The 54,343-nt window shown below is 68.6% G+C and carries 57 protein-coding genes (2 of these 57 running past the window's edge); 31 read left to right on the forward strand and 26 right to left on the reverse strand.

Features of this window, described 5'->3' with window-relative positions; genetic code table 11:
* On the forward strand, window positions 1–617 hold the final stretch of the coding sequence (glnA, locus tag HMF7854_RS13005; protein WP_126719569.1) for a type I glutamate--ammonia ligase. Its footprint begins 796 nt before the window's first position; only the last 617 of its 1,413 coding nucleotides appear in the window; its start codon lies off the left edge, out of view; its stop codon occupies window positions 615–617.
* A gap of 86 nt (window positions 618–703) precedes the next feature.
* Window positions 704–1,630 carry a PilZ domain-containing protein gene (locus tag HMF7854_RS13010; RefSeq protein WP_126719571.1) on the forward strand — a complete coding sequence of 309 codons (927 nt, stop codon included), beginning with the start codon at window positions 704–706 and terminating at the stop codon, window positions 1,628–1,630.
* On the opposite strand, the gene HMF7854_RS13015 is transcribed toward HMF7854_RS13010, so the two are convergent.
* Genes HMF7854_RS13015 through HMF7854_RS13040 form a run of 6 tightly spaced genes read right to left on the reverse strand, consistent with a single transcriptional unit; the run spans window position 1,587 to window position 12,296 of the window.
* Window positions 1,587–3,083: a hypothetical protein gene (locus tag HMF7854_RS13015; protein WP_126719573.1), complete on the reverse strand. Its 1,497-nt coding sequence runs from the start codon at window positions 3,081–3,083 to the stop codon at window positions 1,587–1,589. The genes HMF7854_RS13010 and HMF7854_RS13015 overlap by 44 nt on opposite strands.
* Before the next feature lie 38 nt (window positions 3,084–3,121).
* The gene (locus tag HMF7854_RS13020; RefSeq protein WP_126719575.1) at window positions 3,122–4,390 is read right to left on the reverse strand and encodes an MFS transporter; all 1,269 of its coding nucleotides are present in this window, start codon (window positions 4,388–4,390) and stop codon (window positions 3,122–3,124) included.
* Window positions 4,387–5,799, reverse strand: coding sequence for an amino acid permease (locus HMF7854_RS13025; protein WP_126719577.1), 1,413 nt, complete (start codon window positions 5,797–5,799; stop codon window positions 4,387–4,389). Before HMF7854_RS13025 ends, HMF7854_RS13020 begins: the two co-directional genes overlap by 4 nt.
* Window positions 5,800–5,849: 50 nt before the next feature.
* Entirely contained in the window at window positions 5,850–10,019 is a 4,170-nt protein-coding gene (locus tag HMF7854_RS13030; protein ID WP_239016982.1) for a translocation/assembly module TamB domain-containing protein, read from the reverse strand.
* Between the two features lies 1 nt (window position 10,020).
* Entirely contained in the window at window positions 10,021–12,030 is a 2,010-nt protein-coding gene (locus HMF7854_RS13035; protein WP_126719579.1) for an autotransporter assembly complex protein TamA, read from the reverse strand.
* A 56-nt stretch (window positions 12,031–12,086) separates the two neighbouring features.
* Window positions 12,087–12,296: a hypothetical protein gene (locus HMF7854_RS13040; RefSeq protein ID WP_126719581.1), complete on the reverse strand. Its 210-nt coding sequence runs from the start codon at window positions 12,294–12,296 to the stop codon at window positions 12,087–12,089.
* 115 nt (window positions 12,297–12,411) lie between these two features.
* Between HMF7854_RS13040 and HMF7854_RS15850 the strand changes: the two genes are divergently transcribed.
* Complete coding sequence (locus HMF7854_RS15850; protein ID WP_185829281.1) at window positions 12,412–12,588, forward strand: hypothetical protein; 177 nt, start codon at window positions 12,412–12,414, stop codon at window positions 12,586–12,588.
* On the opposite strand, the gene HMF7854_RS13045 is transcribed toward HMF7854_RS15850, so the two are convergent.
* Window positions 12,585–13,235 carry a S24 family peptidase gene (locus HMF7854_RS13045; RefSeq protein ID WP_126719583.1) on the reverse strand — a complete coding sequence of 217 codons (651 nt, stop codon included), beginning with the start codon at window positions 13,233–13,235 and terminating at the stop codon, window positions 12,585–12,587. The genes HMF7854_RS15850 and HMF7854_RS13045 overlap by 4 nt on opposite strands.
* A 117-nt stretch (window positions 13,236–13,352) precedes the next feature.
* Here HMF7854_RS13045 and HMF7854_RS13050 point away from each other — a divergent pair, with 117 nt between their 5' ends.
* On the forward strand, window positions 13,353–14,201 hold the full coding sequence (locus tag HMF7854_RS13050; protein WP_126719585.1) for a hypothetical protein: 849 nt from the start codon (window positions 13,353–13,355) through the stop codon (window positions 14,199–14,201).
* Here the strand turns inward: HMF7854_RS13050 and HMF7854_RS13055 are convergent.
* Window positions 14,198–14,539: a DUF2335 domain-containing protein gene (locus tag HMF7854_RS13055; protein WP_185829282.1), complete on the reverse strand. Its 342-nt coding sequence runs from the start codon at window positions 14,537–14,539 to the stop codon at window positions 14,198–14,200. The two genes, HMF7854_RS13050 and HMF7854_RS13055, sit on opposite strands and share 4 nt — an antisense overlap.
* A 534-nt stretch (window positions 14,540–15,073) precedes the next feature.
* Window positions 15,074–15,991, reverse strand: coding sequence for an IS1595 family transposase (locus tag HMF7854_RS13060; protein ID WP_126719589.1), 918 nt, complete (start codon window positions 15,989–15,991; stop codon window positions 15,074–15,076).
* A 112-nt stretch (window positions 15,992–16,103) separates the two neighbouring features.
* On the opposite strand from HMF7854_RS13060, the gene HMF7854_RS15855 reads away from it, so the two are divergent.
* A complete protein-coding gene (locus HMF7854_RS15855; protein ID WP_185829283.1) occupies window positions 16,104–16,274 on the forward strand; it encodes a hypothetical protein in 171 nt (56 codons plus the stop codon).
* On the forward strand, window positions 16,271–16,603 hold the full coding sequence (locus tag HMF7854_RS13065) for a hypothetical protein (RefSeq protein WP_126719591.1): 333 nt from the start codon (window positions 16,271–16,273) through the stop codon (window positions 16,601–16,603). Before HMF7854_RS15855 ends, HMF7854_RS13065 begins: the two co-directional genes overlap by 4 nt.
* Here the strand turns inward: HMF7854_RS13065 and HMF7854_RS13070 are convergent.
* A complete protein-coding gene (locus HMF7854_RS13070; RefSeq protein ID WP_126719593.1) occupies window positions 16,600–17,202 on the reverse strand; it encodes a hypothetical protein in 603 nt (200 codons plus the stop codon). The two genes, HMF7854_RS13065 and HMF7854_RS13070, sit on opposite strands and share 4 nt — an antisense overlap.
* Before the next feature lie 35 nt (window positions 17,203–17,237).
* On the reverse strand, window positions 17,238–17,777 hold the full coding sequence (locus HMF7854_RS13075) for a type 1 glutamine amidotransferase domain-containing protein (RefSeq protein ID WP_126719595.1): 540 nt from the start codon (window positions 17,775–17,777) through the stop codon (window positions 17,238–17,240).
* Between the two features lie 50 nt (window positions 17,778–17,827).
* On the opposite strand from HMF7854_RS13075, the gene HMF7854_RS13080 reads away from it, so the two are divergent.
* The 4 genes from HMF7854_RS13080 to HMF7854_RS13095 are packed head-to-tail and all read left to right on the forward strand — an operon-like array spanning window position 17,828 to window position 21,689.
* Entirely contained in the window at window positions 17,828–18,868 is a 1,041-nt protein-coding gene (locus HMF7854_RS13080; protein ID WP_126719597.1) for a DNA topoisomerase IB, read from the forward strand.
* Window positions 18,869–18,899: 31 nt separating this feature from the next.
* Entirely contained in the window at window positions 18,900–19,991 is a 1,092-nt protein-coding gene (locus HMF7854_RS13085) for a mechanosensitive ion channel family protein (protein ID WP_185829285.1), read from the forward strand.
* Between the two features lie 46 nt (window positions 19,992–20,037).
* Entirely contained in the window at window positions 20,038–20,508 is a 471-nt protein-coding gene (locus HMF7854_RS13090; protein ID WP_221766451.1) for a MaoC family dehydratase, read from the forward strand.
* Window positions 20,505–21,689, forward strand: coding sequence for an acetyl-CoA C-acyltransferase (locus HMF7854_RS13095; protein ID WP_126719601.1), 1,185 nt, complete (start codon window positions 20,505–20,507; stop codon window positions 21,687–21,689). The genes HMF7854_RS13090 and HMF7854_RS13095 overlap by 4 nt, the downstream gene beginning before the upstream one ends.
* A gap of 22 nt (window positions 21,690–21,711) precedes the next feature.
* On the opposite strand, the gene HMF7854_RS13100 is transcribed toward HMF7854_RS13095, so the two are convergent.
* On the reverse strand, window positions 21,712–22,806 hold the full coding sequence (locus HMF7854_RS13100) for a catalase family protein (RefSeq protein WP_126719603.1): 1,095 nt from the start codon (window positions 22,804–22,806) through the stop codon (window positions 21,712–21,714).
* Between the two features lie 136 nt (window positions 22,807–22,942).
* Here HMF7854_RS13100 and HMF7854_RS13105 point away from each other — a divergent pair, with 136 nt between their 5' ends.
* The 3 genes from HMF7854_RS13105 (at window position 22,943) to HMF7854_RS13115 (ending at window position 25,470) form a co-directional block, all read left to right on the forward strand.
* Entirely contained in the window at window positions 22,943–23,719 is a 777-nt protein-coding gene (locus tag HMF7854_RS13105) for a slipin family protein (RefSeq protein ID WP_126719605.1), read from the forward strand.
* A gap of 79 nt (window positions 23,720–23,798) precedes the next feature.
* Window positions 23,799–24,053, forward strand: coding sequence for a hypothetical protein (locus HMF7854_RS13110; RefSeq protein ID WP_126719607.1), 255 nt, complete (start codon window positions 23,799–23,801; stop codon window positions 24,051–24,053).
* Window positions 24,054–24,072: 19 nt separating this feature from the next.
* A complete protein-coding gene (locus HMF7854_RS13115) occupies window positions 24,073–25,470 on the forward strand; it encodes an MFS transporter (protein ID WP_126719608.1) in 1,398 nt (465 codons plus the stop codon).
* Window positions 25,471–25,654: 184 nt separating this feature from the next.
* Here HMF7854_RS13115 and HMF7854_RS13120 read toward each other — a convergent pair whose 3' ends face one another.
* A complete protein-coding gene (locus tag HMF7854_RS13120) occupies window positions 25,655–26,884 on the reverse strand; it encodes a polyhydroxyalkanoate depolymerase (protein WP_126719609.1) in 1,230 nt (409 codons plus the stop codon).
* Window positions 26,885–27,009: 125 nt separating this feature from the next.
* Here HMF7854_RS13120 and HMF7854_RS13125 point away from each other — a divergent pair, with 125 nt between their 5' ends.
* Window positions 27,010–28,794, forward strand: a complete 1,785-nt coding sequence (locus tag HMF7854_RS13125) for an ABC transporter transmembrane domain-containing protein (protein WP_126719610.1) — start codon at window positions 27,010–27,012, stop codon at window positions 28,792–28,794.
* A 52-nt stretch (window positions 28,795–28,846) separates the two neighbouring features.
* Window positions 28,847–29,650, forward strand: a complete 804-nt coding sequence (locus HMF7854_RS13130; RefSeq protein WP_126719611.1) for an energy transducer TonB — start codon at window positions 28,847–28,849, stop codon at window positions 29,648–29,650.
* Here HMF7854_RS13130 and HMF7854_RS13135 read toward each other — a convergent pair.
* From HMF7854_RS13135 to HMF7854_RS13165, 7 genes are all read right to left on the reverse strand, one after another.
* On the reverse strand, window positions 29,647–30,021 hold the full coding sequence (locus HMF7854_RS13135) for an ExbD/TolR family protein (RefSeq protein ID WP_126719612.1): 375 nt from the start codon (window positions 30,019–30,021) through the stop codon (window positions 29,647–29,649). The two genes, HMF7854_RS13130 and HMF7854_RS13135, sit on opposite strands and share 4 nt — an antisense overlap.
* A gap of 472 nt (window positions 30,022–30,493) precedes the next feature.
* Window positions 30,494–30,919 carry an ExbD/TolR family protein gene (locus HMF7854_RS13140; RefSeq protein ID WP_126720228.1) on the reverse strand — a complete coding sequence of 142 codons (426 nt, stop codon included), beginning with the start codon at window positions 30,917–30,919 and terminating at the stop codon, window positions 30,494–30,496.
* Between the two features lie 24 nt (window positions 30,920–30,943).
* Entirely contained in the window at window positions 30,944–31,432 is a 489-nt protein-coding gene (locus HMF7854_RS13145; RefSeq protein ID WP_126719613.1) for an ExbD/TolR family protein, read from the reverse strand.
* 78 nt (window positions 31,433–31,510) lie between these two features.
* Window positions 31,511–32,353 carry a MotA/TolQ/ExbB proton channel family protein gene (locus HMF7854_RS13150; protein ID WP_126719614.1) on the reverse strand — a complete coding sequence of 281 codons (843 nt, stop codon included), beginning with the start codon at window positions 32,351–32,353 and terminating at the stop codon, window positions 31,511–31,513.
* Between the two features lie 65 nt (window positions 32,354–32,418).
* Entirely contained in the window at window positions 32,419–33,075 is a 657-nt protein-coding gene (locus tag HMF7854_RS13155; protein WP_239016983.1) for an energy transducer TonB, read from the reverse strand.
* A 228-nt stretch (window positions 33,076–33,303) separates the two neighbouring features.
* Window positions 33,304–33,732: a dihydroneopterin aldolase gene (locus HMF7854_RS13160; RefSeq protein ID WP_239016984.1), complete on the reverse strand. Its 429-nt coding sequence runs from the start codon at window positions 33,730–33,732 to the stop codon at window positions 33,304–33,306.
* On the reverse strand, window positions 33,729–34,463 hold the full coding sequence (locus HMF7854_RS13165; RefSeq protein WP_126719616.1) for an SDR family oxidoreductase: 735 nt from the start codon (window positions 34,461–34,463) through the stop codon (window positions 33,729–33,731). Before HMF7854_RS13165 ends, HMF7854_RS13160 begins: the two co-directional genes overlap by 4 nt.
* 74 nt (window positions 34,464–34,537) lie before the next feature.
* On the opposite strand from HMF7854_RS13165, the gene HMF7854_RS13170 reads away from it, so the two are divergent.
* From HMF7854_RS13170 to HMF7854_RS13180, 3 genes are read left to right on the forward strand one after another with little or no spacing between them, the layout of a single operon-like run.
* A complete protein-coding gene (locus tag HMF7854_RS13170; protein WP_126719617.1) occupies window positions 34,538–35,107 on the forward strand; it encodes a DUF1285 domain-containing protein in 570 nt (189 codons plus the stop codon).
* Window positions 35,104–35,685, forward strand: a complete 582-nt coding sequence (locus HMF7854_RS13175) for a CoA pyrophosphatase (RefSeq protein ID WP_126719618.1) — start codon at window positions 35,104–35,106, stop codon at window positions 35,683–35,685. The genes HMF7854_RS13170 and HMF7854_RS13175 overlap by 4 nt, the downstream gene beginning before the upstream one ends.
* Window positions 35,682–36,878, forward strand: a complete 1,197-nt coding sequence (locus HMF7854_RS13180) for a CCA tRNA nucleotidyltransferase (RefSeq protein WP_126719619.1) — start codon at window positions 35,682–35,684, stop codon at window positions 36,876–36,878. The genes HMF7854_RS13175 and HMF7854_RS13180 overlap by 4 nt, the downstream gene beginning before the upstream one ends.
* Window positions 36,879–37,030: 152 nt before the next feature.
* Here the strand turns inward: HMF7854_RS13180 and HMF7854_RS13185 are convergent, their stop codons facing one another.
* The 3 genes from HMF7854_RS13185 to HMF7854_RS13195 form a co-directional block, all read right to left on the reverse strand.
* Window positions 37,031–37,276 (reverse strand): hypothetical protein, encoded by a 246-nt coding sequence (locus HMF7854_RS13185; protein ID WP_126719620.1) that lies wholly within the window; start codon window positions 37,274–37,276, stop codon window positions 37,031–37,033.
* 68 nt (window positions 37,277–37,344) lie between these two features.
* Window positions 37,345–38,409: a helix-turn-helix domain-containing protein gene (locus HMF7854_RS13190; protein ID WP_126719621.1), complete on the reverse strand. Its 1,065-nt coding sequence runs from the start codon at window positions 38,407–38,409 to the stop codon at window positions 37,345–37,347.
* A 4-nt stretch (window positions 38,410–38,413) separates the two neighbouring features.
* Complete coding sequence (locus tag HMF7854_RS13195) at window positions 38,414–39,058, reverse strand: hypothetical protein (protein ID WP_126719622.1); 645 nt, start codon at window positions 39,056–39,058, stop codon at window positions 38,414–38,416.
* A gap of 327 nt (window positions 39,059–39,385) precedes the next feature.
* On the opposite strand from HMF7854_RS13195, the gene parC reads away from it, so the two are divergent.
* From parC to HMF7854_RS13240, 9 genes are all read left to right on the forward strand, one after another.
* Complete coding sequence (gene parC / locus HMF7854_RS13200; protein ID WP_126719623.1) at window positions 39,386–41,617, forward strand: DNA topoisomerase IV subunit A; 2,232 nt, start codon at window positions 39,386–39,388, stop codon at window positions 41,615–41,617.
* A 64-nt stretch (window positions 41,618–41,681) separates the two neighbouring features.
* The gene (locus HMF7854_RS13205; protein WP_126719624.1) at window positions 41,682–43,397 is read left to right on the forward strand and encodes a putative bifunctional diguanylate cyclase/phosphodiesterase; all 1,716 of its coding nucleotides are present in this window, start codon (window positions 41,682–41,684) and stop codon (window positions 43,395–43,397) included.
* 109 nt (window positions 43,398–43,506) lie between these two features.
* Window positions 43,507–44,118, forward strand: a complete 612-nt coding sequence (gene tsaB, locus HMF7854_RS13210; protein WP_126719625.1) for a tRNA (adenosine(37)-N6)-threonylcarbamoyltransferase complex dimerization subunit type 1 TsaB — start codon at window positions 43,507–43,509, stop codon at window positions 44,116–44,118.
* Window positions 44,115–44,594 (forward strand): ribosomal protein S18-alanine N-acetyltransferase, encoded by a 480-nt coding sequence (rimI, locus tag HMF7854_RS13215; protein ID WP_126719626.1) that lies wholly within the window; start codon window positions 44,115–44,117, stop codon window positions 44,592–44,594. Before tsaB ends, rimI begins: the two co-directional genes overlap by 4 nt.
* A gap of 103 nt (window positions 44,595–44,697) precedes the next feature.
* Window positions 44,698–45,132, forward strand: a complete 435-nt coding sequence (locus HMF7854_RS13220; protein ID WP_126719627.1) for a Ros/MucR family transcriptional regulator — start codon at window positions 44,698–44,700, stop codon at window positions 45,130–45,132.
* Window positions 45,133–45,205: 73 nt separating this feature from the next.
* Complete coding sequence (locus HMF7854_RS13225; RefSeq protein WP_126719628.1) at window positions 45,206–45,637, forward strand: Fur family transcriptional regulator; 432 nt, start codon at window positions 45,206–45,208, stop codon at window positions 45,635–45,637.
* Window positions 45,634–46,368: a lysophospholipid acyltransferase family protein gene (locus HMF7854_RS13230; RefSeq protein ID WP_126719629.1), complete on the forward strand. Its 735-nt coding sequence runs from the start codon at window positions 45,634–45,636 to the stop codon at window positions 46,366–46,368. Before HMF7854_RS13225 ends, HMF7854_RS13230 begins: the two co-directional genes overlap by 4 nt.
* A gap of 9 nt (window positions 46,369–46,377) precedes the next feature.
* Entirely contained in the window at window positions 46,378–47,703 is a 1,326-nt protein-coding gene (miaB, locus tag HMF7854_RS13235) for a tRNA (N6-isopentenyl adenosine(37)-C2)-methylthiotransferase MiaB (RefSeq protein WP_126719630.1), read from the forward strand.
* 28 nt (window positions 47,704–47,731) lie between these two features.
* Window positions 47,732–48,610 (forward strand): alpha/beta fold hydrolase, encoded by an 879-nt coding sequence (locus HMF7854_RS13240; protein WP_126719631.1) that lies wholly within the window; start codon window positions 47,732–47,734, stop codon window positions 48,608–48,610.
* 9 nt (window positions 48,611–48,619) lie between these two features.
* Here the strand turns inward: HMF7854_RS13240 and HMF7854_RS13245 are convergent, their stop codons facing one another.
* Window positions 48,620–49,135 (reverse strand): hypothetical protein, encoded by a 516-nt coding sequence (locus tag HMF7854_RS13245; RefSeq protein WP_126719632.1) that lies wholly within the window; start codon window positions 49,133–49,135, stop codon window positions 48,620–48,622.
* Complete coding sequence (locus tag HMF7854_RS13250) at window positions 49,132–49,848, reverse strand: EI24 domain-containing protein (RefSeq protein WP_126719633.1); 717 nt, start codon at window positions 49,846–49,848, stop codon at window positions 49,132–49,134. The genes HMF7854_RS13245 and HMF7854_RS13250 overlap by 4 nt, the downstream gene beginning before the upstream one ends.
* A 362-nt stretch (window positions 49,849–50,210) precedes the next feature.
* Between HMF7854_RS13250 and HMF7854_RS13260 the strand changes: the two genes are divergently transcribed.
* The 4 genes from HMF7854_RS13260 to HMF7854_RS13275 all read left to right on the forward strand — a co-directional run bounded on the left by HMF7854_RS13260 (window position 50,211) and on the right by HMF7854_RS13275 (window position 54,058).
* Window positions 50,211–51,509: a dicarboxylate/amino acid:cation symporter gene (locus HMF7854_RS13260; RefSeq protein ID WP_221766452.1), complete on the forward strand. Its 1,299-nt coding sequence runs from the start codon at window positions 50,211–50,213 to the stop codon at window positions 51,507–51,509.
* A 175-nt stretch (window positions 51,510–51,684) separates the two neighbouring features.
* Window positions 51,685–52,680, forward strand: a complete 996-nt coding sequence (locus HMF7854_RS13265; protein ID WP_126719635.1) for a PhoH family protein — start codon at window positions 51,685–51,687, stop codon at window positions 52,678–52,680.
* Window positions 52,677–53,183: an rRNA maturation RNase YbeY gene (ybeY, locus tag HMF7854_RS13270; protein ID WP_126719636.1), complete on the forward strand. Its 507-nt coding sequence runs from the start codon at window positions 52,677–52,679 to the stop codon at window positions 53,181–53,183. The genes HMF7854_RS13265 and ybeY overlap by 4 nt, the downstream gene beginning before the upstream one ends.
* Window positions 53,183–54,058, forward strand: coding sequence for a hemolysin family protein (locus HMF7854_RS13275; RefSeq protein ID WP_126719637.1), 876 nt, complete (start codon window positions 53,183–53,185; stop codon window positions 54,056–54,058). Before ybeY ends, HMF7854_RS13275 begins: the two co-directional genes overlap by 1 nt.
* Here the strand turns inward: HMF7854_RS13275 and HMF7854_RS13280 are convergent.
* On the reverse strand, window positions 54,055–54,343 hold the 3' portion of the coding sequence (locus tag HMF7854_RS13280) for a VOC family protein (RefSeq protein WP_126719638.1). 134 nt of this gene lie beyond the right edge of the window; 289 of the gene's 423 nt are visible here — the last part of the coding sequence; its start codon lies off the right edge, out of view — the gene reads right to left on this strand; the stop codon is at window positions 54,055–54,057. The two genes, HMF7854_RS13275 and HMF7854_RS13280, sit on opposite strands and share 4 nt — an antisense overlap.

Here is a 54,343-nt window from a genome sequence, read left to right on the forward strand (position 1 = left end):
ACGGCTCGGGCATGCACACCCACATGTCGATCTGGAACGGCGGCAAGCCGCTGTTCGCCGGCAACGGCTATGCGGGGCTGAGCGACACCGCGCTCTACTTCATCGGCGGCGTCATCAAGCACGCCCGCGCGCTGAACGCCTTCACCAACCCGACCACCAACAGCTACAAGCGGCTGGTTCCAGGGTTCGAGGCGCCGGTTCTCCTTGCCTACTCGAGCCGCAACCGCTCGGCCTCGTGCCGCATTCCCTACGGTGCGGGCGAGAAGGCGAAGCGGGTCGAGTTCCGCTTCCCCGACGCGATGGCGAACCCCTATCTTGCCTATGCGGCGCTGCTGATGGCCGGTCTCGACGGCATCCAGAACCGCATCCATCCGGGCGAGGCGATGGACAAGAACCTCTACGACCTGCCGCCGGCCGAGCTCGTCAACGTGCCGACCGTCTGCGGCTCGCTCCGCGAGGCGCTGAACGCGCTGTCGAACGACCGCGCCTTCCTTACCCGCGGCGACGTCTTCACCGACGACCAGATCGATGCCTACATCGAGATCAAGTGGGACGAGGTCATGCGCTGGGAGACGACCCCGAGCCCGGTCGAGTTCGACATGTACTATTCGTCGTAAGCGGCCCAGCTCCAAGCCAACCCTATCTTAACCCCTCGCGGCGTAGGGTCCCCATCGGGGCACCTACGTGTGCGAGGGGTTAATACATGAATTCGTTCCGCTCGAAGATTCTGTCCGGCGAGCCGCTGGGCGAGCCGCTGCTGAAGACCAGCAAGAAGCGGCAGAACCGCCTCGAGGGCGACGATCTCAAGGCGGTACCGATCCCGCGGGCGGAAGGCCGCAACGCCGATCACCGCGGCGAGGACCGTCACCGGCTGGTCGGCGAGCAGGTCATCCTCAACAGCGCCGAGGGCGAGCATGAGGCGCGGCTGATCAACCTGTCGGGGGGCGGGGCCATGGTCGAGTGCGACGCCGACCTCCCGATGTGGGAAAAGGTCGAACTCGTGCTCGGCGGCAAGGCCGGGGTCGAATGCGTCGTCCGCTGGATCCGCGATGGACGCTTCGGGCTCGAGTTCGCGCACGAGACCAAGCTCGACTGTTCGCCGGAGGAGCGGAACGCGCTACTCCGCGAGGTGCTCGAGCGCAATTTCGCCGACCCCATCCTGCTGGAGCCGCGCGCCGAGGCGCCCGAACCCGAGCAGCCGGCTGGCACCACGACTCCGTTCGACGAGCAGAGCAGCCGCGAGCCGCGGCACCCGCTGATCTGGTCGGGCTGCATCCACTATAATCACGAGAGCACCGCGGTGCGCCTCCGCAACATCTCCAGCGCGGGCGCGCAGATCGATTGTCCGCTGGCGCTGCAGGCCGGGGTCAAGCTGCTGCTCGACCTCGAGGAGGCGGGCACCATCTTCGCCGAGGTGATGTGGGCGCGCGGCGACCTAGTCGGGCTGAAGTTCGAGGCGCCCTTCGAGGTTTCCTCGCTCGCCCGCAAGAAGCCCGAGGTGGCGCCCAGCCAATGGGAACAGCCGGTCTACCTGCGCGATTCCGGGCGCGCGTCGCCGTGGGCGTCGCACTGGCAGCGCAAGTCGATCAGCGACCTGAAATCGGAGCTCGAGGGCTTCCTGAAGCGCTAGGCAGGCGCACGTCCCTGCGGACGTGGACCACCGCCCAGCGGTCCTGGTAGATGCGCCGGAACTGCCCCGACGCGTCGATCAGGCGCAGCATGTCCTTGTCGTTCGGCGAAAAGATCGTCCAGGTGAAGCCCCAGCGCCGCTGCAATCCGGCGAACAGCCGCGCGTCGCCCTTCGTCATCGCATAATAGTCGTCGAAGTAGCGTTCCTTGTAGACGTCGCCGCCGCGGCCATCGATGTAGGGGCGGATGCCGCTCAGGATCAGCGGCCCGCCGAAGCTGTAATTGTTCATCACCCGCTGGGTGCGAAGCACGGGCGGCAGCTTGGCGATGGCCGTGAACGGCGTCGCATTATTGTCCGCGACGACGAGCGGGATCGCGGCGCGCACTCCGGCCGCCATGATCGCGAGCAGAACGAGCATGGGAACCACGCCGCGCGACCAGCGCGAATTGGCGAGCGCGACGCCGAGCTCCTCGCGCGGGGCGATCCACCCGCGCTCGCGAGCGATCGGTTCGGCCAGCAACAGCGCGGCGACGATCGAGAAGATGGTCTGGTGGCGGACGTGCGCCATAGCCAGGTAGAGCAGTCCGAGGAACAGCAGCAGCCGCCAAGGCGGAAGGCGGATTCCGCGCCACAGCACATAGGCGGCGGTGGCCATCATCGGCACCCCGAACCACCACTGCGCCGCCGGGACCGTCGGCTGGAACTCGCCGATCGCGACGGCGGCCGTGCTGCCGAAGATGCCGAACGGCACCAGCAGCCCGTCAAGCCCGTGCGGGTTGAGCAGCGCGGCAGCAGTGCAGGCCAGCCCGAGCGCCGCCCAGCGGAGGAAGGTGCGGCGGCGATCCTCGGTCTGGGTCAGCGCTTCCATCGCGAACGGCGCAAACAGCGCGATCCCGACCGCGAAGCTCGCGTGGAGGTTGACCCAGGCCACGAACAGCAGCGCCCACCACAGCGAAGGCACGCGGTCGGCGTCGCGCGCGCGGAGCAGCACGACCGTCCACAGCGCGACGAGCGGCAGGCCAAGCACCAGCGGCCGCGCCAGCGTCAGCAGGAGCAGCACCGGCATCAGCAGCACGCAGGTGGCCGCCAGTTGCAGCGGCGGGCCGCGGCGCCGCACCTCCAGCCCGATCGCCAGGAACGTCGCGGCGATGCTCAGCCCGACCAGCGCGGCGAGCCCCGCCGGGCCGGCGGCCATCCAGGCGAGCCCGAGCAGCAGCGCGCCGAGCCACTCATGGTCGATCCACGGCGTCCCGAGCGCGGTGTAGGAAAAGGGATCCGCCATCGGGATGGCGCGATGCGCGACCATCCAGCGCGCGGTGGCGAGATGCCAGCTGGTATCGCCGTCGCGGAACACCGAGGGGCTGCTCGCCAGCATTGGCGGGATCAGCACCACGAAGACCAGCAGCAGGACGAGGTCGAGCCGCGCCGACGCACGGCCCGCCTCATGCCTCACTGCATCATCGAGCTGCCGGTCCCCCATTGCCACCAGCGTCAGTCCTCCGCGATCCGGCTGGTACGGCGGGTTTCCGGCAGCAGCAGGAAGGCGATCGTTGCCACCGCGAGCAGTGCCGTCACGTACCACGCGAACCCCCCCTCGCGGCCGGCCTGCTTGAACCATAGGGCGACATATTCCGCCGTGCCCCCGAACAACGCGTTGCCGATCGCGTAGGGCAAGGCGACACCCAGCGTGCGCAGCCCGGCCGGGAACAGCTCCGCCTTCACCACCGCGCTGATCGAGGTGTAGGCCGCGGTCAGCACCAGCGGGATCATCACCAGCGGCAGCGCCTCGCCAGGGCTGCGCACCCCGGCCAGCGCCCCGAACACCGGCACCGAGGCGAGCATGCCGCCGATGCCGAACAGCAGCAGCAGCGGCTTGCGCCCGACACGGTCGGCAAGCCAGCCGAACGCCGGCTGGAGCAGCATGAACAGGAACAGCGCAACCGTCATCACCTCGGTGGCGGCGGGCTTGTCGAGGTGCGCGGTGTTGACCAGGAATTTCTGCAGATAGGTGGTGTAGGCATAGAAGCTGCAGCTTCCACCGGCGGTGATCGCCGCCACCAGCAGCACCTCGCGGCGATGGTCGCGCCACAGCGCCGCGATGCTCGACTTCTCGCGGTCGGGATGCAGTCCCTGGAAGCTCGCGGTCTCCTCGAGATGCCGCCGCAACCAGTAGACCAGCAGCGCGAGCAGGGTCCCGATCGCAAAGGGGATGCGCCAACCCCAGGCGGTGAGCTCCGCCTCGCTCAACCGGGACTGGAGCAGGAGCAGCACCGCAAGCGAGAGCAGCTGGCCGCCGACCAGCGTCACATACTGGAAGCTCGACCAGAAGCCGCGGTGCGCTCGGCTCGCCATTTCCGACAGGTAGGTCGCGCTGGCGCCATATTCGCCGCCGACCGACAGCCCTTGCATCAGCCGGGCGACGAGCAGGATGGCGGGCGCGAGGAGGCCGGCGGTCGCATAGGTCGGCGCCACCGCGATCAGCAGCGAGCCGCCCGCCATCAGCGCGACCGACAGCGTCAGCCCCGCCTTGCGCCCGTGGCGGTCGCCATAGACCCCCATCAGCCACGCCCCGATCGGCCTCATCAGGAACCCCACGGCGAAGATCGCCGCGGCCGACAGCAGCTGCGCGGTGTAGTCGGCCTTGGGGAAGAAGACGGTCGCGAAATAGATGCTCAGCGAGCTGTAGGCGTAGAAGTCATACCATTCGACGAGGTTGCCCGCCGAGCCGATGAGGATGTTGCGGAGCCGGGCGAGGTTCACGCGGCGGCGCGCGCCCGAGCCGCGGCTGCACTGCCGTAGACGACGTAGAGCAGCAGCCCGATCGCCTGCGCGCCGAGGAAGAAGAGCTGGGTTCGGACCGGCAGGCTGATGAAGAGGTAGAGGCAACCGAGGATCCCGATCACCCCGACCAGTCCCGCCGCGGGAGTGCGGAAGCGGCGCTCGCGGCCCGGCTCGCGGCGGCGCATCACCAGCATCGCCGCGCATACCGCGACGAAGGCGGCGAGCGTTCCGGCGTTGGCGAGCGCGGCAATGCTCGACAGCGGGAACAGTCCGGCAATCACCGCGACCACCACCGCGGTGAAGATGGTGATACGCACCGGCGTGCCGCGGCTCGAGACCCGGGCGAGGCTTCCTGGCAGCAGCCCGTCGCGCGCCACGGTGAAGAAGATCCGGCTCTGGCCGTAGAAGAAGGCGAGGATGACGGTCGGCAGCGCGATCACCGCCGACGCGCCGAGGATCCGCGCCGCCCAGCCCTGCCCGATGTCGCGCAGGATCAGCGCCAGCGGCTCGGGACTGTCGGCGAATCGGGTGTAGGCGAGCGCTCCGATCGCGGCCGCGGCAACCAGCATGTAGATGGCCACGCACACCACCATCGAGCCGACGATCCCGATCGACAGGTCGCGCCCCGGGTTCTTGGCTTCCTCCGCCGCGGTGGCGATCGCGTCGAATCCGTAGAAGGCGAAGAAGATGATCGCCGCCGCCGCCATCACGCCGACCTCGCTGCCGGCGGGGCCGCTGCGCGGGAAGCCGTAGGGCATGAAGGGGTGGAAGTTGGCATCGTTGAAGTGCGGCAGCGCGACCGCGACGAACAGCGCCAGCGCGGCGAGCTTCACCACCACGAGAATGGCGTTGAGCGTTGCGCTCTCGCGGGTGCCGGCGATCAGCAGCCCCGCGACCACCGCGATGATGAAGACGGCAGGCAGGTTGATGATTCCACCCAGCTCGGGGCCGTTCACCAGTTCCTTGGGGAGGCCCAGCCCGACGCTGTCGAGGAACCCCGCGGCATAGCCCGACCAACCGACTGCCACCGCGCTCACCACCAGGCTATATTCGAGGATCAGCGCCACCCCGATCATCCAGGCGATCAGCTCGCCGAAGACGACGTAGGAGTAGGTGTAGGCGCTGCCCGAGGCGGGGATCATCGTCGCCACCTCGGCATAGGCGAGCGCGGCGCAGGCGCAGATCACGCCCGCGATCGCGAAGGAAAGGATGACCGCCGGGCCGGCCTTGCCCGCTCCTACGCCGATCAGCGTGAGAATGCCCGTCCCGACGATCGCGCCGACGCCCAGCGCGACGAGGTGCGGCCAGCTCAGCGTCTGCGCCAGCCGATGATGTTCCGCCAGTTCCTCGCGCGCCACGACGGCCTTGCGGTAGTTCCACTGCTTCACGCTGTTCCCCCCTACTCTTGCGGCCAGCCTAGCCGCGCCGGGCGGGACGCTCAATAATCCTTGCTGACCCTGAGGTTCGCGCTGGTCCGGCCAATCGTCGACACGCTCGACAGGAGCGAGAGCCAGCGGGTGATCTGATACTCGATCCGCGTCGCCGAATAGCCCTGCCCGTCGGTGATCACCTCCACGAACAGCTTGCGCCCGAGATATTTGCCGGCCGACAGCGCGGTCTTCTGACCCGACGCGACGTCGGCCGGGAGCACCCGCAGCCGGTCGAGCCCGACCGCGCGCCGCAGCGAGTTCAACGGGTCGAGCCCGCGCCCGCCGCTGCGCAGCGCGTTGACCGCCGCGGCGAGCTGCAGCGCATCCGCCGGCGCGAGATTGGTGATCGAGGTGCCGAACAGAAGGCGCGAGAGAAGCTCGTCCTGTGGCAGTGCGGGGACACTGGTGAAGCTGATCTCGGGCTTGTTGCTGGTGCCGCCGACACGCACCGTCGCCTCGATGCCCTGCAGCTGCGCATCGGCGCTGATGTCCAGCGTGGGATCGGGCGGCGTTTCGCCCTGGAAGCGGATCACGCCGCGGTCGAGGCGGAAGCTTCGGCCGGCGAAGTCATAGTCGCCGCGCACCAGGTTGGCGGTGCCGGTGAAGCGCGGCGCATCAACCGTGCCGCCGATGGCCAGTCGGGTCGTCCACAGGCTGCTGATGCCCAGCCCGCGCACGTCGAGGTTGCCGCCGTCGAGCTTCAGGTCGAGCGTCCACGGGTGGAGCTGGTCGAGCGTGATCTCCTCACTGGTGTCGAGCCCGGTGTGGCGAACCTGGAGCGTCGGGACGCCCGCCGTCGACCCCGCCCGGCCGAGGGTGAAGCGGCCCCGATTGAGCTTGAAGTCGCCACCGATCCGGCCGCCGCCGCCGTTCGAGCGGATGGTCAGCGGCCCGGTCACCTGCGCGGCGATGTCGTCGCGGTCGATCATCCGCGCGTTGGCGGCGTTGAAGGCGAGGTCGAGCGAGGGCGAGCCGCCGGAGAAGTCGATCTTCCCGCGCCCGCTGATCGATCCACCGCCGGGCGTAGCGCCGCCGAGCTGGTCGAACACCAGCCGCGATCCGGCGAAGGAACCGTGGGCCTGGAGGTCGGTGACGACAAGCCCGGTGACCGCGCTCTCCAGCCGCGCCCCGGTGGCGCGGATCGAGCCCCGGATCTGCGGATCGAGCAGCCGCCCGCCGATATCCGCGCCCACTGCCACCGGCCCGCCGAGATCGACGATCCGCACCCCGGACAGCCGCCACAGCGTGTCGGCGGGGCCGGAATAGCGAAGCTGCGCGAACAGCGGGGCACCCAGCAGCTGCGCGACGATCGGGCCCTGCCGCGACAGTGGCGAGAAGCGCGCCTGGGCGCGACCGATCACCTGCCCATGGTCGGCGGCCACCGCGCGGACCGCGGCCTGACCATCGGTGAGCACCGCCGCGATTCCGACGTCGATCGGTCGCGAGGCGAGCGTCAGGCCCGACCGCGCCAAGCCGCGCACCAGCAGATTGGCCCGCCCGGTCGGCCGACCGCCGTTCCAGGCATAGTCGATGCGCCCATTGGCCACCCCCTCGAGTCCCAGCCCGGGCACGAGGATGGCCAGCGCGCCGAGCGGCATCCCGCTGAGCTCGGCGCTGAGCTGCGGCCGCTCGCCGGTCCGACCCGACATTGTCGCGGTGCCGCCGGCGAACTGCACCCGCGTCGGGGCGATCGCCCAGCCATCGCCGTCGCGGGTGATGACGGCCGCCGACTGGAGCACCAGCGGCCGTCGCTCGACGTTGCCGCGACCGGTCAGGACGATGCGGTCCGGCGACACGTCGGCCAGTACCGAGAAGTCGAACCCGCGCCCGCGGGTGCCGGCGACGGCGGCGCGGACCTGCCCCCGCCCGTTCACCAAACTGGCGTTGGCCTGCACCCGAGAGAAGGCCAGCGCACCGGCGCTCACCCCGCGCGCGTTGAGCACGCCGGTGACGGTGGTCCGTCCGTCAATCAGCAGCACGGTGCCATCGATCCGGCCCGCCTGGATCGTCACCCCGGCCAGCGTCGCGTCATTGGCGGTAAGGTGCGCATCGATTCGCTGGTGCTCCTGCTCGGGGGCGAACTGCAGCTCGCCGGCGAGCGCGCCGGCAAGGCCCAGTTGGCCGCTGAACCCGCCCGGATCGGAGCGCAGCCGACCGCTCGCCTCCGTTCCCCCGACGGCAAGCGAGGCGATCACCAGGCTCGTCGGGCCGCCGGGCGGCAGCAGGATCTGGCCGATGCTGGTGAACGCGCCGAGGCTGGACCCGCCCGCCGCGCGATAGTCGAACCCGCCGCCGCTCGGCAGCAGCGACAGCCGCACCCCCGCCAGCCCCAGCCCGTCGTTCGGCCGCGCCAGCAGCAGCTCGATCCGTGGCCGCTCGATGGGACCGTCGAGGACCAGCCGGAACGGCCCGTAGCGCGCCTGGCGTCCGCTGCCCTCGATGTGGAACGTCCCGTCGCGGCGGCGGTAGCCCGCACCGACAAACGCCAGCCAGGGCGCCGACAATCGGAGATTGGTGAAGTGGAGGACGCCGTCCTCGCCGCGCGCGAGGTCGGTGGTGAGATGGGGTAGGCCGCCGGCGAGCTCGGCGAAGAAGCGGTTGTCGAGCCGCCGCACCCACGCCTCGCCGCGCCCCGCCACCCGGTTCCGCCCGTTCGCGCCGGGCAGCACCCGCAACTCGCTGGTCACGTCGACAATCCCCAGCCCGGGGATGCGATAGCGGGTAAGCCCGCCCGAAATGAGGATGTCGAAGCGTCCGCTGGCGAGGTCGAGCATCAGCGACACCCGCCCGTTGAGCTTGTCGCTGGTGAAGGCGAGCCTGTCGCCGCGGACCAGCCTGGGCGTCACGGCGAGCAGGCCCTCCAGCCGCGCATTGGCGAGGATCTGCCCGGCCGCATCGCCAATGCCGGTGATCCGCCGCGCCTGCAGCCTCAACGGCAGTCGCAGCGGCCATGCCGACAAGCGTCCCCGACCCTCCGCGCGAACGTCGACGAACCCCGTCGTGTCGAACGTCACGGCGGGGGAGGTCAGGCGGTAGGCATAGGTGGCGGTGTCGAACGGTCCGTCGAGCGTCCACACCAGCCGGACCTTCTCGCCCCGCATGTTGGGAAACAGCGCGGCGGGGCGGAGCAGGTCGAGCCCGACATTGACCCCGTCGTAGGCGTTGCGTGCGAGGTCGAGCGTCCCGCGGGCAACCGCGCGAAGCTCGGGCGTGGCGGCGACCAGCCGGCCCGTCACGCGGCGGTCGCGCAAGGTCGCCTCGCCGCGGAGCGTCACCATCGGCGCGGTCAGCCGCTGCAGCTTGCCGGTCGCGTAGGGCGCCACCGCGACCCGGCCGGCGAGGGAGTAGCGGCCCGCGCTGGCGCCGATCAGCAGCCGCGCCGCCGGGCGCCCCGACAGGTCGAGCAGCGCTCTTCCACCCCAGCGCGTCCAGCTGCCGCTTCCCCCGACGTCGAGCTGCATCGGCCGGCGCATCCCGACCAACGCGGGCAGCAGCCCGTCCGCCGGCGCCCGCACCCGCGCCTGCAGGTCGAAGCGGTCGCGGTCGGGCTCGGCGTCGAGGAGCAGCATCGCCCGGTCGCCGCCGCGGTCGAACGCGGCCCGGAGTTCGATCAGCGCCCGTCCGGCGCGGATCTCCGCGCTTCCCGCGAGCGAGCCGGTGCGGGGAGTACCGGTCACGCCGGTGGCCAGCTCGAGCCGCTCGATGCCGAGCTCGCCGAGATGGATGTTGAAGTCGGGCAGGATCCGCCCGCGCCGCCCGGTCGGCCGCAGCGCGGGCCGGCGCAGCAGGATCACCCGCTGCGCCGTCAGCCGGTCGATCATCAGCCCGCGGGTCAGCCAGGCGCCGGGCGACCAGTCGAGTACCACGTCGGGCGCGGTCAGGAATACGCCGCGCGGGTCGCTCACCTCGACCGAGCGGAGGTGCGAGACGCCGAACACGCTGCCGTCGATCCGCCCGATGCGGATCCGCAGTCCCGAGGCGGTTTCCAGTGCGCCGAGCCGGTCGACGATGAAGCGATGGCCCGGCGCGGTGTCGAGGAAGACGAGGCCGCCCGCCGCGAGCAGAAGCAACGAAACGAGCAACGCGACCATTTCCCGCGCCAAGCGATTGGCCCAGTGGCGTCGCCGCACGACGACCAGTGCCGGCCCGGCATCGGGTCGGTCGGTGACGACCTCCACGTTAGAAGGCCTGCCCGAGCGAGACGACGACCGCGATCCGGCTGTCGCCGGCGCGGCGGTTGAGCGGGGTTCCGACGTCGATCCGCAGCGGCCCGAAGCTGCTGTAGTAGCGCACCCCGATCCCGGTCCCGAGCTGCCAGCGGCGAAGGCTCGGCAGCGGATCGGTCGACAGGGTCCCGCCGTCGAGGAACGGGACGATGCCGAAGCTGCCCACCCGGACCCGCGCCTCGAGCGCAAACTCCATCAGGCTGCGGCCGCCGATGGGGTTGCCGCTGGCGTCCTTGGGGCCGAGCTCCTGGTAGCCATAGCCGCGGACCGAGCCGCCGCCGCCCGAATAGAAACGGCGCGACGGCGCGATCGCGTCGCGCGGCGCGCCGACGATCGTCCCGAGCCGGATCCGCCCCGCCGCGACCACTCGCGACGACAGCGGCCGGTAGGCGCTTCCGTCGATCTGCACCCGGGTATAGCCGAACGTCCCGTCCTGCAGGCTCAGCTCGGGGCTCACCCGTCCGCCGAGCCGGAAGCCGCGGCTGGGATCGAGCAGGCTGTCGCTGCCGTCGTAGTTGAGGCTGCCCGGCAGCGCGGCGATGAAGAAGGTGCGGCGGCGCGGCAGGCTGGTGGCGGGGTCGACGTCCCGCTCGTCCGACGCGACCAGCTCGGGACCGAGGCTGAAGGTCCATTTCTTCTGCCAGATGAAAGTAGACTGGCGCTCGACGTTGGCGGCGAGGTCGAGCGTCCGGGCTTCGTAGCCGGGTCGGTCGAGATGGCTGGCGCTGGCAGTGACGTTGAGCGCCTGATCGCGCCGCCGCCAGTTGCTTCGGCGCAGCGTTACGCCGGCGCTCTGCTCTTGCGTTCCGAGCACGCCGGCCACGGTCAGCGCGCCCTCGGGGTTGAAGAAGTTGCGGTGCTGCCAGCTGGCCTGCCCGCGCACGCCCTCGCCGGTGCCGTAGCCGAGCTCGCCCGAGACGGTGCGGAACGGCGCGGGGGAGAGCCGGACGTCGAGGTCGACGACCTGCGGATCGGCAGTCGGCACCGCCCGGATTTCCGCGCCCGCTACCAGCCCGGTGGCGATCAGCGCCCGGCGCAGGTCGTCGACCCGATCCTGGCGGTAGCGTTCGCCGGGGCGGAAGCGGGCGATCACCCCGACATGTCGGGCGTCGAACGGCGGCGAGCCGCTCACCCGCAGCCGGCCGAAGCGCTGGAAGGGCCCGGGCGAGACCGGCAGAACCAGCCGCGCGACATGGGTTTCATGATCGACCACGATATCCTGTTGCCCGACCGTCGCCACCGCGAAGCCGCGCTCGCCCAGAGCCACCTTGAGCGCCACGCCGGCGTCGATCACGTCCTGGGCGACGACGGCGTCTCCCTCATGCACCGCGAAGCTGCGGCGGAGCGCGGCGGCATCCTCCCCGGCCGCCTCCAGACCCGGCAGGGCGACCGAGGCGAAGCGGTAGGCCTGCCCCGGCATCGCGGCGAGCACCACCTCGACCCGCTCGCCCTCCAGCCTGGCGCTCGGCTCGACGCTCGCGTCATAATAGCTCTGCGAGCGGAGCAGCTCGGCAAGCAGTTCAGCGTCCGAACCCGCGCGGCGGTCGATCTGGGCGGCGTTGGCGGCGCGGCGGCGGTCACCCTCCAGCGCGCTCTGCTCACGGAAGCTGCGGAGCAGCGCCTCGCCGCCGATCGAGCCCAGCCCGGTAATGGTGAGATGATAGGGCCGCTGCTGCGCCGTCTCCGCCGCACGGCTGTTGCGGCTCGGACGAGCGGTCTCGGGCGGCGGGGTGGTGCCGGGCGCCTCGGGCGCGGGCGGGAGCCGCGACAGGTCGGGCCAGTCCACGCCCAATCCGGGCATCGGGTCGAGCGGCGCGTCGGGATCGACTTCGGCCCCGGGCGGCCGCGGGGCCGCGGGCGGCGGCGGGACCGGCTGCGCGCGCAGCGGAGCGGCCATGGCCATGGCGACACCGGCGCCGACCAGCAGCCGGCGGGCCCGCCCTCCCCTCGCGTCGGTCCTCATCGGCCACGGTCCTAGTCAGCGCGGATGAACCGTACCAGACCGCCGGACCAACAAATTCAGTGGACGGTGCCGGCGGTCTCGCGCTGGCTGAGGAGCGCAATCACCCGTTCGATCTGCCGCCAATGGCAGAAGCGGAGCACGTTGCCGGCGTCCCGGCTCTGCTCGGCCAGCAGCGCCGCCTCGTAGCCGGCGTCATCGCCGAACCGCTCGAGCAGCCCGGTGGCATCGGTCAGGGCGATACGGCTGGAGATGAACGGCTCTTCCATGCCCAGCCTCTAGCCGGCCCCGCTTTGCAATAGGTTCAAGGGACAGGGTCAACGCTTCGTTCACCATGTTCGAGCGCGAGTGGACCCGCGGCGCGGCTGGTGTATGGCACCCGCCATGCGCCAGCCTGCCCCCATGTCCGCCGGGATCCTCATTGCCATCGGCGCCATCGCCGGCTTCGCCTTCGGACTGCTCCGCGGGGAGACCAACTGGTGGACCTTCGTCGGCACGATCGCCGGGGCCGCCGCCGCGCTGCTCGTCTACCTCGTCGACCGCACCCGCCGCCGCGGCTAGGCGATCCGCCGCGCCGCCCAGATCACCCGGCCGATGATGCTGAGCTGCTCGAGGCTGCAGTCGGGCCAGTCGGCGTAGGCGGGGTTGTCGGACTGGACGGTGATCCGCCGGGTGACGGGGTGGATCGCCAGCCGCTTGACCATCAGCGCCTCGTCCAGCCGAAGCACGTAGATCCCGTCGCGCAGCCGTTCGACCCCGTCGCTCTGGTCGATCAGGATGTCGTCGCCGTCGGCGAGGGTCGACGCCATGCTGTCGCCCTCGACCCGGATCAGCGTGAGATCCTGCACCGCCGAGCCGGTCAGGTTGCGCAGCCAGCGCTCGTCGAACGCGAAATAGGGCGGCCGCTTGGCCTCGTCGTCGGTGTAGGCGCCGGGCCCCGCCGAAGCGCGGATCTCGATGCGGCTGATGGGAATCAGCCCGCGCGAGCCGTTGCCAGGCACCTCGGGCGCGCCGAGCAGGGTCTCGGGAACGTCGAAGTAGCGCGCCAGGGTCCGGCGGTCGCGCTCGTCGAGTCGCTTGGGCACGCCGCGCTTGACGAATTGCTGGATGTAGGCCGGGTTGCGCCCGATCAGGCGCGACAGGCCGGCAAAGTCTTCCCCGCGCTCGGCGCACAGGCGATTCAGGACGTCACGAGGACTGCCGGGCATGGTTTGTTCTACGCATAGGAAAGTGCCTAGACAAGTGGCGATGTTATACATTACATACCCAGCCAAGGCAGGAGGGTGCAGATGTTAGCGCCTAGCCGCGTCTGGAGCCTTCGAGAGATGCTTGAACTCAATGCGTTGCCCTTCCTTGGTGCGGCAACAACCATGGCTCGTTTGCACAGCATACTTACGAACTTGGCTGAGGATCATGGTGATGAGTCTGCAAGTGGCTCAGCAAAAACCGTTAATCCTATACTGGACAAGTTCAAAGCGGAGGCAGCAGCGATCGGGGCGCGCTTGGCCGTAAAGGCTGTCGATCGGCTGTCCGCTGCCTTGCAGGCCCCGGAATGCACTCTTTCCGTCAAGGACCTGACGGCCGCGATTTTCCAAATCGAAAGTAGGTTCGCGGACTATTTGGAGGACGTTCAATTCTTTGCGTTAAGCGAACACGAATCAGCAATGATGGGGTCCGCCGACACGCTCGTTGCAATGGACGGCTTCAGCGTCCTTTTCCCGGCAGCCTCGTTCGAGGCTGAGGAGGCGGCCAAGTGCATCGCCTTAGGCAGGCACACTGCAGCCGTCTTCCATTCGATGAGGATGTTGGAGATTGGGATCAAGGCGTTGGCGAAGCGCCTTTCCATACCAAGCCCTACTAAGTCGGCAGAGAAGAACTGGAAATTCATCTTAGATTCTATTCGGGCAAAGGTCGATGAGCTCTACCCAGCTGGTAAGCGCCTTCCCCATTCAGAAGGAGCCGCTTTCGAGGACTTGCTAGTTAATCTGGAAGCCGTTCGTAACCCGTGGCGTAACGCTACCATGCATGTCGAAAATATATATGCCCCGCACGAAGCGCTCCACATAACGAGGTGCTCGACGTTTTTCATGGTTAAACTGTCGAGTTTAACTGACGAGGCGGGCTGTCCGTCCGGGGCCGAGCAGCAGCTACTTGAGGGCGGCACGCGCGCCTAGTCTCCGCCTTTCCGACCCCGAATGATTGCGCCCACAGTCCCGAGGGCTCCTGCTCCCAAGAACGCAATGGCTAGCTTTTCATGGCCTAAATAGGCGGAAAGGATCGCGCCGACAATCAAAAGCGCCAAGGCGAGGAAGCCGTAAAGCCGACCATCCCGGGTGTCCTTTATGTCGCCATCGAGCGCCATTCGCTGCATGTCGTGGTTATGCTGCAAATTGCTCTCAGCCATCGAGATGATCCGATCGGCGGACCCTGGTAGAATGCTTTCATACTCACGAAGGTGACGCGGGTGAGCAATTGGCCCAGAGAAGCGCTCCTCGGCAACTAGCCCAATCATCTGGGCGACTACCTGCTTCCGCTGTGGACCGGAAACGACGCTGCCAATGCGTTTGGTAATCTCCTGCTCGATCTCCTCCTGAATCTCAGGGAGCGGAGCAGACTTTGGGTTGCTTGCGGGAGGCTTCCCCAATTTGGCGATACTCCACTTCCGACTGGGAAAGGGCTCTTGATACCCCGTTCCATGCCTCTAGCAAGGACGCATCAATGCTCTCCGCTCTTCCGTACCGACGAGGAGTGAAGAAAAACATTGGCGCTGTGAAGCCTTCAATGAGCCCGCGACGGAAGGCTTTAGATCCAAGCCTGAAAGTGCCCGCTGACATAGTCTCTATCTAACCTCTCTCCGAGGGAATTCCAACTGCCTTGCGCAAGGGCGGGTTTCCCGTCCCTTAACGCCGGCGCTCCCTAACTAGTTTCTCAAGCACCTCAACGGCCCTTTCTGGGTCGAGTTCGCCAGCGTTGATCAACCTTTCGGCCTCTCGCTTGAACCGCTCGCTTTGCTCTTCCGCGCTCTCGAGGTGCTTCTTGGGAGGCATCAGGCCCTCGCAGCAGTTGTTTGATAGGTGAGGCGCTTTCCGACGATACCCTTCAGCATCAGATCGGCACGCGCCGCGTCGTCAACGCCCACCTTCTCCCGGTGGCTATAGCGAAACTCGAACTCGGCGAGATAGCGGTGCAGGTGCTTCTCGGCGCAATGCTGGTAGACGCCGCGCATACCACGCTTGAAGATGCTGAACGCGCCCTCAACGGTGTTGGTGGTCACGTCGCCGCGGACGTACTCCTTGTTATAGTGATGCACCGCCGAGTGCTCGGCAAACTCGCGCCCGATCTTGCGATACATGACATGTTCGTCGGTCATCAAGCGAGCTTCACGCGACAGGTTCTCTAGAACGATGCCCTGGATCTGCTTGCCGCCGTCAACGTGGAAGAGTCGGCTCTTGCCGGTGTTGCGATCGACGAGGCCGAGCACAGTCATCTTGTGGCCCCAGCCACCCTTCGGCACTTCCCGGCCAGCCTTACGACCGATGTAGGTCTCGTCGACTTCAACCGCGCCGCCCTCATGGCCGAACGGGGTAAGATCGCCTTCGCGCATGGCCTCGCGGATGCGGTGCGACATGAACCAGGCGGTCTTCAAGGTGACGCCAAGGATGCGGTGCAGCTGGTTCGAACTGATGCCCTTCTTGCTGCCAGCGACAAGGAAGATCGCCTGGAGCCAGACGTTGAGGGCAACCTTGCTGCTCTCAAAGATGGTGCCCATGCGGACGGTGAAGGGCTTACGGCACTGATAGCACTTGTAGAGGCCGGGACGGGTGCTCTTGCCCGCCAGCTTGCCGATGCGCTCGACGCCGCCACAGTGCGGGCAAACCGGACCCTGCGGCCATACGCGAGCCTCAACGAAAGCGAACGCGGCGTCTTCGTTGTGGAAGTGCGGGGCGGAGAGCTTGCTGGCCATTCACCCTAGGTAATTTCTCACCGTGGGTATGTCAAGTATAATATCGCCAGACAAGTAGGAATTGAAAAGGAATGAATCGTCGTGCCGAGTCGCCCTGGGGCGGGGGAAAGTCATGTTGCTTCGTGAAGTGGAACGCTACCTCGACAACAGTAAAGTGCCGGCCACCAAGTTCGGCCGGATGGTGATGAAAGATCCTCGGTTTGTCTTCGACCTGCGGCGCGGTCGGGAGCCTCGGGCGCAGACCATGGCCAAGGTCCGCCAGTATCTGGAGCGGGTCAAGTGACCCGCCTGGGCATGTCCCGCGCCGGGGCAGCGCTCCATCGCGCGTTGCTAGCGCGAGTGGGCAAGGAATGTGATAGGATTTTACTTAGTTTCTGGACGTCGATTGATTGGCGTTCGCTTACGTTCAATGGGGAACGTCACAGCATTGGCCTGGTTGCGACGGGTCCCGATGCGGAGCAGCTGTCTCGCCGCCTGCTCGACGGGATCGAGGAAGCGGAGTTCGAGCTGCCCGGCCACTTCCTGGCCGAGATCTGCCGCGCGGGCGAGCTCGAGCGGCGTGCCGACGGCGCGGTGCTGATCCAGCTTGAGGCGCTGACGATCGAGTCCTAGCCGCGACGGCTGGCCAGCGTCCGCTTGAGATCGGCCAGCGCATGGTGGAGCGCGGCGCTGGCGTCGGCATTGAGCGGGTGCACGCTGGCCCCGGGCCCGGCGATCCCCTCCGCGACGCCCGCGGTCGTCGCGCCCCCCGCACCCTTGAGCAGATGCGCGTCGATCCGGGCGCTGAGCTCGCCCGCGGTCGGCAGCGGCCGCCCGGTGCCGGGGCCGAACAGCTGGACCACCCGCGCGTCCCGATCCGCCTCCGGCAGCGGATCGTCGAGCAGCAGCTCATCATTCTCCGGCGCCAGCAGCTGGTCGAGCAGCAGTTCTTCCGGCCCGAAGCCGGTGGCAACCTCGGTCAGCAGCAGGGCGTCCTCCGCATCGTCGAACAGCGCGGCGGGGGTGAAGGCAGGCAGGCGCAGCGGCGCCTGGCGGCTGCCGACACGGCGCAGCCCGCCGAGCGCCACCCCAAAGCCAAGGCTGGTCGCCGGCAGCACCCAGGCCGCCCCTCCCAGCCGGAAGCTCGCATAGGCGAGCCCGCAGGCGAACGCCGCCGCCGCCGCCCCGTCGACCAGCCATCCGGCCAGCCCCTCGTCCCCGCTCCGGTCCATGCCGGGGCGATAGCAGGCGAAAGGTTTCCGACGGGTTAGGGGCGCGCCAGCAGCAGCTCGGCGATCGCCTCGACGAAGGCCGGCACGTCGTCCGGGCAGCGCGCGGTCACCAGCGCCCCATCGACCACCACGTCCGCGTCGACCACCGTCGCCCCAGCGTTGCGGAGATCGGTCCGGATCGAGCGCCAGCAGGTCGCCCGGCGCTGCCGAAGCAGATCGGCCTCGACCAGCAGCCAGGGCCCGTGACAGATGGCGGCGACCGGCCGACCCGCCGCGGCGAAGGCGCGGATCAGCGCGACCGCCTGCGCGTCGGTCCGCAGCGCATCCGGATTGATCACTCCGCCCGGCAACACCAGCGCGTCGAAGCTTTCCGCGCGTGCCTCGGCAATGGTGAGGTCGGGCCGGATCGTCCGCCCGGGATCGTCGAGAACGGTGGCCTGGATGGGCGCTCCCGTCGGCGCCGCCAGCCGCACCTCGGCCCCGCGCTCGCGCAGCAGCCGGAGCGGCCCGAACAGCTCCTCCTCCTCGAACCCGCTGGTCGCCATCAGCAGCACGCGGCGGCCGCTCAGATCCATTCTCAACCCTCCCAAGGGAACCGGGCGCTACGGCGGAGAATTGATCCGCCATGCTCCGCCACTGCAGCGATTCGGATCCCGGTTACACCCGCAAGCGCGTCGGGAGCCACTGGGCTTATTTCAACGCCGACGGCAGTCGGGTCACCGACCGCGACGAAATCGATCGGCTGAACGCGATCGCGCTGCCGCCCGCCTACACCGACGCCTGGTTCTCGGCCCACGCCAACGGTCATCTCCAGGCCACCGGGATCGATGCCCGCGGCCGCAAGCAGTATCGCTATCACAATGACTTCCGCGCCAAGCAGGACGCAGCGAAATACGAGGGGTTGCTGGAGTTCGGCAAGGCGCTCCCGCGGCTGCGGCGCCGGATCGAGCAGGACCTGAAGAAGCGCAAGCACGGCCGTGACACGGTGCTGGCCGCCGTCGTCCGCCTTCTCGACACCCAGCATGTCCGCGTCGGCAACGAGCAATATGCGCGCGAGAACAAGAGCTTCGGGATCACCACCCTGCGCAACCGCCACCTTCGCCGCAAGGGCTCGAAGATGCTCATGCGGTTCGTCGGCAAGCACGGCATCACCCACGAGGTGAAGGTCACCGACTCCAACCTCAAGCGGATCGTCGGCAAGTGCCAGGAACTGCCCGGGCAGATGCTGTTCCAGTATCTGAACGATGAGGGCGAGCCCTGCCCGATCAGCTCGAGCGACGTGAACAGCTACATCAAGGAAGCGACCGGCGGCGACTTCACCGCCAAGCATTTCCGCACCTGGGGCGCCAGCGTCATCGCGATGGACCAGCTCCTCGAGAAGGCCGAGAACGCGCGGATCACGGTTAAGACCGTGGTCGAGCCGGTCGCCGAGGCGCTCGGCAACACGGTGGCGATCAGCCGCAAGTCCTACGTCCACCCGGGGCTGCTTGAGGCGGTGAAGGAAAGCCCCCGCGACCCGCTGAACGGGCTCGACCGGCCGCGCGGAAAGACCCGCCTCGCCTCCAGCGAAGTGGCGCTGCTCGAATGGCTGGCAGCGGGGACGAAGAAGAAGCGGCGGCGCAAGCCCGCCGCCAATGATACTGGCAAGGAGAGCGCCGCGGCTTGATCGGCCGCGTCCCGCTTGCCATTCCGCGCCGATGATCGACCGCCTGCACAGCTTCGCCCGCTGGTTCGTCGCCAATCTCGACGCGCTCGCCCTTGGCTGCCTTGCCGCGGCGGTGATCGTCGGGCTGATGCTGCTGCTGCGGACTTTCGGGCAGCGGACCATCGACTCCGATCCCGAGTGCCGTACCTGGCGCGGCGTGATCGGGCGGGTGCTGGCCAAGACCAGCTTCGCCTTCATGATCGTCGCCGCTATCGACATGGTGGTCAGCTACGCCGATCCGCCGCCCAAGATCGCGCGGCTGTCGGACATCCTCTTCACCATCGGTTTCGCGCTGCAGGGCGCGGTATGGGCGCGCGAACTCATCCTCGGGGTGATCGGCCGCAACATCAGCGAGGAGGCGGGCGAGAGCACGATCGGCAACGCCATGGGCGTCATCCGGGTGCTGATCAGCGTCGCCCTGTTCACGGTGGCGCTGGTCGTCATCCTCGACAATCTCGGGATCAACGTCACCGCACTGGTCGCCGGGCTGGGGATCGGCGGGATTGCCATCGGCCTTGCCGCGCAGGGCATCTTCGCCGACCTGTTCGCCGCACTCGCCATCCTGTTCGACCGCCCGTTCCGCCGCGGCGACACGATCCGCTACGACCAGTCGATCGGGACGGTCGAGAAGATCGGACTCAAGACGACCCGACTGCGCTCGGTAACCGGCGAGCAGATGGTGATCGCCAACACCAAGCTGCTCGAGCGCGAGATCCACAACCTCGCGCAAGGCCACAGCCGCCGTTCGACCCTCACCTTCGGCGTCTCCTATCAGACAAGCCCCGAGGCACTGGCGCGCATCCCGCAGCTCGCGAAGGCCGCGGTCGACACTCGCCGCGGCTGCCACCTCGTCCGCTGCGCCCTGACCGGGTTTGGCGCCTCTAGCCTCGACCACGAGCTGCTGTTCGATGACGCGACCCTCGATGCCGATGCGCTCGCGGCGGACCGGGCGGCCATCATGCTGGCGCTGATCCGCAGCTTCGCCACCGAGAAGATCGACTTCGCCTATCCCACCCAGGTCACCTTTACCGCCGCTCCCGACGGCCGCCTCGTCATGCCCTGGCCGGAGCCGAAGCCGGCCTGATCGGCCCGGGCTTGCTCAATACCGTTCTTTCGATAAACGGTTAGTCATGCCCGAGATGACTCTAGACCGGATTCGCGGATTGGTCGGAACCGAAGTCGGCGTGTCCGACTGGATCAGCGTCGACCAGGAGCGGATCACCCACTTCGCCGAGGTCACCGAGGACCGCCAGTTCATCCATGTCGACCCGGCTGCCGCCGCCGCGACTCCGTTCGGCGGAACGGTCGCCCACGGCTTCCTCACCCTCTCCCTGCTCAGCCGCATGTCGGCCGACGTCTCGCTGCGCCCGCAGGGCACGGTAATGGGGGTGAACTACGGGCTGGAGAAGGTCCGCTTCCTCGCCCCGGTGCGCGCGGGCAAGCGGGTCCGCGGGCGCTTCACCCTGCTCGGGGTCGAGGACCGCGCACCCGGCCAGTACCTCTTCCGTCATCAGGTCACCGTCGATATCGAGGACGAAGCCAAGCCGGCGCTGATCGCCGAATGGCTCGGCCTGCTGTTCACCCAGGGAGAAACCGAATGACTGCCGCCCGCGACGCCGTGATCGTCTCCACCGCCCGCACGCCGATCGGCCGGGCCTATCGCGGCGCCTTCAACGCCACCCCGTCCCCTACCCTCGCCGCGCACGCGATCCGCGCCGCGGTCGAGCGCGCCCGGGTCGATCCGGGCGAGATCGAGGACTGCATCATCGGCGCCGCGCTGCCGCAGGGCGTCCAGGCGACCATCGGCCGCACCGCCGCGCTCCGCGCCGGGCTGGGCGTCGGGGTCGCCGGCATGACCATCGACCGCCAGTGCGCCTCGGGCCTGATGGCGATCGCCACGGCCGCCAAGCAGGTCATCGTCGACCGCATGGACGTCTGCGTGGCGGGCGGGGTCGAGAGCATCAGCCTCGTCCAGACCCCCGAGATGCGGGTCGGCCCGGATCCCGAGCTGCTGTCGATGCACAACGGCGTCTACATGCCGATGATCCAGACCGCCGAGGTGGTCGGCAAGCGCTACAACATCAGCCGCGAGCGCTGCGACGAATATGCGCTTCGCTCGCAGCAGCGCACCGCCGAGGCGCAGCGGAACGGCGTGTTCGACAACGAGATCGTCCCGGTGACCGCCCGCATGGGGGTCAAGGACAAGGCCAGCGGCGAGGTCTCGATGCAGGAGGTCACGCTCGCCAAGGACGAGGGCAACCGGCCCGAGACCAACATGGAGGGGCTCGCCTCGCTCCAGCCGGTGATGGGCCCCGACAATCTCATCACCGCCGGCAACGCCTCGCAGCTGAGCGACGGGGCGTCGGCCTGCGTCGTCATGGACGCCGGCTACGCCGAGAAGAAGGGGCTCGAGCCGCTCGGCCGCTACATCGGCATGGCCGTCGCCGGGACGGAGCCCGACGAGATGGGGATCGGCCCGGTCTTCGCCGTTCCCAAGCTGCTCGACCGGTTCGGCCTCGGGGTCGAGGACATCGGGCTGTGGGAGCTGAACGAGGCCTTTGCCGTGCAGGTCCTCTACTGCCAGGACAAGCTCGGCATCCCCGACGGCCGTCTCAACGTCAACGGCGGCGCCATCTCGGTCGGCCACCCCTACGGGATGAGCGGCGCCCGGCTCACCGGCCATGCTCTGCTCGAGGGCAAGCGGCGCGGCGAGAAATATGTCGTCGTGACGATGTGCGTCGGCGGCGGCATGGGCGCCGCCGGCCTGTTCGAGGTCCTCTAGCGACGCCGCGGCGGCGCGGGGGTCAGCCCTGCGCCGCCTCCCTGGCCGGAAGCGCCTCGTCGAGCGACTTGGGCTCGACCCGCTTCGCGCCAGCCATCCGCCGCTCGCTCATCACCGGGTAGACCGCCAGCCGCGCGCGCATCACGCCGCCCAGCGGCCGGTGCGCCTCCAGGCTGTTGTTCGGCTGGAACGCCAGGCCGTTGTCGAACAGTTCGCGGCGTCGCTCGTCGAAGGCGGGCTGCGGCGGCAGGGTAAGACGGCCGACCAGCCGGTAGGGGCTGTCCTCCTGCGGCCATTCCACCGACGCGTCCTCGACCGGCATCTTGTCGAGGTCGGTGCAGAGCTGGACCGAGAAATCGAAGGTCGCGCCGTTGCGGCGGAAAAACGCTTCCATCGCGTGACGGAACGCATTGTCGTCGTCGCTCGCGTCGATCTCCTCGTCGCTGATCGCCGCCAGCGTCTCCTCGCTCACCACCATCGCGACCTTGGCGACATAGTCGCCCCACCGCAGCGGCGCCTGGCTGAAGTAATTCTCGGCGAGCGGATGACGCGAGGGATGACCGAGGAAGCTGAGGATCTTGCTCGAGTTGCCGAACAGGGCATTGGTCGCGCGGGCGACGTTCGACACCGCTGATTTCACGCTGTCAGGCATCGCCGGCGCGTTCGCCACCCCGCCCTTGAAGTCGGCGAGGAAGGTCTTGGGCGTCGAGTGGATAAAGGCCGGCCCCGGCTCCAGCACGAAGTCCTGCGTCGTCTGCTCGCGCGCCTCGGGAATGCGCGGCCCATCGACGTCGAGCAGCTTGATCGCCATCCCGCGGTGGGTCGAGATGCGATCTGGGATGAGCTCGCCCGGCCCCTGCGCGAAGCGGACCAGCGCCTCGTAGCGGCCCGGCTGCGCGGCGATCCCCTGCGCCAGCTCGGGCGGCAGGTCGCCGAAAATCTCCAGCTCGCCGCCGAGCAGCCCAGTCGCCTTGGCGTGGCTGGTCCGCATCGAATGGCCTTCCTTCTTCTCCTGCTTCTCGCCGAGCTGGATGAAGGTGTCGCGGATCTTGCCGATGGTCTCCTGTTCGTCGTCGACAATCTGCTCGATCGAGGGCTCGTAACGCACTGCGGACATCGACTATTCTCCTTGGTAACGCCCTTACAACGCGTCGCGGCGTGATCGGTCGCTACGCACCGCTGCCATTCGGCGGGCCCGGTCTGCCCAGCGCCACCTTTTGCCGCTAGGATCGCCTTCCTTGCTGGGAGGCGATATGTATCCGTTGCTCATTCCGGTCGTAGTGATCCTCGCCGGCGCTCTCGTCACCGGGCTGAAGAGCTTCGGCATCAACCAGGAATATCAGCGCGCCGTGCTGTTCCGGCTCGGCCGCCTGGGGACGATGAAGGGGCCCGGCTGGTACTGGCTGATCCCGTTCGTCGACCGGGTCGTGAAGGTCGACAAGCGGACCATCACCTACCAGCTCGAGACCCAGGAGACGATCACCCGCGACGGCGTGGCGGTCCGGGTCAACGCCGTCCTGTGGTTCCGCGCCGAGTCCCCGGTCCAGGTCGTCACCTCGGTCGAGAACTGGATGTCGGCGACGGTCCAGGCGGCGGAGACCGCGCTGCGCGACGCGATCGGCCAGAGCGAGCTCGACAACATGCTCAAGGACCGGATCACCATCAACCGGCGGATGCAGGAGCTGCTGCGCGAAGCCTCGATGAACTGGGGCGTCGAGATCGACTCGGTCGAGATCAAGGACGTCGACATCCCCGAGCAGATGCAGCGGGCGATCGCGCGCGAGGCCGAGGCCATCCGTGAGAAGCGGGCGCGGATCATCAAGGCCGAGGGCGAGCAGGTCGCGGCCAGCAAGCTGTCGGAAGCCGCCAACATCATCAGCGGCTCGCCCGGTGCGCTCGAGCTCAGGCGGCTGCAGACGCTGTCGGAGATCGGAACCGAACACAACAGCACCATCGTCGCCATGCTGCCGGTCGAGCTGATCCACGCCGCGCGCAAGATCGCGAACATGCCCGACGCCGAGGAGAAGTGAGCGGACGCGCCCGCACTTCCAACGGTGCGGCAACCTCCCCGCCGCCCGCGCATTGACCGGACGACAACGGGAGAGTGTGATGTCGGATTCCAGTCAGCCGCTGCTCGAGCGGGTCGCGCGGGTTCTTTGCGGAGCGGCGCACAGCGCCAACGCGGAAGGGCGCGAGACGAGCGCTGGCGAGCATGTCGACCGTCACTGGCGCGAGCATCTGAACCAGGCCCAGGCCGTCCTCCACACGATGCGCGAACCGGACCAGGCGATGGCCGCGGCGGGCGACGAGCAGGTCTGGAAGCGCATGGTCGAAGCCGCCATCACGCAGAAGGCGGACGCCTGACGAGCGTGGCCGACCGCTGATGGCGCGCGGGCAGGAACAATCGCGCGCCGACCCGCGCTGGACCCTGGCGACCTCGGTCCTCGCCTCCTCGCTGAGCTTTGTCGAAGGCTCGGTGCTGAACGTCGCGCTGCCCGCGATCCGGTCCAGCTACGGCTCTAACGCCGAGCAGCTGCAATGGGTCGTCAACGCCTATCTCCTGCCGCTCTCCGCGCTGCTGCTCCTCGGCGGAGCGCTCGGCGACCATTTCGGCCGGCGCCGGCTGCTGGTGGCGGGCACCGCGCTGTTCGCCGCTGCCTCGCTGCTCTGTGCGCTCGCGCCGGGCGTCGAATGGCTGCTCGCCGGCCGCCTCGCGCAGGGAGCCGGCGCCGCGCTGCTGCTTCCCAACAGCCTCGCGCTGCTCAATACGGCGTTCGAGGGCGAGCGACGCGGCCGGGCGATCGGCATCTGGGCCGCGGCCGGCGCTGCCGCTGCGGCGGTCGCCCCGCTGATCGGCGGCTGGCTGGTCGACCATGTCGGCTGGCCGAGCATCTTCTACATCAACCTGCCGCTCGCCTTGGGCGCGATCGTCCTGGCGCTGCGCTTCGTCACCGAAGGCCGCGACGAAGCCGGCGGCCGGACCGACTATGGCGGCGCGCTCAGCGCCACGCTCGGGCTCGGCGGGGTTACCTATGCGCTGACCCGCTGGTCCGCGACGACCCGCATCGACACCCAGTCGCTGCTGTTCGGCCTCGGCGGCCTTGCCCTGCTTGCCGCCTTCCTGCTGATCGAGCGGCGGCGCGGCGAGAAGGCGATGATGCCGCTGGCCATGTTCGGCGACCGCGCCTTCGCCGGTCTCAACGGCATGACCTTCCTGCTCTACGGCGCGTTCGGCGCGGTCATGCTGCTGGTCCCTTACCTGCTCATCTCGGCGCTCGGCTATTCGCCGGTCGAGGCCGGGCTGGCGATGCTCCCGCTGCCGATCGTGATCGCCACCGGCTCGCCGCTGATGGGTGGCCTTGCCGAACGGATCGGCCCCAGGCTGCCGCTCAGCATCGGCCCGTTGGTGGTCGCCGCAGGAATGCTGCTCGGGCTCCGGATCGGGACCGAGGCCCGATACTGGAGCGAGATCTTTCCGGCGATCACCGTCATGGCGCTCGGCATGGCGCTGGCGGTCGCGCCGCTCACGTCGACGGTGCTGGCCCCGGTCGACGCGAAGCACACCGGCACCGCGTCCGGTCTTAACAGCGCGGTGGCGCGGCTCGGCGGGCTGATCGCCACCGCCCTGCTCGGCGGGGTGCTCGCGCTCAAGAGCGGGGCGCTGCTCGGCGGCTTCCACCACGCCCTGTTCGCCTGCGCCGCGACCGGGGTCCTGGCCGGCGGCGCGGCGTTGCTGACGGTCGGCGGCGACAAGCCCGCCGGGAACCGCTCCGGGCGATGAAAAGGCCGCCCGGGCGAACCCGGACGGCCTCAAACATTGTCTAGCCGATGAGCGGCTGACGCTTAGGCATGCACCTCGGCGGAGGCGACGCTCACCGACTGGGGACAATGAGACATCAGACCACCTCCTTTCAGTTGTTGAACACTGTCAGCAAGATGGCCCGCTCGCCTGCGGTTTCAAGGGCTTAGCCGTTCGCGGCGATGAACTGTTCGACGACCGGCGCGATCATCTCGCGCCAGCGACGGCCGTTGAAGATGCCGTAGTGGCCGACCCCGTCCGCCATATAGTAGAGCTTCTTGCTCGCCGGGAGCCTGGTCGCGATGTCGAGCGCGGCCTTGGTCTGGCCGAGCCCGCTGATGTCGTCGCGCTCACCCTCGATCGCCAGCAGTGCCGTGTCGCGGATCGCCGCCGGGTCGACCTTGCGGCCGCGATGGGTCAGCAGCCCGCGGGGCAGCAGGTGGTTCTGGAACACCGCATCGATCGTCTGCAGGTAGAATTCGGCGGTCATGTCGCAGACCGATCGATATTCGTCGTAGAACTTCCGAGTCGCGTCGGCGCTCTCGTCGTCGCCGACCACGAGATGCTTGAACATCTCCCAGTGGCTGATGAGGTGGCTGCCGAGGTTCATCGTCATGAAGCCGGCGAGCTGGAGGAAGCCCGGATAGACCTTCCGCCCGACGCCCGGGTAGGTCATCGGGACAGTCGCGATGACGTTGCGCTGGAACCAGGCGTGCGGGCGCTGGGTGGCCAGCGTGTTGACCGCGGTCGGCGCCTCGCGGGTGTCGATCGGGCCGCCCATCATGGTCAGGGTCGCGGGCCGGTTGGGGTGCTTGTCCGCGCCCATGATCGCGGTTGCCGCATAGGCCGGAACCGAGGGCTGGCACACCGCCAGCATGTGCGGCCGCTCGCCGCCCTGCCCGATCGTCTCGAGGAACTCGACCAGATAGTCGATATAGTCGTCGAGGTCGAAGCCGCCCTCCGACAGCGGGACGAGCTTCGCGTCGCGCCAGTCGGTGATGTAGACGTCGTGACCCGGCAGCATCCGCTCGACCGTGCCGCGCAGCAGCGTCGCGTAATGGCCCGACATGGGCGCGACGATCAGCAGCTTGGGCTGGTTCGCCGGCGCGCCCTCGCGGACGAAATGCTTGAGCTGGCCGAACGGCTTGCGGAGCACGATCTCCTCGCGCACCGGCAGCGTCTTGCCGCCGACCACCGTCTCGGTCAGGTGGAACTCGGGCTTGCCGCGCGGCGCGGCAGCATGGGCGAACACTTCCAGACTGGCCGCAGCGATCGGGCCCATGTGCCCGTAGCTGAACGGATTGGCCGGGTTCGACAGCCAGCCGGCTGACAGATTGGCCAAATGAGAAGCGCCCGCGAGCAGCGAGCGCTGCATCTCATAGGCATCGTAGAGCATGAATGTCCCTTCCCCGGACCAATGCTTGTGCAGCGCAAAAGGTCCGCTTGCAAGGCAATCCGCCGATTGGTTCGGGTGCGGCGCACAAGATTGTTGTCCCTCTTCTAGGCTGCTAATCCGCGGTCATGGCGAAACCACCCCAGGATGAGCGCGAGAAGGGCAAGAGTCTCGCCAGCTTGACGATGATCTGGCGCTTCGCCAGCCACTATCCGGGGCATCTCGCCGCGGCGGCGCTGGCGCTGATCGTCGCGGCCGGGGCGACGTCGGGCGTGCCCTACGCCTTTAAGCTGATCATCGACAAGGGCTTCGCCCATGGCGGCGCCGACGCGCACATCGCGCGCTGGTTCGAATATCTGCTGCTGCTGGTCAGCATCCTGGCGCTCGCCACGGCGACCCGCTTCTACTTCGTCAGCTGGATTGGCGAGCGGGTCGTCGCCGACCTTCGGCTGGCGGTGCACCGCAACCTGCTGCGCATGCCGCCCGGCTTCTTCGAGGAGAACCGGCCGGCCGAGATCACCAGCCGGATCACCGTCGACACCACGATCATCGAGCAGGTGGTCGGCACCACCGTCTCGGTTGCGCTGCGCAACGTGCTGATGGGGATCGCCTGCACCGTCATCCTCGTCGTTCTCGCGCCCAAGCTCGCGGGCATGATGCTGCTGGGAATTCCGCTGGTCATCCTCCCCCTCGTCTTTCTCGGCCGCGCGGTACGGCGCATCTCGACCGCCAGCCAGGCGCGGATCGCCGATGTCGGCACCGTCACCAGCGAGGTGCTCGGGGCGATGAAGATCGTCCAGGCCTTCAACCAGCAGGACCGCGAGAGCGACCGCTTCACCGCCGCCACCGAAACCGTCTTCAATACCGCGCGGCGGCGGATCCGGATCCGTTCGGTGATGACCGCGCTGGTGATCTTCCTCCTCTTCACCGCCATCACGCTCGTCATCTGGCAGGGCGCGATCGACGTCGCGGCCGGGCGAATGACCGGCGGCACCATTGCCGCCTTCGTGCTGTACGGCGGGCTGCTCGCGGGCGCCTTCGGGGCGCTCAGCGAGGTCTACGGCGACCTGCTTCGCGCAGCCGGGGCGAGCGAACGGCTGCACGAACTGCTGGTCGCCGAGCCAAGCATCCGCGCCCCCGCCGAGCCGAACGCCATGCCCCAGCCGCCGCAGGGCCTGCTCGAATATGTCGACGTCGGCTTCCGCTACCCGACGCGGCAGGACGTCTCGGCGCTGAACGGATTCACTCTCACCGTCCGTCCCAACGAGCGGCTGGCGGTGGTCGGTCCGTCCGGCGCGGGCAAGACCACCCTGTTCCAGCTTGCCGAGCGGTTCTACGACCCCCAGCAGGGAAGCGTCCGGATCGACGGCGTGGACCTGCGCGACGCCGATCCATCCGACGTCCGCCGGCGCATCGCCATCGTTCCGCAGGAAACGGTGATCTTCGCCGCCTCGGCCCGCGACAATCTTCGCTACGGCCGCTGGAACGCCACCGACGACGAATTATGGGCGGCCGCCCGGGATGCCAATGCGGAGACCTTCCTTCGCCAACTGCCCGAAGGGCTCGACACCTTCATGGGCGAGGGCGGCGCGCGGCTCTCGGGCGGCCAGCGCCAGCGGATCGCAATAGCCCGTGCGCTCCTCCGCGATGCGCCCTTGCTGCTGCTCGACGAGGCCACCTCCGCGCTCGATGCGGAGAGCGAGCGGCTGGTCCAAGACGCGCTCGAACGACTAATGGGTGCGCGGACGACGATGGTCATCGCCCACCGCCTCGCGACCGTCCGCTCGGCCGACCGGATCATCGTTATGGACGAAGGACGGATCGTCGAGGAGGGAAATCACGCCGCGCTGAGCCGGGCCGGCGGCCTCTACGCGCGGCTCGCCCGCCTCCAGTTCGACGATCTCGCCGCCTGACCGCGTCCAAGCCGGCCGCAACGCAAGCGGCCGATCGGACGTTTGGGCCGTAATGAAACGCCAGTTGGAGAAGTCGCGGGAGGAGAAGATCGGGTCGGCCGCGGCGGTGATCGCCGTTCATGCCGCGCTCGGCTGGGCGCTGATCCAGGGCCTCGGGTTCCGGGTCAGCAACTATGTCGAGAACCCGCTCAAGGTGTTCGACGTCCTGCCGGAGGCGCCTCCCCCGCCCTTGCTTGTCCCCAAACCGCCGCCGCCGCCCAAGGTCAAGCAGAGCCGCGCCGAGCGGCCGAAGGATGCCGAGGGAGCCGCAGCCCCACCGGCCAAGAAGAACACCCCGACCGAGGTCGTTGCGCCCAAACCGGTGCTCCCCGTTCCAACCCCGATCGCCGCAGCGCCGGTCGCCGGCCAGGGTACCGCCGCCAAGTCCGGCGCCGCCCCGGTCGATGGGCCAGGCACCGGGGCGGGCGGTCTTGGGAATGGCACCGGCAGCGGGCTGAGCGGCAACGGCCCGGGCGGCGGCGGCGGCGGCGTCGGCGAGGACGCCGAGATGGTCAGCGGCTGGATCAACGCCCGCTCCGACTTCCCAGTCGAGGCGGTCCGCGCGAACGCCCAGGGCACCGTCTACTTCGACTTCACCATCCTGCCGACCGGTCGGGTGACCGCCTGCCAGGTGGTTCGCTCCAGCGGCTACCGGATCCTCGACGACCAGACCTGCCGCCTCGCCCAAGATCGCTTCCGCTTCCGCCCGGCGACCGACGCCGGGGGACGGGCGATCAGCCAGCGAGTCCACGGCCGTCAGGCGTGGGAGCTTGGCCGCGGGCGCGATCGCTCCGACGATGAGGAAGACGACCGCTAGAAGCGAGCGTAGGCCTCGTTGCCGACGAACCCCATGCGGGTCACGCCGGCGCGCCGGACCATCGCAAGCAGCCGGTCGACCCTCTCGTAGCGAGCCCTTGCCGCCGGCTGGAGCTGCAGCTCGGGCAGCGCCGGGTCGGCCGCCACCGCCGCCAGCGTTGCCTCCATCTCTCGCTCGCTCGCCGGCTTGCCGTTCCAGACGAAGGTGCCGCCGTTGGTCACTCCGATGCGGTTGACCGTCGCATAATGCGGCAGCGCGGTTCCGACCGGCAGGTCGACCCGCACAGCCTGGCTGGGTGGCGGCATGGTGATGATCAGCATGATGAGCAGTACCAGCATGACGTCGATCAGAGGCGTGGTGTTGATTTCCATGAGCGCCGCCCCTGAAGCGTCCGCGTTCGGCGCTGCAGCCGGACGGGATACGGTAGCGGCAAGAGCGGAATGGACCATGACTCACCTCCTCAAGAATACGATGTAATAACATCACGTGAGTGGTGCGATAGCAAGTCCTTCCAGTCTGTGCCTTCGATTACCTCGAAGCGGCCTCGTACAACACCGCAAGGGCGCGGCAAGATCCGGCAGGTTGAAGGTCGGTTTACTAACAGCAAAGATGGTCCAAAGCCTGGCTCGAACCGATCAAACAGTTATTGAAGCCACTTCGAAAGGCCGGCTTGGCCTCCTCGCTTAAGCTTGAACGGGGTCAACGCCTAAGTGGTCACCGATGCCGGTTGTCTTAGAACCAGGCTTGCCCCAACAGGGACGGGCAGGTCACCCGGACAGCCCCAACGAGAAAGGGCGGCCCGTTGCCGGACCGCCCTTCTCTCTTACCGCCTCCGTAGGGCGATCAGAACTTCATGTAGGCTTCGTTCCCCACGAAGCCCATCTTCTCGACGTGCGCTTGCTTGGTGATCGCAAGCACTTCGTCGACCAGCTCGTAGCGGGCCTCGGGCTCGGGCTGCAGGTGCAGCTCCGGGACCGGGTTCATCTGCTGCGTGATATCCAGATACTGGCGCAGCTGCTGCTGGTTGACGGTCGCCCCGTTCCACAGGATCGCGCCCTGCGTGGTGATGACCAGCTTGTTCTTCACCGGATCGATCGGCGGCGGGGTGTTGTTCTGCTGGTTCTGCGGAAGATCCAGCTTCACCGCGTGGGTCTGCGGCGGGATGGTGATGATGAGCATGATGAGAAGAACCAGCATGACGTCGATCAACGGCGTCGTGTTGATCTCCATCATCGGCTCGCCTTCACTGTTCGAGCTCGTGGTCTGCATCGCCATGGCGAGGCGTTCCTTTCGTTACAGCCGGGTCACGGCATAACCCGGGGGCGGCTCGGAAATGAAGCCGACGCGGGCAAAACCGGCACGCTGCATGGTGAAGATGGTGCCGCCGATGCAGCGGTACGGGGTATTCACGTCACCGCGGATATGCGCTTCCGGCATATTTTCCTCGTTGACGTTCTCAGGGCCGCCAACGGCCTTGACCAGCGCTTCCAGCTTGTCGGTTGCCCGCTTCAGCAGTTCGTCGCTGTCGACCTTCGTCAGCTGCCAGTAAACCTCGCACTGACCGCCTGGACCGCCCTTCACCGACAGGTTGACGTTCTCGGGCTTGGTCACGGTGGCTTCGTAAACGACCTTGGGCAGTGCCAGCGGAACAGTCTCGACGACCACCGGAACCGCGATCAGGAAGATGATGAGCAACACCAGCATCACGTCCACGAGGGGCGTGGTGTTGATGTCGGACATCGGGACGTCGTCGCCGCCTTCCTTGCCTACGCTCATTGCCATGGAATTGGCTCTCTCGTTCTCGTCAGGGACAGGATGGCTCCGGACCGGCCCGAACGGCCGGCCCGGAAATCCATAGTCTTAGCGACGGTCGGTCGGCTGCGCCTGCTGGCCGGTCTGGGTTGCGCCGGTCCGCAGCGGCTCGGTGCCGGCCGGGGTCGGAGCGCCAGGAGCGCGGGTCTGGGCGGTGCGCGAAACAGTCGACGAAGCGGCCGCCGGAGCGAGCATCGCCGGCTTCACGCGACCGTCCGACATCATGTAGCCATGAACGTCGTTGGTGAAGGCCGCGAGATCCTCGACGATCGACTTGTTGCGACGGATCAGCCAGTTGTAGGCGAGCACCGCCGGAACCGCGACGACCAGACCGAGCGCAGTCATGATGAGCGCCTCACCGACCGGACCGGCGACGGTGCTGATCGAAGCCTGACCCGACGCACCGATCTTGATCAGCGCGCGGTAGATGCCGATAACGGTACCGAACAGACCGATGAACGGCGCGGTCGAACCAACGGTCGCGAGGAAGGCGAGGCCTTCGCCGAGACGGGCCGCGATGCCACCCTGCGAACGGGCAAGCGAGTTGGCCATCCAGTCATGCTGGTCGATCGGATCGGTCAGCTTGCTGTGCTGGTCCTGGGCGACGAGGGCGTCGTCGACGATCGCGCGGTAGGCGCTGCGCTGGTCGAGCTTGGTCGAGGCGTCCTTGAGGTTCGGCGAGTTCCAGAAGCTCGAGCGGACCTTGCGGCCCTGGCTGATGATCTTCTGCTGCTCGAACAGCTTGGTGAAGAGGATGTAGAAGGTGCCGACGCTCATGATCACCAGGATCGTGAACACGGTCCAGCTGATGACGCCGCCTTCCTTGAGCGCCTGGAACAGGCCGTAGGGGTTGGCGTCGGCGGCGGCCGGGGCGGTTGCCGCGGCGGCCATCAGAGCAAGAACGGGAGAAGCCATAGGTTGCTACTTTCCTGAAAAGAAGTCGTTCTAGGTCAGTCTTATTGGGCCGGAAGGACCCATCGGATCGACCCGGAGTAAGAGTCGCCGGTGGGCTGTCCGTTGCTGTCGACTGCCGGGGTGAACCGCGCGCGGCTCTGCATGATCCGGCAGGTCGTGTTGTCGAGCGAGCGGGACCCGCTGGTACCGGTCACCGAGCAGCCGGTCACCCGGCCATTGGAGCCGATCTGCAGCGTGAAGCGGGTTGTCCCCTGCTCCTCGGCGCGCACCGCGTCGTCCGGATAGTCAGAGTCCGAGATGTACGACGCGAGGTTGGCCTTGGCTCGCGCGGCCTGCTGCTTGACAGGCGGCGGCGGTGCCGGCGGCGGGGCGGGCGGAGCCGGCGGGGCCGGACGCTCGATCAGCACCGGTGGCGCGGGAGGCGGGATGGTCGGGGTCACGCTCACCGGCGGCGGCGGCGTGTTGGTCCGCACCAGCGGCGGCGGAGCGGCCACCTGCGGCGGCGGCGGAGTCTCCGTCTTCTGCGGGGGCGGCGGTTCCTCGGGCGGAGGCGGCGGCTCGTCCTGGACGTCGAACGTCTTCAGGTCCGTCGCGGCCTTCTTGAACACGTTGTAGGCGAGACCCGAAACAAGCGCGTACCCGATGACGACATGGATCAGCGCAACGATGACGATTGCCACCGTCCGATTCGAGCTCATTTGCCTGCGATTGGCGTAGCTCATTTAAGCCAATTCTCTCCTCGATTGCCAAGCCCGGCGCCCGAGAGTGCCGGTCTGGGCAGGAAGCCGGCGGCGGGGGCGACGCCGGAAACCTTGAGTGGGCGCTTACGATGTTTCAACATATCATCGTAAGCAGGGGGCCTCTCTATCTGGCGCACAATGGCGGCGCAACGAATTTTGTTCCGCCGTCATGGTCGCTGGTAACGTTCACGGCGCCTCGCCGGTGAAACTGGCGATCACCACGCCAACGCCGCGCGCGTCCGGATAGATGTCCGGCTTGGTGGTCGAGACACGAATTGCGCTTACCCCGGCGCGTGCCGCAACCAACGCAAATATCTTGTTTGCCAGCGTTTCCTGAAGATTCCAGCGCTCCCGTGCGGCGAGCGCGAGGATGTCCGTCCGCAGCACATCATAGTCCCACGCGTTCACGGCCGCATCATCGGCCGGCGCGTCCAGCGCCTCCAGCCAGACTTCGACACTGACCAGCAGCCGCTGGGGTGTTCCGATCTCGAACTGGTGAAAACCGATGTCGGCCATGACTTCGAGCGAATCGAGGTGAATGCAGGCCTGCTTCACCCGCAATGTCGCCGGCACTAGGCCGTCGAGTCGCGGCGTGAATTCGATGATTTCGCTCAATGGAACTCCAGATGCTGCACGTCGCGCGGCGGCGCCATGAAGCGCTGCCCGGAATCGAGCTGAAGCGTCTGGCCGGTGAGGACGGGGGAGTCCAGCAGGTAACGGAGTGCCGTTAGGACGTCTGTCGGCTCTACGCCACGCTTCAGCGGGTTGTGCCGGTGTGCGACGGCGAAATTCTCGGCGCTTTGCCCGGCCGACTGTAGCATCAGCGCCGGCGCGATTGCATTGACCCGGATCCCCGAGCCCGCCAGCTGCCGCGCCAGCAGCTCGGTGAGCCCCGCCCCGGCGTATTTGGACAAGGTGTAGCTGAGGAAGTCCGGGTTGGGCGAAGCGAGCTTGGCATCGAGGATGTTAACGATCAGCCGGTCGCCTCCGAACGCCTCTCTGGCAAAGGCCTGCGACAGCAGCACCGGCGCTTGGACGTTGGTTTTCATGTGGGCTGCAAATTCCCTAAATGAAAAATTCGCGAGATCGTCCGGGGCGAAGCGGGCGGCGTTGTTGACCAGCAGCCGGAGCGGCGGCAGCCCGCCCGCCCGCGCCGCCGCCACGATCCGCTCCCCGCAGTCCGGCTCGGCGAGGTCGGCGGTCACCGCCACCGCGTTGGGCGGCACCTCGTCCTCGTCGCGGTGACGGTGCGCCACCACCACCCAGCCGTCCGCCAGCAGCCCGTCCGCCAGCACCCGCCCGACCCGCCGCGCGGCCCCGGTCACGATCGCGGTCCCGATGTCCATCCTCTGTCCTCACCCTCACTCGTCGCCACGGTCCGTCACTCGCAATCCGCGAAGCGCGCCCTTAGATGCATCCCATGCCCGAAAAGCGCGCGCCCATCGACATCAGCGGCAAGAGCCTCGCCGACATCGCCGCGCTGCTCGAGGACCGCTCGCTCCCCCCTGTCGAGCGCTGGAACCCCGGCCACTGCGGCGACAGCGGCATCCGCATCGACCGCGACGGCCGCTGGTGGCACGAAGAGCGCGAGATCGAGCGCGGCGCGATGGTCCGGCTCTTCTCGACCGTGCTGCGGCGCGAGCCCGACGGCAGCCACGTCCTCGTCACCCCGGCCGAGAAGCTGAGCGTCGCGGTCGAGCTCGCCCCCCTGCTCGCCACCGCCATGACGAGCGAGGGCGAGGGCGCGGCGCGCCGCCTCGCCTTCCAGCTCAACCGCGGCGACGCGGTGATCGCCGGGCCGGACCACCCGCTGCGGATGGCCGGCGAGGTCCCGCTGGTCGACTGCGGCCGCGGGCTCGAGGCGGCGGTCGCCCGCCCCGTCTACTACGAGCTGGCCGAGATCGCGCTGGGCGAGGGCGCCGACCCGCCCGGGGTGTGGAGCGACGGCGCCTTCTTCCCGCTGGTCGCCGCCGGAAGCACCGGCGAATGAGCGTCGCCGAGCGCCTCCGCGCCTCGCTCGTGCTCCCCCCGCCCGCCGACCTGCTGGCGATGGAGGCCGACCTCCTGCCCGGCGAGTTTCGCGACGCCGCGGTGCTGGTCGCGGTGACCGACCGGCCCGAGCCCGGAGTCCTCCTCACCACCCGCCGCGCCGACCTCCGCGCGCACCCCGGCCAGGTCGCCTTCCCAGGCGGCAAGGTCGACCGGTGGGACGCCGACGCGACCGCCGCCGCGCTGCGCGAGGCCGAGGAGGAGATCGCGCTGCCCGCCTCGGCGGTCGAGGTGTGGGGCACCGCCGACCCGTTCCGCACCGGCACCGGCTTCCACATCACCCCGGTGCTCGGGCTCGTCCCCGCCGACCTGCCGCTCGTCCCGCACGAGGGGGAGGTCGCCGACTGGTTCGAGCCCCCGCTCGCCTTCGTCCTCGACCCCGCCAACCAGCGCGAGGAGGAGGCGATGTTCCGCGGCAAGCTCCGCCGCTACCACGTCATCGAGTGGGAAGGCCGGCGGATCTGGGGCGTCACCGCGGCCTTGATCGTCAACCTGTCGCGGCGGATGGGGTGGCGATGACCGACCTCGCCACCCTCGCCCGCCGCCCCGGCCTGCCCGAGCTGCTCGCCGCGCTCGGCCAAGGCACCGCCCGCTTTGTCGGCGGCGCGGTTCGCGACACGCTGCTAGGCCTCCCCGTCCAGGACCTCGACCTCGCCACCAGCCTCTCGCCCTACGAGGTGATGCGGCGGCTCGGCGCGGCCGACATCAGGACGGTCCCGACCGGGATCGCGCACGGCACCGTCACCGCGATCAGCCGCGGCCAGGTCGCCGAGATCACCACGCTGCGCAGCGACGTCACGACCGACGGGCGGCGCGCCACCGTCGCCTTCACCGACGACTGGAAGGCCGACGCCGAGCGGCGCGACTTCACCATCAACGCGCTCTACTGGGACCCGGCCGACGGCGCCGCGCCGATCGACTATTTCGGCGGCCTCGACGACCTCGCCGCCGCGCATGTCCGCTTCATCGGCGAGCCGCTCCAGCGCATCGCCGAGGACCATCTGCGGATCTTGCGCTTCTTCCGCTTCCACGCCCGCTTCGGCCGCGGCGCGCCCGACCCGGCGGCGCTCGCCGCCTGCACCGCGCGGGCCAACGACCTGATGGCGCTGTCGCGCGAGCGGATCGCCGACGAGCTGCTCAAGCTGCTCGCCCTTCCCGCCCCCGCCGCGACCGTCGCGGTGATGCTGGAGGCGGGGATCCTGAGGCCCGTCCTGCCCGAGATCGAGTCCGCCGCCCTGCCCCGGCTCGAGCGGCTGGTGGCGGCGGAGGCGGCGGCCGGAACCGCGCCCGACGGGCTGCGCCGGCTCGCCGCGCTGCTCCCGCCCGATCCGGCGCTGGCCGAGCGGGTCGCGGCGCGGCTCAAGATCAGCAACAAGGCGCGGGCGCGGATCGCCGCCGCCGCCGACCCCGCGCTCGGCGCCAACCCGCGCGCGCTCGCCTATGCGCTGGGGAGCGAGGGCGCGGCCGACCGGCTGCTGCTCGCCGACCGCCCCGGCGACGTCCGCGCGCTGGCCGGCTGGACGGTCCCGCGCCTGCCGATCGGCGGCGGCGAGCTGATCAGGCGCGGCCTCGCCCCCGGCCCGGTGGTCGCGGCGACGCTGCGCGCGATCGAGCGCCAGTGGGTCGCGGCCGGCTTTCCCGAGGGCGAGCCGTTCGAGGCGATCGTCGGTCAGGCGATGGCCGACGCCCCGGTGGCGCCGGCGCGGGGGTGAGCGGGGCTTCCGCCCGGCTCGTTTCGTGGCGCAGGGGAGCGTGGGCAGCGGCGGGGTCGCGCTGACGGCCTGAGGGTGCTCCCGGCCGCGTTCCGGCGCGGGGAGCGGGTCCGGGGCGAGCCGGCGCGGACCGGCCGGCCCCGTGGCGCGCGTCAGTCCTCCTGAGAGCCGCCGAGGGCGGTCCCGTCGCGCGGGTGGGCCGAGGCGCCGCCGTCGGGCCGGTCGCCCTTGTGGACCTGGGTCGGCTCGTCGTCCGCGCCGGTCGCGCTCTTCAGCTCGTCGCGGCTGCCGACGTCGGTGGCGATCCGCCCGCCGCTCGAACTCGACTGCGACGGCGCGCCGTCCTCGGCGAGGGAGTCGATGAACTCGTTGTCGGGATGCGGGTCGCGCTGGGTCATGGGAGGTCTCCTGTGGGTGGAGGGAGAGCGGATGAGGGAGGGGCGGGGTTCCTCGTGAACGTGACCTCTCAAACTGCCGTGAGCGATCTCTTATTCGGCCGAGGTACTGGAACAGTCATGTTCGCGATTAATCCTTCGAGTTCATCTAGTGGTATTCGCAACTCCTCCGCCACCGAAGCCTTTGTAACTTTCTCTGACCACAGAGTTGCGAAGATTTCTCGCCAAATCGTAGAGACCTCCCTCTCCACTCCAATCGGTTCACTTGATCGATAACCACGTCGACTAAGATCGATACAAAGAGAGCGATATTGATGCTCAGTCGGAACTAAATTCAGTTTGTATAATCTATGCAGAAGGGCAAAGGCAGAAACACGCCAACGTTTCTTTGACTGCAGTACGACTGAACTTGTAACAGGCCGACTAACTGTTGCTCGAACATCAGCCTCAGGCATGAGGAAAGCCCCCGCAAACCCATCCGCTTCACGTTCGAGCAGTCGCTCTCCCTGTAAATCACCTTTGCAGTGCAGAACCAAATGCCCCAACTCATGTGCTGCGTCGAAGATGCTGCTCTCCGGCGTCTTAAAATTATTTAGAAACACGTATGGCTTTGCATCTCTCCAGAACGAGAAAGCATTAACATTAGCAGTGTCTTCGCTTAATGCGAGCACCCGGACACCCTTGCTCTCAAGAAGAGCGACCATGTTTCCTACTGGCCGTTCACCGATGCCCCAATACTGCCGCAAAGCTACTGCCGCACGAAATGGTTCGGTCTCGCTTGACAGGTCGGGAAGGTCAGGGTCCGGCAAATCGAACTGTGTTTCAGCCCAAGCTGCCAATTGCAATCCGAGAGCGCCAGCCGCGAGCGCCGCGTCTTTTTCTTTGGCGCTCATCTTAGAAAAACTGCGGAAGCTGACGCCGCGATGGTCAATGTCCGCTGGATCGTCTGCATAAAAGAAAGCTAATGGATAGTTGAGTGCAGTCGATAAACGCTCGACAGTCATTGCGTCTGGACTACGATGGCCCTTTTCCAGCCGCGACAGCGTATCTGGAGTCAAACCAGTAGCTTCCGCTAGAGCACGAGCAGTCAACCGCCGCCGCATACGCGCCAGCGCAAGTCGCTTGGGGTTAAACATCAGGCTAGCCCGCTCTGCGGGTCACTGTTGGCTTAAACTCTACGGGAAGATCCTCTGGTCGAGCTGGGGCGGGATCATCATCTTCGCTTCCGAAACTGACAAAATTACGCTCGACACAAGGTCCGAAAGTCCCACCTTGAATGGTTGGGCGAGAGAGCTCAGCACGACCAGCCGGGTCGACCATCAAGTAGAATAGCCGGATACCAAGGCCGCTCTCCTCACGCGTAAAAACTGGCAGGTTCTCGAATAGATTGGCGTGACAAAGACGTTCTGCTCCAGATCCTTTGCCAGAGATTGGTACAGGGGAGTGGAACTGGTCACAGCAACGGTCCACGTTCGCGAACGCAATGCGCACATTGAGACTAAGATTGACGATTGCTTCAACACCACCGGGGCGCTCAAGAGTCCAATCTTCCCCAATGAACTCTTCCCTCAGCGCCCAAACGCCATACTGATAGGCAAAAGCCCCGGCAGCGTTCGCGGCGTGCAGCAGCGTCACGTTTGCGCGTTCCGCCATTGCTACATCTCGTACTCGCCGTAGGCCCGAGACGGTCAGCGCAAGGGACTTCACACGCTCCTCGACATCATCGAAGTCACTGCGCAAAGTCTGTTCAGTACGGCGAGCGGGGTAAGCAGGGTCGATTTTCATGACCGCGTTTGTGGTCGCAAAAATCGACTTCGTCAATGGCGCATATCGATCGAAGGATCGCGCCGCTCTTTTTGGGTCGCCATGGAACAAATTGGCAACACTTTCGTCTGGCGCGGGTAAGGCCGCTCGCCCCTCGATGCACCCTCAGCCCCGAGCCAACCTTCGTATCCACGCAAAACTACACCTCCATTATCGACACCTCTCCGCCGACTTTCTCGCTACCCTGACGCGCCGCCGGAGCCTTGAAGCCCACTCCGCCACGAACGTCGCCTCAAAGCACAATCCCCACCCTCGACGCGCCGTCCGCCCCGTTGCTAAGACGTTCTCATGGCCACGCCCGACGACAGCAGCATCATCGATACGCCGTTCGACTCTGCCCTGAGCGAGCGCTACCTCGTCTACGCCCTCTCGACGATCACCGCCCGCTCGCTCCCCGACGTGCGCGACGGGTTGAAGCCGGTGCACCGGCGGCTGCTGTGGGCGATGCGGCTGCTTCGGCTCGACCCGGCCGGGGCGTACAAGAAGAGCGCGCGCGTGGTCGGCGACGTGATCGGCAAGTACCACCCGCACGGCGACGCCTCGGTCTACGACGCGATGGTGCGCCTGGCGCAGGGGTTCGCGCTGCGCTACCCGCTGGTCGACGGCCAGGGCAATTTCGGCAACATCGACGGGGATAACGCCGCCGCCTACCGCTACACCGAGGCGCGGCTGACCGCGGTCGCGACGCGGCTGATGGCCGGGCTCGACGAGGGGACGGTCGAGTTCCGCCCCACCTACAACGGCGAGGAAGAGGAGCCGGAGGTCTTCCCCGGGCTGTTCCCCAACCTGCTCGCCAACGGGGCGAGCGGGATCGCGGTGGGGATGGCGACCTCGATCCCGCCGCACAATGTCGGCGAGCTGGTCGAGGCCGCGGCGCACCTCATCGACAATCCCCACGCCGAGGAGCGGGCGCTGATGGACTTCGTGTCCGGCCCCGACTTCCCGACCGGGGGCGTGCTGGTCGACAGCGCGGAGAGCATCGCCCACGCCTATGCGACCGGGCGCGGCAGCTTTCGCCTCAGGGCGCGGATCAGCGTCGAGAAGGAGAAGGGCGGCGGGTGGCACCTGCTGGTCAGCGAGATGCCCTATGGGGTGCCCAAGTCCAAGCTGATCGAGCAGATCGCCGCGCTGATCGGGGACCGGAAGCTGCCGATCCTCGCCGACGTCCGCGACGAGAGCGACGAGCAGGTGCGGGTGGTGCTGGAGCCGCGGGCGCGGACCGTCGATCCCGACCTGCTGCTCGAGAGCCTGTACAAGCTGACCGACCTCGAGATCCGCTTTCCGCTCAACCTCAACGTGCTCGACGCCAACCGGACTCCGGGGGTGATGAGCCTCCGTCAGGCGCTGACCGCGTGGCTGGCGTTCCAGATCGAGGTGCTGGTGCGGCGCTCGACCGTTCGGATCGGGAAGATCGACGACCGGCTGGAGCTGCTCGACGGGTTCCTGGTGGCGTTCCTCAACCTCGACCGGGTGATCGAGATCATCCGCACCGAGGACGAGCCCAAGGCGGTGATGATCGCCGAGTTCCAGCTGACCGACCGGCAGGCCGAGGCGATCCTCAACATGCGGCTGCGGTCCTTGCGGCGGCTGGAGGAGATGGAGATCGGCAAGGAGCGCGCCGCGCTGGCCAAGGAGCGCGAGGAGCTGGCGAAGCTCATCGAGAGCCCGGCGCGGCAGCGGACCCGGCTCAAGCGCGACCTCGCCGCGCTCAAGGAGCAGTTCGGGGACGAGCGGCGCACGCTGGTGGCGGAGGCGGCCGCGGGGCCGAAGGAGATCGACTGGACGGCGATGATCGAGAAGGAGCCGATCACCGTCATCCTCTCGCAGCGCGGGTGGATCCGGGCGATGAAGGGCCATGTCGCGCTGGATGACGCGGAGACGCTCAAGTTCCGCGAGGGCGACGGGCTGTTCCGGATCTTTCACGCCCAGACCACCGACAAGCTGCTGCTGATGGCGGCGGACGGGCGCGGCTACACGCTGGCCGGGGACAAGCTGCCGGGCGGGCGCGGCTTCGGCGAGCCGGTGCGGCTGTCGATCGACCTGCCCGGCGAGGTGGAGATCGTCGACCTCCTGCCGCTCAGGGGCGGGATGCGGATGCTGGTCGCGTCGAGCGACGGGCGCGGCTTCGTCACCAACGCCGACGCGGTGCAGGCCGAGACGCGCAAGGGCAAGCAGGTGGTGAACCTCAAGGCGGGCGCGAAGCTGGCGCTGGTGCGGCCGGTCCCGGCCGAGGCGGACAGCGTGGTGGTGATCGGCGAGAACCGCAAAATGCTGCTGTTCCCGCTGACCGAGCTGCCCGAGATGGGCCGCGGCCAGGGGGTGACGCTGCAGCGCTACCGCGACGGCGGGCTGGCCGATGCCGCGGCGATCCGCGCCGCCGACGGGCTCAGCTGGTCGATGGGCGGCGAGACCCGGCGGACCCGGACCGAGGCCGACCTCACCCCGTGGCGCGCGGCGCGCGGCGCGGCGGGCCGGCTGGCGCCGCTGGGTTTTCCGAGGTCCAACCGTTTCGGCGGCTGACGCAACCTGGGTTAACGCCGATCTCAACCCGCTCTTAACGCCTTGAACGGCATAGGCCGGGGTGATGCGATCGGCGTCCCCTGTAGCTCGTGAGCCGGAGTCGGCTGACGATTGTGCGTTCCCGCTGGAGACGGCGGCGGACCGTGCCCTGCTGCAGGCGCTTCCGATTCCCGCCGCGGTGGTCGGCGAGGGGCTCGGCCTGATCGCCGCCAACCAGGCCTATCGCGACGCCGAGACTCTGTCGGGCTCGGCTACCTTCGAGCACGGCCCGCTGTCGCAGCGGATCGCCGACTGGTTCGCCGGAGTGGCGCCCGCCGACGGCTCGCGGGTGGACGAGCTCGAGCTGGTCGACGGCGACGACGTCTCGAGCCGCCACTGGCGGGTCAAGTTCGCCCCCCTCCCCGCCGCTGCCGACGGGGCCCGGCGCTGCCTCCTCAGCCTCGTTGACCGCACCGTCGAGGTGCAGGCCGAGCGGACCCTGCGCGCCGAGATGCTGCGCGACAGCCTGACCGGCCTCCCCAATCGGCTCGGCTTCACCGAGATGATCGAGGCGGCGGGCAAGGAGCCGAAGACCTTGCGCGGCGACCATGCGGTGCTGGTCGTCGACATGCTCCGTTTCAGCCGGATCAACGAATCCATGGGCAGCCTCGCCGGCGACGAGCTGCTGATCACCTTCGCCCGGCGGCTGATGAGCGCGCTGCGCGCCGGCGACCGGCTGGCCCGCACCGGGGGCAACGAGTTCGGGATCATCGTCTCGCTCCGCCGCGGCATTTCCGACGCCCTCAAGGCGGCCGAACGGATCCAGTCGGTGATGAACGCGCCGTTCCGCCTGTCCGAGCTGGAGATCCGGGTCGAGTGCGCGATCGGCATGGCGCTGATGACCGACGGGCAGGACCCCGAGGAGCTGTTCCGCAACGCCCAGTTCGCGGTCAAGCAGGCCAAGCAGGCGGGCAAGCCGCAGGTCTACGAGCCACGCGAGGCGAGCGCCGCGCGCCGCCGCTTCTCGATCGAGACCGAGCTTCGCCGCGCGATCGACCGCGACCAGCTGCAGCTCTATTACCAGCCGCTGATCAACCTCAAAACCGGCGAGGTGTCGGGCTACGAGGCGCTCGCCCGCTGGACCCACGAGGACCGCGGCGAGATTTCGCCGAGCGAGTTCATCCCCGTCGCCGAGGAGAGCGGCCTCATCCTCTCGCTTGGCCGCTGGGCGATGGACAAGGCGGCGACCACCCTCGCCGGGTGGGACGCCAAGGCGGGCGAGAAGCTCCCGCTCTATGTCGGCGTCAACCTGTCGGCGATCCAGGTCGCCCGCGACGACATCGCCGGGGTGGTGGCGAGCGCGCTTCGCTCGAGCGGGCTGTCGGGCGACCGGCTGACGCTCGAGTTGACCGAAAGCTCCATCGTCCAGGACCCGGCCCGCGCGACCCGCGTATTCGATGCGTTGAAGGCGCTCGAGACCACGGTCGCGATGGACGATTTCGGGACCGGCTACTCGAGCCTCGCCTATCTCCAGCGGCTGCCGATCGACGTGCTCAAGATCGACCGCAGCTTCGTCACCGGCATGATGGTCGACCATGACAGCGTGGCGATCGTCCGCGCCGTGCTCAGCCTCGCCGAGGCGCTCGGCATGTCGACTACCGCCGAAGGGATCGAGACTCGCGAGCTCGCCACCACGCTGGCGGCGCTCGGCTGCGCGAGCGGCCAGGGCTTCCACTTCGCCCGTCCGCTCGAGGCGGATGCCGCGCTGAACTATTGGAAAAGCCGCCGCCGGCGGCGCTAGGTCGAACCTCCGGCGGACCCAGGGCGGGCATCCCCGATCGGGCGCGATCGGCCGGAAATCGGCAGAATATGCTTGCTCCGATCGTCCGGCCGGGTCCACTGAACGGCGGATGATCCTCGCCCTCGACACCTCCACCGCGGCGTGCACCGTCGCGCTGTTCGAGCCCGATGGCCGATTGTCCGCCGAGCGCCACCTCGTGATCGGGCGCGGTCATGCCGAGCAGCTGGTGCCGATGGTCGCCGAGGTGGTCGGCGAGGCCCGACCGAAGCGGGTGCTGGTCGGATGCGGGCCGGGCAGCTTCACCGGGTTGCGGGTCGGGATCGCGGCGGCGCACGGGCTGGCGATCGGCTGGGACGCGGCGATCGCGGGCATTTCCAGCCTCGCCCTGCTCGCCGCGCCGCACGCCGGCAAGGGGCCGCTCGCCGGGGTGATGAGCGGTGGCCATGGCGAGCTCTTCGTACAGGCCTTCGACGGCGATCCGCTGGCTCCCGCCGGCCCGCTCCTCAACCAGCCCGCCGAGGCCGCCGCGGCGATGATCGATGCGCCGCTGCTGGTCGGCCCGGCCGCCGCCGCGCTGCAGGCCGCGCGCGGCTGGGGCGAAGTCGTCGACAGCCTGCCCGACGCCGGCTTCGCGCTCCGCCTGCCCGAGGCGCTCAGGACGCTCGCGCCGCAGCCGGTCTACGCCCGGGCCCCCGACGCGCGGCCGAAGGCGGCAGCATGAACGGGCCGCAGCCCGCGCCCGCGCTCGCCCTTTCGCCCGCCGGCGCGGCGGACCTCGACGAGGTCATGCTGGTGATGCGCAGCGCCTTCGCGCCCGAGTTCGGCGAGGCCTGGACCCGCGGCCAGTGCGCCGGGATCCTGCCGATGAGCGGCGTGTCGCTGGTGGTCGCCCGAAGCGGCGACGAGGCGGTCGGCTTCAGCCTGTCCCGAACAGTCGGCGACGAGGCGGAACTGCTGCTGATCGGGGTCCGGCAGGAGGCCCGTCGCGAGGGCGTCGCGAGCAGCCTGCTCGAACATTTCATCGCGCGTGCCAAAAACGAACAGGTTCATCGACTTCATCTCGAAGTCAGGGATGGCAATGCAGCAATCCAACTGTACCGGAAGTTCGATTTCACCATCGTGGGTCGTCGTGCCAGCTATTATCGTGGCGGCGACGGGCAATTCTATGACGCCCTGACCCTTGCTCTGCTTATTTGACGTATTGACTTACGTTAACTTGTCTTTGCAGGTCCAATCACATAAGTAAACTATGACGGTGGTGCGGGGGGCACTGCCCGCTTTTGCTCGGATGGACTACAGCATGAACGATAACGACAATAATCAGGAAACCCTGATCACCCTCACCGCAGACATCGTCGCGGCCCACGTCAGCAACAACAGCGTCTCGGTCAACGATCTGCCGCAGCTGATCCAGAACGTGCACGGTGCGCTCGCCGGTCTCGGCGGTACCCAAGCCGCGCCGGAAGCCAAGCCGGAGCCCAAGGTCCCGGTCCGCACCTCGGTCAAGCCCGATTACATCGTCTGCCTCGAAGACGGGAAGAAGCTGAAGATGCTCAAGCGGCATCTGATGACCCACTACAACATGACCCCGGAACAGTATCGGACCAAGTGGGGTCTTGCCGCCGACTATCCGATGGTCGCGCCCAACTATGCCGAACAGCGCCGCACGCTGGCCAAGTCGATCGGGCTCGGCACCAAGCGCCGCAAGTCGGCCGGCGCCCGCGCCCGCAGCTGAACATTCATCGCCTCCCCGGCCTTATTTCCGGGGAGGCTTTGACGCGGCGCGACGCCGCTCCTAGTTTCCGGCCATGCCGCACCGCATCGACGTCGAAGCCCTCTGTGCCGAGAAGGGCTTGCGCATCACCGAACAGCGCCGGACGATCGCCAAGGTACTCGGCGAGAGCGAGGACCACCCCGACGTCGAGACGCTCCACGAGCGCGCGGCCGCGGTCGACCCCAACATCTCCATCGCCACCGTCTATCGGACCGTCCGCCTGTTCGAGGAGGCCGGGGTGCTCGAGCGGCACGAGTTCGGCGACGGCCGCTCGCGCTACGAGCCGACCACCGAAACCCACCACGACCATCTGATCGACGTCGAGAGCGGCAAGGTCATCGAATTCCACGACGAGGAGCTGGAGCAGCTCCAGCGCCGGATCGCGGAGCGGCTCGGCTACCGGCTGGTCGATCACCGGATGGAACTCTACGCGGTGAGCGCCGGGCGCGAGCGCGACCGCGGATGAACGGACGCGCGCTGCTGCGGGTGGCAGCGCTGGTCGGCTGGTTCGCGGTGGCCGCCCCGCTGCACCTGCTGACGCGCGCGACGGGACGATCGCGCTGGCCGCGGCGCTTCCTTCGTGTGGCGACCCGGATCATGGGTGCGCGGCTGACGGTCGAGGGCGCGCCGCTGGCGCCCGGGACGCTGATCGTCGCCAATCATACCAGCTGGCTCGACATTCCGCTGCTCGCCGGGGCGACCGGCTGTGCCTTCGTCTCCAAGCAGGAGGTGCGGGGCCACCCCCTGCTCCGCTGGCTCGCCGACCAGAACGCGACCATCTATGTCGACCGCTCGGACCGGCGGGGCATGCCGGCGCAGGCGCAGGCGATCCGCGCCGGGCTGGCGCGCGGACAGGCGCTGGCGATCTTTCCCGAGGCGACGACCGGGGACGGCGGGACCCTGTTGCCGTTCAAGCCGGCGCTGCTGTCCGCGGTGGCGCCGCCGCCCGACGGGGTGACGGTGCGGCCGGTCGCGGTCGACTATAACGGGGCCGCGCCCGAGTTCGGCTGGCACGGCGACGAGACGGGGAAGGACAATGCGAGGCGGGTGCTCGGCCGGCGCGGCTCGGTGCCGGTGACGGTTCGGCTGCTCGACCCCCTGCCCCCGCTCAAGGACCGCAAGGCACTGGCGGGGATGGCGCGCGACGCGATCGCCGCGGCGCTGGCGCCTTCCGGAGTGGCGCCCGCTGGCCTATAGGGCTGCGCCATGAACAAGCCCCAGACTTTCCGGGTGAAATCCTTCGGCTGCCAGATGAACGTCTATGACGGCGAGCGGATGGCCGAGCTGCTCGCCGACCGCGGGATGACCGTCGCGGACGAGGGGGCGGATGCCGACCTCGTCGTGCTCAACACCTGCCACATCCGCGAGAAGGCGGCGGAGAAGGCCTATTCGGACGTTGGCCGGCTGCGCCGGGAGGACGGGTCGAAGCCGCTGATCGCGCTCGCGGGCTGCGTCGCGCAAGCCGAGGGCGAGGAGGCGCGGCGACGGTCCGCAATGATCGACATGGTGGTCGGCCCGCAGGCCTACCACCGCCTGCCCGAGATGATCGCTGCGGCGGCCGAGGGACGCGCCGGGGTCGACACCGACATGCCGGCGGCGACCAAGTTCGACGCGCTCCCCGCAAGGCGGCGGGGCGGCGTGTCGGCCTTCCTGTCGGTGCAGGAGGGGTGCGACAAGTTCTGCACCTATTGCGTCGTGCCCTACACCCGCGGGGCGGAGATCAGCCGGCCGTTCGCGGACGTGGTCGCCGAGGCCGAGCAGCTGGTGGCGGGCGGGGCGCGCGAGCTCACCCTGCTCGGGCAGAACGTCAACGCCTGGGAGAGCGACGGGCGCGACCTCGCCGGGCTGATCCGCCATCTCGCGAGCTTCGCCGAGCTGGAGCGGATCCGCTACACGACCAGCCACCCGGTCAACATGGGCGAAAGCCTGATCGCCGCGCATGGCGAGATCGGCAAGCTGATGCCCTATCTCCATCTGCCGGTGCAGTCGGGGTCGGATTCGATCCTGCGGGCGATGAACCGCAGCCACACGGTCGAGAGCTACCTCGCGACGATCGCGCGGGTCCGCGCGGCGCGGCCCGACATCGCGATCAGCGGCGACTTCATCGTCGGGTTTCCGGGCGAGAGCGAGGCCGACTTCGAGCGCACGCTGCAGGTGGTCGACGCGGTCGGCTACGCCGCCGCCTTCTCGTTTAAGTACAGCCCGCGCCCGGGGACGCCGGCGGCAGGGATGGACGGGCAGGTCGCGGCCGAGGTGATGGACGAGCGGCTGCAGCGGCTGAACGAGCGGCTCCAGCACCACGGGCGCGCCTTCAACCAGGGGTGCGTCGGCAAGACGGTCGACGTGCTGGTGGAGAAGAAGGGCCGCCGCCCGGGCCAGATGATCGGCAAGTCGCCCTGGCTGCAGAGCGTGTTCGTGGAAACGGCGGCGGGTATCGGCGAGATGATCCGGGTCACGCTGACGGAGGCGCTGCCCAATTCGCTGGGCGGGGTGCTGGCGGAGCCGATCGGGAGCCGCGTCGTTTCCGTTTGAGGCGGGCGGTTCAACCCGAGGAACGCAGGTGGCGGACGACGACTCTCCCGGCTGGCTCGACCGCGGCCTGTTCCCATTCAAGAGCCGGTTCCGCGACATCGCGGGCAACCGGGTCCACTATATCGACGAGGGTGACGGGCCGGTGCTGCTGATGCTGCACGGCAACCCGACCTGGTCCTTCCTCTATCGCCACCTCGTCCGGCTGCTTGCCCCCGACTTCCGCTGCATCGCGGTCGATTATCCCGGCTTCGGGCTGAGCCAGGCGGCGCCGGACTATGGCTTCACCCCGCGCGAGCATTCGGCGGTGGTCGAGGGGCTGGTCGACGCGCTCGGGCTCGATCAGTTGACGATCATGGTGCAGGACTGGGGCGGGCCGATCGGGCTCGGGCTGGCCGGGCGCCGGCCGGAGCTGACCCGCGCGCTGCTCATCGGCAACAGCTTCGCCTGGCCCGCAACCGGCGGGATGATCGCCTTCTCCCGCCTGTTCGGGAGCCGGCTCGGCCGCTGGTCGATCACCCGCCAGAACCTGATGGCGCGCTGGCTAATCCCCGCCGGCACCAACCGGACCCTGAGCCGGCCGGAACTGGCCGCCTATTACGGCCCGTTCCCGTCACCCGCCTCGCGCCTGCCGATCTGGACCTTCGCGCGGCAGATCCGGCTTTCCCGCGCCTATCTGGCGGAGGTCGAAGCCGGACTCCGGCGGATCGCTGACCGGCCCGCGCTGATCGCCTGGGGCGAGGCGGACGGGGCATTCCGCGCGGCCGATCGCGAGCGGTTCGAGCGGCTGTTCCCCGCCCACCGCACCGTGGTGCTCGCCGGCGCGAAGCATTTCATCCAGGAGAATGCGCCCGACACGATCGCCGCGGCGATCCGCGACTGGTTCCCCGTCGCGGCCCCCTCGCACTGAGCGCGCCCGTCAGCCCCGGTGGAAGCCGGTCAGCTGGAGCGAGTGGCCTGAGAAGAGCCCGCCGCCGCGCCAGCGATAGGCGATGACGTAGCGCCCGCCGCCGCGGCGGTCGGCACCCTGCTCGATGTAGCGCGCGGCGATCGTCACCGGCAGGCTCCCCGCCCCCTCGCGCTTGCCGCCGGCGAGCAGCGGCTCGACGTCGCTCGCGGCGAGCTGGCCGTCGCTGCCGGTGGTGACCGGCGGCTTGCCGGCGGCGGTCAGCGTCAGCTGGTCGAGCGCGTGGCTCGGGTCGGCCGGGGCGATCGTCAGCGTCCGGCCCTCGTCCGAGACCCGCCCGCGCAGCGCCAGCGGAACGCTTTTCGGCCCGGTCGGCGCGGACGCGGGCGCCGGCTCGCTCCGGGACGGACCGTTCCACCCGTTCCACAGCCCCAGCGCCGAGACGATCAGCGCCAGGAGCGCGATCAGCTCGCCGATGTTGATCCAGCGCCGCCGCGTCTGGCGCGCTTCTTCCTCGCGTGACGTCATGCCGCCCGTCTAGCGCCCGAGCCGCGCTGGTAAAGATGGACCGCGGCGGCCGCGCCGAGCAGCGGGGCGGCAAGGTTGACGAACGGGACGATCAGCAGCACGCCGACCGTGAGCCCGATCAGGCGGAGCGGCCAGCGGTTGGCGCGCAGCCAGTCGCGGAGATCGGGCCCGCGCAGCGTCCGCCCGGCGGCGAGTTCGCCAAGGTCGGGCGCGATGGCGAGACCGTTGACGAGCGCGAAGATGATGAACGGACCGATGCCGGTGATCAGCAGGATCAGCGCGATGGGCAGCGCGACGAGGTTGTAGAGCAGCACCCGCCCGCCCGAGCGGATTCCGAGCCAGATCCCGCGGCCCCAGCCGAGCGGCGCCGAATGGCCGGCGGCCTGGGGATAGTGGATGTCCTCGACCGCCTGGGTGATCCGCTCGCTCATCCCCGTCAGCACGCCGATCGCCACCCCGGGGAAGAGGAACCAGCCGAGCAGCAGCGTCGCGAAGAAGGCACCGAAGCCGCCGCTCCACGGATCGAGCGGACATTCGTCGCCGATCAGCGAGCAGGGGTCGGCGCCGTTCAGCAGCCAGGCGAGCAGGACGAACAGGCCGGCAAAGATGACCAGCGTCCAGACGATCGCCCGAACGAGGATCGCCAGCATCGGGCGGCGGCCGAGGTCGCCGAGGGCGAGCGTCAGGGCGCTGGACAGGATCGCGGCACGCATGGGCGGGAGGTTAGGCGGGGGAGGTGGGGGGCGTCAAAGGGAGGGCACATGATTGCAGCTTCCGCACGTCATCCCCGCGAAAGCGGGGATCCAGCTTCCTTTTCCGCGTCAGTAGTTGAGCTGGATCCCCGCTTTCGCGGGGATGACGGCTGGGTTTGAGGAGGACCGGTACTTCGCGAGGATGACGGCCATGGTGTGTCGGCACGTGGGGTGAGTTCTTGCTGGTGCTGGCGGCGGGGCGGAAGGAAATGCTCCCTTGCCGACAATCTCGGCAGCTTCCTTGCTTTCTCCGCTCGCCCGATTGCCCGGGCGGGTCCAGCGCATAAGTGAGGCGGTCCGTTTGCCTGTCGCAAGGACCGCCCGTGCCGAGTACCGCGTCTTCCTCCCCTCGCCTGTCGTTCGGCGCGCAGGTCGCGATCGGTGCCGTGGCGGGCGTGCTGCTCGGGCTGGCCGCCAAGGCCGCGCCGGACGCGGCTTGGCTCGCGCCGGTGCTGAAGACGGTCGGCGACCTGTTCGTGCAGCTGCTGAAGGCACTGGTGCCGCCGCTGGTGGTGACGGCGGTGATCGCGAGCATTGCCAACCTCGGCCAGGTGCAGAACGGCGCGCGGCTCGCCGGGCGGACGCTCTTATGGTTCGCGATCACCGCGGCCTGCTCGGTGACGATCGGGCTGGCGGTGGGCACCATCCTGCAGCCCGGGCATCATGTCGGCGGGCCGCTCGCCGCTGGGCATCCGGACTCGATGGGCAGCTGGACGGATTTCCTGAAGGGGCTGTTCCCCTCCAACATCCTCGGGCTGCAGGCGTCGACGACTTTGGCCGATGGGACGGCCAAGACGGGTCTCAGCTTCAACATCCTCCAGCTGGTCGTGATCTCGGTCGCGCTAGGGTTCGCGGCAGTGAAGCTGGGCGACCGGGGCCGGCCGTTTCTCGCGCTGGCTGACTCGCTGCTGCAGATCAGTCGGCAGCTGCTGAACTGGGTGCTCAAGCTGACGCCCATCGGCACGGCCGGGCTGCTCGGGACGGCGGTCGCAAGCTATGGCTGGGCGACCCTCGCGTCGCTCGGCTGGTTCGCCGCGGCGGTCTATCTCGGGCTGCTGCTGGTCGGGTTCGGCCTCTATCCCGCGATCCTGCTGCTGAAGGGCCTGCCGGTCGGGCAGTTCGCGCGCGCCGCCCTGCCCGCCGCGCAATTGGGCTTCGTCAGCCGGACGTCGATCGGCACCTTGCCGCTGACCGAGGAGCGGACGATCGGGGCGCTCGGCGTGCCGCGCAGCTACGCCGCCTTCGCGGTGCCGCTCGGCGCGACGACCAAGATGGACGGCTGCGCGGCGATCTACCCGGCGGTGTCGGCGCTGTTCGTCGCGCAATTCTACGGGATCGCGCTGGGGCCGCTCCATTATGCGATGATCGCCTTTGTCTCGATCGTCGGATCGGCGGCGACGGCGGGGGTGACGGGGGCGACGGTGATGCTGACGCTGACCCTCTCGACGCTCGGGCTGCCGCTCGAGGGCGCGGGGCTGCTGCTGGCGATCGACCCGATCCTCGACATGGGCCGGACCGCGCTGAACGTCACCGGGCAGATGCTCGTCCCCTATGTGGTGGCGCACGAGGAGGGGCTGCTGGAAGCTCCGGTGCAAGTTCCGGAGCGGGTGGTGCTGGCGTGAGGTCATTCCACCACTCGGCTGCGCGATCGGTTTCTCTCCCCTGAAGCAGGTTCAGGGGAGGAATGGGTGCTTGCCTGAGGGCGGGTTGGCCCTATCTTGGTTGCGAACGGGGCGCTTGAGGAGTCGAACGGGGCCTGATGAGTCGTGAGCATAAGCTGACCGGTGGCGCTGCCTGATGGCCAAGCGCGACCTCGCCCCCGCCGCCAACGATCGAGCCCGGCTCGAGCTCGAATTCGAACAACCCTATCTGATCGGCCCCCTGTTCGGCGACTATGACCGGCACCTGCTGGCGATCGAGGACCGGCTCGGCGTGAACATCGCGGCGCGCGGGTCCAAGGTGCAGATCGAGGGCGAGCCGGATGCCGCGGCGCGGGCGCGCGAGGTGCTGCTCGGGCTCTACAACCGACTGGACCAGGGCCATGACATCGACATGGCGGCGGTCGAATCCGTGCTCGGCATGGCCAACCAGGGCAAGCTCGACGGGATCATCAGCGACGACGTTGGCGCCGCGCCGCGGGTGATGATCCGCACGCGCAAGAAGACGATCGTCCCGCGCTCCACGGTGCAGACCCACTACATGGAAGCGCTGGCGCGCGACGACATGATCTTCGCGCTGGGCCCGGCGGGCACCGGCAAGACGTATCTGGCGGTGGCGCAGGCGGTCAGCCAGCTGATCGGCGGGAGCGTCGACCGGCTGATCCTGTCGCGCCCCGCGGTCGAGGCGGGCGAGCGGCTGGGCTTCCTCCCCGGCGACATGAAGGAGAAGGTCGATCCCTATCTCCGCCCCCTGTACGACGCGCTCTACGACATGCTCCCGACCGAGCAGGTCGAGCGGCGGATCGCCAGCGGCGAGATCGAGATCGCGCCGATTGCCTTCATGCGCGGGCGGACGCTCAACGATGCCTTCATCATCCTCGACGAGGCGCAGAACACCACGCCGCAGCAGATGAAGATGTTCCTGACCCGCTTCGGCATGCGCAGTCGGATGGTGATCTGCGGCGACCCCAACCAGACCGACCTTCCGCGCGGGGTCGAGAGCGGGCTGGCCGACGCGGTCGGCAAGCTCGAGGGCATTCCCAAGATCGAGATGGTGCGCTTCGGCGCCGCCGACGTTGTCCGCCATCCACTCGTCGGGCGGATCGTCGAAGCCTATGAGGGGCCGGCGCAATGACGCTCGAGATCGCCCTCGACGCCGACGAGGAGTGGGACAGTAGCACCGACTGGGCGCGGCTCGCCGACGCGGCGGCCCGCTCGGCCATTCTCGAGAGCGCGTTTCCGCAACTCGCCGCTGCCGCGCGGTCGGTCGAGATCAGCGTCCGGCTGACCAGCGACGCGGAGGTGCGTGTGCTGAACGCCGAGTGGCGCGGCAAGGACAAGCCGACCAACGTCCTGTCCTTCCCGATGCTCGAGGAAGACGAGTTGAACCAGGCAATGGTTGCCGGACCCGAACTGTTGCTCGGCGATCTGGTGCTTGCGCGCGGGGTCTGCGAGAGCGAGGCGGCGGACAAGGGGGTGGCGGTCGCGACCCATGCGACGCACCTGATGGTGCACGGGACGCTCCACTTGCTTGGCTATGATCATGGCGACGACGACGAGGCCGAAGACATGGAGGCGCGCGAGGTGCGCGCCCTCGCCCGGCTCGGGATCGCCGACCCCTACCAGGTGAACGACTGATGGCCAGCCAGCCTGACAACGGCAGCCGATTATGGCGCGGGATGCGTGCCCTGATCTTCGGTGACGATCATGAGACGACGCTGCGCGACCAGATCGAGGAGGCGATCGACGAGGCGGAGACGCAGCGCCCGGTGCGCGGCGACCTCAGCCCGCACGAGCGGCAGATGCTGCGCAACCTGCTGCACTTCGGCGATCGCACCGCTGGCGAGGTGGCGGTCACCCGCGGCGAGATCGTCGCGGTGCCCGAGACGATCGGCTTCGACGCGCTGGTGACCGCGCTCGCCGAGGCGGGCCACAGCCGCCTGCCCGTCTATGGCGAAAGCCTCGACGAGGTGACCGGCATGGTGCTGGTCAAGGACGTGTTCGCCGCGATGCAGGGACCGCCCGAGGGCCGCTCGGTCAAGGCGCTGGTTCGCGAGCCCTTGTTCGTGCCCGAAAGCATGGGGGTGCTCGACCTGCTCGCGCGAATGCGGGCGCAGCGGGTGCACCTGGCGATCGTCGTCGACGAGTTCGGCGGGACCGAGGGGTTGATCACCATCGAGGACATCGTCGAGGAGATCGTCGGCGAGATCGAGGACGAGCATGACGAGGCCGGCGCGCAGCTGCTGGTCGCGCTCGACGACGGTCTGTGGGAGGCCGACGCCCGGGTCGAGCTGGAGGAGCTGGCGCAGGCGGTCGACCCGCGTTTCGAGGATGAGGAGGACGAGGTCGACACGCTGGGTGGCCTCGCCTTCCTGCTCGCCGGGCACATTCTCGAGCCGGGCGAGGACGTCTGCCATCCGAGCGGCTGGCGGATCGAGTGCGTCGCGGCGGACCGGACCAAGATGACCCGGCTCCGCCTCCATGCGCCCGGCGAGGCGCCGGTCCCCGCCTAGTTCTTCGCGAACAGCCGGGCGGGGTCGGCCATCGCCTTGAACTCGAGCGCATTGCCCGCGGGATCGAGCAGGAACATGGTCGCCTGCTCGCCCGGCAGCCCGGCGAAGCGGACGGTCGGCTCGATGACGAAGCGCTGGTTGGCGGCGCGCAGCCGGTCAGCGAGCGCCTGCCAGCTGGCCATGTCGAGCACCAGCCCGAAGTGCGGCACGGGGACGTCCTCGCCGTCGACCGGATTGGAGGCGCGGGCGCGCGCGGCCTCCGGCGCGAGATGGGCGACGATCTGG

Source organism: Sphingomonas ginkgonis, assembly GCF_003970925.1.
Taxonomy (GTDB): Bacteria; Pseudomonadota; Alphaproteobacteria; order Sphingomonadales; family Sphingomonadaceae; genus Sphingomicrobium; species Sphingomicrobium ginkgonis.

Excerpts from the sequence above, each read along its gene's own strand:
- HMF7854_RS13190 (WP_126719621.1), bottom strand. The coding sequence starts at position 38,409 with ATGTTTAACCCCAAGCGACTTGCGCTGGCGCGTATGCGGCGGCGGTTG.
- HMF7854_RS13010 (WP_126719571.1), top strand. The coding sequence starts at position 704 with ATGAATTCGTTCCGCTCGAAGATTCTGTCCGGCGAGCCGCTGGGCGAG.
- HMF7854_RS13185 (WP_126719620.1), bottom strand. The coding sequence starts at position 37,276 with ATGACCCAGCGCGACCCGCATCCCGACAACGAGTTCATCGACTCCCTC.
- HMF7854_RS13105 (WP_126719605.1), top strand. The coding sequence starts at position 22,943 with ATGTATCCGTTGCTCATTCCGGTCGTAGTGATCCTCGCCGGCGCTCTC.
- HMF7854_RS13155 (WP_239016983.1), bottom strand. The coding sequence starts at position 33,075 with ATGAGCTCGAATCGGACGGTGGCAATCGTCATCGTTGCGCTGATCCAT.
- HMF7854_RS13140 (WP_126720228.1), bottom strand. The coding sequence starts at position 30,919 with ATGCAGACCACGAGCTCGAACAGTGAAGGCGAGCCGATGATGGAGATC.
- HMF7854_RS13055 (WP_185829282.1), bottom strand. The coding sequence starts at position 14,539 with ATGATTGGGCTAGTTGCCGAGGAGCGCTTCTCTGGGCCAATTGCTCAC.
- HMF7854_RS13225 (WP_126719628.1), top strand. The coding sequence starts at position 45,206 with ATGCCGCACCGCATCGACGTCGAAGCCCTCTGTGCCGAGAAGGGCTTG.
- HMF7854_RS13195 (WP_126719622.1), bottom strand. The coding sequence starts at position 39,058 with ATGAAAATCGACCCTGCTTACCCCGCTCGCCGTACTGAACAGACTTTG.
- HMF7854_RS13145 (WP_126719613.1), bottom strand. The coding sequence starts at position 31,432 with ATGGCAATGAGCGTAGGCAAGGAAGGCGGCGACGACGTCCCGATGTCC.
- HMF7854_RS13230 (WP_126719629.1), top strand. The coding sequence starts at position 45,634 with ATGAACGGACGCGCGCTGCTGCGGGTGGCAGCGCTGGTCGGCTGGTTC.
- HMF7854_RS13135 (WP_126719612.1), bottom strand. The coding sequence starts at position 30,021 with ATGGAAATCAACACCACGCCTCTGATCGACGTCATGCTGGTACTGCTC.
- HMF7854_RS13060 (WP_126719589.1), bottom strand. The coding sequence starts at position 15,991 with ATGGCCAGCAAGCTCTCCGCCCCGCACTTCCACAACGAAGACGCCGCG.
- HMF7854_RS13125 (WP_126719610.1), top strand. The coding sequence starts at position 27,010 with ATGGCGAAACCACCCCAGGATGAGCGCGAGAAGGGCAAGAGTCTCGCC.
- parC (WP_126719623.1), top strand. The coding sequence starts at position 39,386 with ATGGCCACGCCCGACGACAGCAGCATCATCGATACGCCGTTCGACTCT.
- HMF7854_RS13150 (WP_126719614.1), bottom strand. The coding sequence starts at position 32,353 with ATGGCCGCCGCGGCAACCGCCCCGGCCGCCGCCGACGCCAACCCCTAC.
- HMF7854_RS13175 (WP_126719618.1), top strand. The coding sequence starts at position 35,104 with ATGAGCGTCGCCGAGCGCCTCCGCGCCTCGCTCGTGCTCCCCCCGCCC.
- HMF7854_RS13110 (WP_126719607.1), top strand. The coding sequence starts at position 23,799 with ATGTCGGATTCCAGTCAGCCGCTGCTCGAGCGGGTCGCGCGGGTTCTT.
- HMF7854_RS13250 (WP_126719633.1), bottom strand. The coding sequence starts at position 49,848 with ATGCGTGCCGCGATCCTGTCCAGCGCCCTGACGCTCGCCCTCGGCGAC.
- HMF7854_RS13100 (WP_126719603.1), bottom strand. The coding sequence starts at position 22,806 with ATGTCCGCAGTGCGTTACGAGCCCTCGATCGAGCAGATTGTCGACGAC.
- HMF7854_RS13050 (WP_126719585.1), top strand. The coding sequence starts at position 13,353 with ATGCTTGAACTCAATGCGTTGCCCTTCCTTGGTGCGGCAACAACCATG.
- HMF7854_RS13120 (WP_126719609.1), bottom strand. The coding sequence starts at position 26,884 with ATGCTCTACGATGCCTATGAGATGCAGCGCTCGCTGCTCGCGGGCGCT.
- HMF7854_RS13095 (WP_126719601.1), top strand. The coding sequence starts at position 20,505 with ATGACTGCCGCCCGCGACGCCGTGATCGTCTCCACCGCCCGCACGCCG.
- HMF7854_RS13170 (WP_126719617.1), top strand. The coding sequence starts at position 34,538 with ATGCCCGAAAAGCGCGCGCCCATCGACATCAGCGGCAAGAGCCTCGCC.
- HMF7854_RS13035 (WP_126719579.1), bottom strand. The coding sequence starts at position 12,030 with ATGAGGACCGACGCGAGGGGAGGGCGGGCCCGCCGGCTGCTGGTCGGC.
- HMF7854_RS13115 (WP_126719608.1), top strand. The coding sequence starts at position 24,073 with ATGGCGCGCGGGCAGGAACAATCGCGCGCCGACCCGCGCTGGACCCTG.
- HMF7854_RS13180 (WP_126719619.1), top strand. The coding sequence starts at position 35,682 with ATGACCGACCTCGCCACCCTCGCCCGCCGCCCCGGCCTGCCCGAGCTG.
- HMF7854_RS13085 (WP_185829285.1), top strand. The coding sequence starts at position 18,900 with ATGATCGACCGCCTGCACAGCTTCGCCCGCTGGTTCGTCGCCAATCTC.
- HMF7854_RS13075 (WP_126719595.1), bottom strand. The coding sequence starts at position 17,777 with ATGGATCTGAGCGGCCGCCGCGTGCTGCTGATGGCGACCAGCGGGTTC.
- HMF7854_RS13245 (WP_126719632.1), bottom strand. The coding sequence starts at position 49,135 with ATGACGTCACGCGAGGAAGAAGCGCGCCAGACGCGGCGGCGCTGGATC.
- tsaB (WP_126719625.1), top strand. The coding sequence starts at position 43,507 with ATGATCCTCGCCCTCGACACCTCCACCGCGGCGTGCACCGTCGCGCTG.
- HMF7854_RS13070 (WP_126719593.1), bottom strand. The coding sequence starts at position 17,202 with ATGGACCGGAGCGGGGACGAGGGGCTGGCCGGATGGCTGGTCGACGGG.
- HMF7854_RS13080 (WP_126719597.1), top strand. The coding sequence starts at position 17,828 with ATGCTCCGCCACTGCAGCGATTCGGATCCCGGTTACACCCGCAAGCGC.
- ybeY (WP_126719636.1), top strand. The coding sequence starts at position 52,677 with ATGACGCTCGAGATCGCCCTCGACGCCGACGAGGAGTGGGACAGTAGC.
- miaB (WP_126719630.1), top strand. The coding sequence starts at position 46,378 with ATGAACAAGCCCCAGACTTTCCGGGTGAAATCCTTCGGCTGCCAGATG.
- HMF7854_RS13090 (WP_221766451.1), top strand. The coding sequence starts at position 20,038 with ATGCCCGAGATGACTCTAGACCGGATTCGCGGATTGGTCGGAACCGAA.
- HMF7854_RS13040 (WP_126719581.1), bottom strand. The coding sequence starts at position 12,296 with ATGGAAGAGCCGTTCATCTCCAGCCGTATCGCCCTGACCGATGCCACC.
- HMF7854_RS15850 (WP_185829281.1), top strand. The coding sequence starts at position 12,412 with ATGCGCCAGCCTGCCCCCATGTCCGCCGGGATCCTCATTGCCATCGGC.
- HMF7854_RS13165 (WP_126719616.1), bottom strand. The coding sequence starts at position 34,463 with ATGGACATCGGGACCGCGATCGTGACCGGGGCCGCGCGGCGGGTCGGG.
- HMF7854_RS13220 (WP_126719627.1), top strand. The coding sequence starts at position 44,698 with ATGAACGATAACGACAATAATCAGGAAACCCTGATCACCCTCACCGCA.
- HMF7854_RS15855 (WP_185829283.1), top strand. The coding sequence starts at position 16,104 with ATGTTGCTTCGTGAAGTGGAACGCTACCTCGACAACAGTAAAGTGCCG.
- HMF7854_RS13130 (WP_126719611.1), top strand. The coding sequence starts at position 28,847 with ATGAAACGCCAGTTGGAGAAGTCGCGGGAGGAGAAGATCGGGTCGGCC.
- HMF7854_RS13265 (WP_126719635.1), top strand. The coding sequence starts at position 51,685 with ATGGCCAAGCGCGACCTCGCCCCCGCCGCCAACGATCGAGCCCGGCTC.
- HMF7854_RS13045 (WP_126719583.1), bottom strand. The coding sequence starts at position 13,235 with ATGCCCGGCAGTCCTCGTGACGTCCTGAATCGCCTGTGCGCCGAGCGC.
- rimI (WP_126719626.1), top strand. The coding sequence starts at position 44,115 with ATGAACGGGCCGCAGCCCGCGCCCGCGCTCGCCCTTTCGCCCGCCGGC.
- HMF7854_RS13275 (WP_126719637.1), top strand. The coding sequence starts at position 53,183 with ATGGCCAGCCAGCCTGACAACGGCAGCCGATTATGGCGCGGGATGCGT.
- HMF7854_RS13205 (WP_126719624.1), top strand. The coding sequence starts at position 41,682 with ATGCGATCGGCGTCCCCTGTAGCTCGTGAGCCGGAGTCGGCTGACGAT.